Here is a 55,730-nt window from a genome sequence, read left to right as displayed (position 1 = left end):
GGCGGCGCGGCCGCCAGCCTGACGCTGGTGCAGTCGGGCTGCGCGCGGCGGCCCTCGCAGCCCGACTTCGAGGGCGGCTGGGTCGGTGTGTCGGTCGAGCGCGGCCATCGCGTGCGCGAGCTGGCGAAGTCCGGGGCGCTGCCCGCACCCGCGGTGCGGCGCCGTGCGGCGGTGCTGGTGGTCGGCGGCGGCATTGCCGGGCTGGCGGCGGCGCGCGAGCTGGCGCTCTCGGGGATCGACGACGTCCAGCTGCTGGAGCTGGAGGAGCGCAGCGGCGGCAACAGCCGCGGCCACGCAATGGGCGGCATGGCCTGCCCGCTGGGCGCGCACTACCTGCCGCTGCCCGGGCCCGAGGCGCACGAGGTGGCCGAGCTGCTCGAAACGCTGGGCCTGTCGCAGCAGCGTGCCGGGCGCACCGTTTACGACGAACGCCACCTCTGCCACAGCCCACAGGAGCGGCTGTTCCATGAAGGCCGCTGGGTCGAGGGGCTGCTGCCGCCAGCGCCGGACGGCTCGCGCACGCAGGCGCAGTACCGACGCTTCGCCGCCTTGTTGCGCGAAGCGTCGGCCGAGGCTGCCTTCTCGATGCCGACCCACCGGTCGGGCTGGAGTGCGGCGCATGCGGCCCTCGATGCGGTCAGCTTCGCCCACTGGCTGCAGGTCCAGGGGCTGGACGACCCATTGCTGGGCTGGTACCTCGACTATTGCTGCCGCGACGACTACGGCGCCGGGCCCGAGGTGGTCTCGGCCTGGGCCGGACTGCACTACTTCGCGAGCCGGCACGGCTTTCAAGCGCCGGGCGAGGCCGAGGGCGAGCGCGAGGCGGTGCTCACCTGGCCCGAGGGCAATGCCTGGCTCGCCGAGCGCCTGGCGAGGCCGCTCGGCGAGCGCCTGCATGCCGGGCGCACGGTGCTCTCGGTGGAGGAGGGCCGCCACGGCGTGGAGGTGTTGGCGTGGAACGAGGCGCAACAGCAGGCCGAGGCGTGGAGCGCCGGGCGGGTGGTGATGGCCACCCCGCTGTTCGTCGCGGCGCGCCTGCTGCGGCGTGGCGAGCCGGCCCTGACGGAGGCGGCGCGACGGCAGCGCCACGCGCCCTGGCTGGTCGCCAACCTGCAGCTCGACGAGCCGCTGGTCGAGCGGCCCGGCAGCGTGCCGCCCGCCTGGGACAGCGTGCGCCAGGGCGGCGACCCGCGTGCGCTGGGTTATGTCGACGCGATGCACCAGTCCACCCGGCCGCATCCCGGGCCGACCGTGCTGTCGGCCTACTGGGCGCTGCCGCAGGCGCAGCGCGCCGCGCTGCTGGACGAGGACTGGCGGGTCTGGGCCGCTCGTGTCATCGCCGACCTCGCCGCGGTGCATCCCGACCTGCCGTACAAGGTGAAGCGGGCCGACCTGATGCGCTATGGGCACGCGATGAGCATCCCGGTGCCCGGGTTGCGTGGCAGTGCCGCGCTGCGTGCCCTCGGCGAGGCGCGTGGCCGGGTGCGCTTCGCGCACGCCGACCTGTCGGGCTACTCGGTGTTCGAGGAGGCCTATACCTGGGGCGTGCAGGTGGCACGGCGACTGGCCGGGCGGCGACACTGAAGTGCTGTCAGGCCGGCTCGCGCGCAGCGCGCGCCGGCAGGCCGCGCTGCAATCGCTGGCGGCTCACCTCGACGGGCTCGAAGGCCAGCACCAGGGCCTGCATCAGGGCCTCGGCGCGCTCGCGGTTGTCGGCGCCGAAATTGCAGACATACACGTCCAGGGTCGCGCCGCCCAGCTCGGGCCAGGTGTGTACCGCCAGGTGCGACTCGGCCAGCAGCACCACGCCCGTCACGCCGGCAGGCCCGCCCGGCTCGGCCGGCGCGAAACGGTGGAACAGCTCGCCCACCGGCTGCAACCCGGCGGCCTCGACCTCGCGTCGGCACAGCGCGCGCAGGACCTCCGGGTCGGTCATGAGGGGTGCCTCGGCCCGACAGCCGAGCAGGTCGGCGGTGAGGTGCAGGCCTTGCATGGGGCGCGATTATGCGGGCCGTGTGGCACCCGCGGCAGCGGGGCGCCCCCGGTGGCCGCTCGCCGCCGTCGCTGGCCGGTCCTATTGCACACGGTGCGCAGGCCGGCTTCGGACCCCGGGGCCTCGATTGCGCCTCGTCAAGACGCTTGCAACTGCATGCAGAGTTTTGCCGGATCGGGGGCAGACGTCCCGGGCAGGCTTTTGAACAATCACCCGGGTCGGAGAGGACACCCTATCGAGGCGGCCGCCTGTGGCCGCCCGCTGCCACAGGCGGCCGCTATGCGGCCGCGCCGCCGGCCCCATCCTTGCAGCCCGCCCGCGCCGCGCAGGTCGTGCGCCGGCGTGTGGCCGCGCGCTCGTCACTCTCCTTGATCCGCCTTCCAGAAGGAGATGCCTCTCATGTTCCTGTCGCACCCGTCCGCACCGAAACGCCTTACCCTGATCGGCGCTGCTTGCCTGCTGGCCGGTCTCGCTGCCTGCGGAGGCGGCGGCAGCGACGCCGCCAGCGAGGACACGGCCGGTGCCGCGGCAGCGCCGCAGCCGCGCATGTCCGCGACCCGCGCGGGCGACCCGGGCGCCCCGAACGGCAGCACCGCGGCCCAGGACGCGCGGTCCGCCGTCGCCTGCCCGACCTGGTCGCCCACCGGCGACTACGAGGCCGGCGAGGCGGTCAGCTACCAGGGCAGCACCTACACCGCACGGGTGGCCCACACGCTGGCTCCCGGGCTGCCCTGGCTGCCGCCGGAGACGCCCGAGCTCTGGCAGGCCGGAGGGGGCTGCGCGGCGTCCCCCAGCGAAACCGCGATGGCGGTCCGGGCGGCCGCCCTGCCGGCGCCGGCCGCCAGCTGGCGCGAACAGTGGCTGGACCATCGCGAGACGCTCAAGTTGCTGGCGCACAACGACACGGTCGCGCTGTATGTCGGCGCCGGCGTGCCGGCAGACGCGGCCCGCTGGGTGCTGCCCTATCTGACCCGCCTGTGGCAGTACCAGCAGCAGACCCACGGCACCACCGGCACCCGCCTGAAGGGGACCCGGCTGTACGCCGTGCTGCACCAGGGCCGCCATCTGGGCGGCCACATGGCGACGGTCCACCACACCTCGCACGGCGGCCGCAACGTGATCGACGTCGGCAGCGCCGACTGGAGCCGGCCGCAGTACGAGCAAATCGCGCTGACGGTTGGCAGCGCCGTCGAGGCACTGGCCGCCGGCACGCAGACATCGGCCGCGGCCGGGGTGCTGGGCAAGGGCCGGGCGGCGCAATTCCATGCTTACGACGGCCTGGTTGCGCTCGGCTACAAGACCGAGGCCGCGGCCTTCGAGCGCCGCTATGCGCCGCGCCGCGACAGCTATCCCCGCAACGACACGCACTGGTTCCGCGACTGGTTCGCGCCGCTGTGGCGCGAGCACGGGCATGCGCAGGTCATGGTGAAGTTCCACAGCCTCGCCGCGAAGCACTTTCCGCGTGAGGGCACCCGTTTTGTGCGCGAGATGAACTGGGGCGAGTACGTGTACTTCATGAGCGCGGCGGCCGGCAAGGACCTGCAGCCGCGCGCCCAGTCCGCCTTCGGCTGGAACGCCGAACGCGAGGCCCAGTACCGCAAGGCCCGCAGCGACTTCCCCGGGCTCACGGGCAGCAATCCGCCCGTGCCGGCGCCCGGCTGCAACCTGGCGGGCCTGCAGGCCGAGGCGATGCGCCTGATCAACCAGCGTCGCGCCGCCGGCGCCACCTGCGGCTCGCGCGGCAGTTTCGGCCCGACCGGCCCGCTGAAATGGAACGACCAGCTGGCGGCTGCCGCCGACGCGCATTCCCAGGACATGGCGCGCAATAACTACTTCTCCCACACCAGCCGCGACGGGCGCAGCTTCACCCAGCGCATCGAAGCCGCCGGCTACCGCTGGAGCGGGGCGGCGGAGAACATCGCCGCAGGACAGAACTCGGTGGCGGCAGTGATCGACGGCTGGATGAAAAGCGATGGGCATTGCGCCAACCTGATGGGGCGCTACCAGGACGTGGCGCTGGCCTGCGCGGCGGCCAGCGGCTCGGACTACGGGCGCTACTGGACCTTGGACCTGGCCACGCCGAGGTAAACGCGACCCCGGACCTGTTCGCCCTGTTAGATGGAACAGGCCCCAAGGGCACACCTGTTGCTGCAGCCGGTTCCGACCTGTCCCTTTGGAGGAACCTGATGAGCACGACCGCTTCCGCCCGCCAGACCGGCAGCCTTGCCCCCGCCGCACATGGCTGCCGCGCCGACACCGATCATGACCGCGAGGTGCCGGAGGTCGACCTGCTGAGTCCCTGGACTTCGCGGGGCGTGACCCTGCGCAACCGCATCGGCGTCGCGCCGATGTGCCAGTACTCGGCGCGGGACGGATTTGCCAACGACTGGCATTTCGTGCACCTCGGCAGCCGCGCCGTCGGCGGCGCCGGGCTGGTTGTCGTCGAGGCCACCGCGGTCACGCCCGAAGGCCGTATCACGCCGGGCGACCTGGGGCTCTGGCGCGACGAGCAGGTCGCGCCGCTCGCGCGCATCGTCGAGTTCCTGCACGGGCAAGGCGCAGTGGCCGCGATCCAACTGGCCCATGCCGGCCGCAAGGCCAGTTCGCACCTGCCCTGGGAGGGCGGTGCCCAGATCCCGGTCAGCGAAGGCGGCTGGCCGGTGCTCGCGCCCAGCGCGATCCCCTTCCACCCGGAGGACGCGGCGCCGGTGGTGCTCGACAGCGCCGGCCTGGACGCCGTGGTGGCCGCCTTCGAGGCCGCCGCGCGGCGCGCCGTCGAGGCCGGCTTCCGCATCATCGAGATCCACGCGGCCCACGGCTATCTGCTGCACGAGTTTCTGTCGCCGCTGAGCAACCGGCGCCAGGACGAGTATGGCGGCAGCCTGGAGAACCGCATGCGCCTGGTGCTGCGCATCGCCGGCGCGCTGCGCCAGCGCCTGCCTTCGGAGATGCCGCTGTTCGTGCGCATCTCCGCCAGCGACTGGGTCGAAGGCGGCTGGGACATCGAGCAGTCGGTCGAACTGGCGCGGCGCCTGAAGGCCCTGGGGGTCGACCTGATCGACGTGTCCTCGGGCGGCGCCGTGCCGACCGCCCGCATTCCGGTCGGCCCCGGCTACCAGGTGCCTTTCGCGCGGCGCATCCATGACGAGGCCGGCATCGCGACCGCCGCCGTGGGACTGATCACCGACCCGCAGCAGGCCGACGCCATCGTCACGGGGGGCGACGCCGATCTTGTGTTGCTCGCGCGCGAGATGCTACGCGAGCCGTACTGGGCCTTGAAGGCCCAGCAGTCGCTGGGGCAGGACGCGGCCTGGCCGCAGCCCTATGGCTATGCGGTGAAGCGGCGCGCACGTTGAGCCGGGGTGCGGCCGCAGGCGACACACTGTCCGGATGGACAACAGGAATCGACTCGAAACCCCAAGCCCGGAATGGAACGCTATGAGCGCAGCCCCCGATGAGGTAAGTTGCCCCTTGTCTGGCAGGAATTGCGATGGACGAGGTGCCGAAGCAGGCAGGGCGCATCCTGGTGGCCGACGACGACTTGGCCAGTGCCCTGCTGACAGAAACCGTGCTGCAGAGCGGCGGGCACGAGGTGGTGGTGGTGAACAATGGCAGCGATGCCCTGGCCGCGGTGGAAGGAGGCCAGTTCGACCTGGCGTTCATGGACTACCACATGCCCCGCATGAGCGGCGTTGACGCGGCCCGGGCAATACGCGCCCGGGAAGCGCGTCTGGGCTTGCGCCGGTTGCCGCTGGTGGCCCTCACGGCCAGCGCGATGCCGGACGAGACGCTGCTGTGTACCGAAGCCGGGATGGATGAAGTGCTGGTCAAGCCGTTCGATCTGAGCGAGTTGTTGCGGGCCGCGGCCCGCTGGATCGAGGCAGGGGCCCAGGGGTGAGCGGAGCGTGCCCGCCACCCTCGCACCGGGTAACCGTCCCGCAGCGGCGAGACGGCGCTCGGTCCGGCGGCGCGCGAGGGTGGCCTTGCGCCACCGTCGGCCCCCTCCGAGCGATCGCCCTACCACGAAGCAGAAAGGGAGAGCATGCACTCGGAGCCAGTCCCCCCGCTCGCCGTTCCACCTCCGCCGCTGCCCACGACGCGGCTCGTCTGTACCGGTGCAGTCCTTCTGGCCGTCCTGCTCGGCCTGGCGGCCCTCTGGGACACTGACCGGCTGCACCCGCGTTTTCCGCTCGGTGAGCCATCGCCAGCGATGCTCTGGATCGAGGTCTGGGCCGATGCCGTGGTGGGCGTCAGCCTGTTGTTCATCGGCCTGGTGCTGCTGCTGGTGGCGCATGCCCGCCGCGGCATTCCGGCGCTTTGGCACACCCTGGCGTGGCTGGCCGGCGGTGTAACCGCCGCCACCGGTGCGATCCATCTGACCGAGGTCTGGACGCTGTGGTCGGCGCACGGTTGGGTCGCGTGCTGTATCAAGGTGTTGGCCGGGCTGGCTGCACTGGCTGGAGCCACTGCCTTGCCGCTGCTGCTGCCCGGGCTGCTGTCGCGGGCGCGGCCCCCCAATGGACCCGAGGGCCCGCAGGCGCAGATGGAGGCTCTGCACCGGGAGCTGGAGGCGCTGCGTGCCCAGCTGCATCAGGCGCATCAGGCGCAGCAGGCGCGCCGCGAGGCCAGCCAAGCGCAACGCACACTGGCCCGGGCTCGCTGCATCACGGCACTGGGCGAGATGGCAGCGTCGGTCGCGCACGAGGTCAACCAGCCGCTGGCGGCCATCGTTGTCAACGCCAATGCCTGCGAGCGCTGGCTGGCGCCGCCGCTGCCCAACCTGGAGGAGGCGCGCGAGGCGATCCGGCGCATTGCGCGCGATGCGCACCGTGCCAGCGAGGTCGTCACGCGCAGGCACGCCTTCGTGCGGCGTGTCGAGCCGAGTCGCATCAAGGTCGCGCTGGGGCAGCTGGTGCAGGCGACCGCGGCGCTGGGGCAGGACCAGGCGCGCGAGGCCGGGGTGGTCCTGCGCGTCGAGGAGGAGGCTGCGTTGCCGCCCGTGCAGGCGGACCGCCTGTTGCTGCAGCAGGTGCTGTTCAACCTGATCGAGAATGGTATCGAGGCCTGTGCTGGGAGGGCCGGCGAGGGCCGGGTCGAGGTGTCTGCACGGCACGGCGTCGACGGCGGCGTGCAAGTCGAGGTACGGGACAACGGCGCGGGCCTGCCGCCACAGCCCAGCGACCAGGCCTTTGCCGCCTTCCACACCACCAAGCCCGGGCGCATGGGCCTGGGGCTCGCGAGCTGCCGGGCCATCGTCGAGACGCACGGCGGACAGCTGTGGGTGCGGCCGCATGCAGAGGGCGGCACCTCGTTCGGCTTCAACCTGCCCAGTGCGGCCCGGGTCAGCGGGGGGCAGGCATGAGCATGGGCTCCGGCATGGTTTTTGTGGTGGACGACGATCGCTCGATGCGCGACGCCCTCGGCGCACTGGTCCGCTCGGTCGGCCTGCAGGTCGAGACCTTTGCCGACGCGCAGCGTTTCCTGCAGCACCCGCGTCCCGACACGCCGGCCTGCCTGGTGCTCGACGTGCGCCTGCCCGGCCTCAGCGGCCTGGACCTGCAGCGCGAACTGACGGCACGTGGCGAGTACCTGCCCATCATCTTCATGACCGGCCATGGCGACATCCCAATGAGCGTGCGCGCGATGAAGGCCGGGGCAGCCGAGTTCCTGCCCAAGCCCTTCCGCGACCAGGAACTGCTCGACGCGATCCGCCTCGCCCTGGAACGCGAGGCCCAGGCCCGCGAGCAGCGCGCCCGCCTGGCCACGCTGCGTCAGCGCCTGTCCTCGCTCACCGCCCGCGAGCGCGAGGTCATGGCCCTCATCGTCGAGGGCCGCCTGAACAAACAGACGGCTGCCGTGCTGGACATCAGCGAGATCACGGTCAAGGTGCATCGCCGCCACATCATGGAGAAGATGGGCGCCAGCTCGCTGGCCGAGCTGGTGCGCATGGTCGAGCGCATCGAGACCGGTGTGGCTTGATCCAAAGGCGAAGGCCGGCTATATCGAGGTGCAGTAGTCGTCGGGCCGGCTGCCCCCTACGCTGAAGGGCCAACCAGCGTGAGACCAGCATGCGGACGTGTGAAGTGCCGTCCTGGGTGGCCATCGTTGACGACGAAACGGCACTGCGGGAATCGATCGAGAGCCTGCTCCGCTCCGCCGGCTTCCAGGCGACGGGATTCAGGTCGGCCGAGGACTTTCTCGGTGCACCCTGGCACGGCGCCGCCTGTCTCATCCTGGACATCACGCTGCCCGGCATGAATGGCCTGGAGTTGCAGCGCCACCTGAGCGGGCAGGGCGCGCTGCTGCCCATCGTGTTTCTGACGGCGCTCGACGATCCCGGTGACCTGCTGCGTGCGCAGGCCCGGCGCTTCGGGGCGCTGGCTTTTCTGCACAAGCCCTTTGTGTGCGACGAGTTGCTGTCGGCGGTCGGCTGTGCGGTCCTGCGCAGCGCGCCGGCACCCTGTGAAAAGAACTGACATAGACCAAAGTGCAATGGTCACATGACCGTCACGCTTTTATCTTTCAGTGACGACATCCTGCAGGCGAGGCCCACAGTGTTAATGACAAACGAAACTTCTACCTGGTCCATCCCCCTTCCTCTCAGGCGTGACGGCTTGTTCTGGAGCGGGCACTGTGAAGGCATGGAAGTGCGCTGCCTCGAGCAGCGACAGGACAGCGACCGTGTGCGCGACACGATCGAGGTGCTGATCCCGGGCGACAACGCCACCCTGGTGACCTCCTTCCGCACCACCACCGGCCGCTTGCGGACCGCCTTCGTGAGGTCGCCGCTGGTCTCCATCCTGCCGCCCCGGCAACCGCACAGTCTGCAGGCCCAGCACCCGGGGCAGATTCTGGTGCTGAGCCTGGACGCCGCCTACTGCGAGCAGCAGGCGCGCAGCGCGCTGGGTCTCCAGACCCTGGAGTTGGCCGCCCGGTATGCGGTGCCCGATCCCTTCATCCGCGAGGTCGGCAACGCGCTGCATGGCGACCGCCGCAGCGGCCGGCCGCCGGGTTCGGCCTACCTGCAATCACTCGCCGGCGTGATCGCCATCCATCTTGCGCGCCACTACACCAGCGTGGCGCCCGTGCCGACGGTCTGCGGCGGGTTGCCGCTGCACAAGCTCAACCGGGTGCAGGCCTTCGTCACCGAGCACCTGGGCGAGGCCATCCGTGTCGAGCAGCTGGCGGCCGAGGCGCACCTCAGCCCTTACCACTTCGCCCGCATGTTCAAGCAGGCGACCGGCCAGCCGCCGCACCTCTATGTGCTGATGAAGCGCATCGAGCGCGCCAAGGAACTGCTGGCCGAGAGCGAGCTGCCGCTGATCGACGTTGCGGCGCGGGTCGGCTTCCGCACCCAGGGCCATTTCACCGGCGTGTTCCACCGCTACACCGGCGCGACGCCTCGCATCTACCGTCTCAACGCGCGCGCCCCGCGGCCGTCCTGAGCCGCATGGCAGCGGGCCGTCGTGCCCGCCAGCCCTCACTGCCGTCTCCTGCACCCCGAACACCCTCCTGTCCGCTTGGCGGCGGGCAGCCTGCCCGGCACATGCCATGCTCGGGGGGCGTTCGCGATGCTCGGGCCGGCGGTTTGCCTTGCACCCGACGCAAGCATGCAGGAAGGGCAAGCACATGAGGCAGATCCGAAAAAGCCGGGGGCAGGGCCGCGCGTCGGCCGCGCGCTACCTGCTGGCCTGGGCCCTGGGGGCCGTTGCGGTGTTCGCCTGGGCCGGCGAGCCCGGGCTGGTGGTGGGCTCCAAGCGTTTCACCGAGTCCTACATCCTGGCCGAGATCGTTGCCCAGACCGCGCGTGCCCACGTGCCGGCCGAACACCGGCAGGGCCTCGGCAACACGGCCGTGGTGTTCGAGGCGCTCAAGGCGGGCGCGATCGACGTCTATCCCGAATACCTCGGCACACTCGACGCCGAAATCCTGAAGAACCCGCAGCCTACGGACCTCGCGGCGATGCGCGAGCAGCTTCGGCCGCTGGGACTGGGCGTCGCGGTGCCGCTCGGTTTTTCCAACGGCTATGCGCTCGCGATGCGCGGCGACGAGGCACGCCGGCTGGGCATCGTGAAGATCGGCGACCTGAAGGACCACCCCTCGCTGGAGGCCGGCCTGTCGCATGAGTTCCTCGGCCGCGCCGACGGATGGCCCGGCCTGGCCAAGCGCTACGACCTGCCCCAGCAGGCCCGCGGCATTGACCATGGCATTGCCTACCAGGCGCTGCAGAGCGGACGCATCGCGCTGACGGACATCTACACGACCGACGCCAAGATCGCGGAGCTGAAGCTGGCGGTGCTCGACGACCACCTCGGCTTTTTCCCGCGCTACGACGCGGTGCTGCTGTATCGGCTCGACGTCGAGCAGCGCTTCCCGGCGGCCTGGCGCGCGATGGCGGCGCTGGAGGGGCGCATCGGCGTGGACGCGATGATCGCGATGAACGGCAAGGCCGAGCTGCAGGGCCGGCCGTTCGCCGAGATCGCGCGCGATTTCCTGGCGGCCGGCGGCCCGTCCGCGACCGCCGTCGCGCCGGCCGCGACCCGCAGCGGCTTCGTCGAACGCCTGTTCGCCGACGACCTGGGGCGGCTGGCGCGCCAGCACCTGGTGCTGGTCGTGGTGGCCGTCGGCGTCGCGGCGCTCGCGGGCATTCCGCTGGGCGCCGCGGCGGCGGCCCTGCCGCGGCTGGAGCAGCCGGTGATGGCGGTCGTCGGTCTGCTGCAGACGGTGCCGTCGCTGGCGTTGTTCGCGGTGCTGATCCCGCTGATGGGCCGCATCGGCACCCTGCCGGCCCTGGTGGCGCTGAGCCTTTATGCGCTGCTGCCCATCGTGCGCAACACGACCACCGGCTTGTGCCAGGTGCCGCAAGGGCTGCGCGAGGCCGGCACCGCGCTCGGTCTGAGCGCCGGGCAGCGCTGGCGGGCCATCGATCTGCCGCTGGCCGCCCCGGTCATCCTGGCCGGGGTCAAGACGGCTGCCGTCATCACGGTGGGCACCGCCACCATCGCCGCCTTCATCGGCGCGGGCGGTTTTGGCGAGCGCATCGTCACGGGGCTGGCCCTCAACGACCATGAGGCGCTGCTGTCCGGGGCCTTGCCCGCAGCCGTGCTGGCTCTGCTGACGCAGGCGGTTTTCGAGGGCTGCCAGTGGCTGATGCAGCGGCGCCGGCTGTCGCTGCCGCCGCGGCCGGCGGGCTGGCGGGCTGCGGCCCGGCCCGGCTGAGCAGGTCCAGGCCCGGTGTTCCGGGCTGGGTCAGCGCTTGCCGGTCGCCGGCTGCTGCAGCTGTCGCTCCAGCCGCTGCAGCAGCGGCCGGATGCCGGCGCCGACACGGATTTGCGGGTTGGAGTAGCCGTCGCTCTTGCCCGCCTCCTCCTCGCGCTGCTTGATGACGATGCGGGAGCGAGCGTGCGCGGCCTCGAAGGACAGGGTGCGGCTGCGCAGCTGCTCGTCGTACATCGCCCGGCCGAAGAAGGTCAGCTCGGAGAGACGGCCGCACCCATACGACGTGTGCTCGGCATCGGCGGCCGTCATCACCAGCGTGTCGGGGCCGGCCAGCGGGGCGATCCAGCTGCCGGAGTAGCAGGCCGAGATCGAGATGACACGAAAGCGCACGCCGGCTTCGTCCAGCCAGGCCTTCAGCTGCGCCGGCTGAACCGGGTCGACGCTGAGCGGCCAGAAGCTGGCCGCGAGCTGCCCATCGCGGGCGCCGTGCGAGGTGAGATGCAGGAACAGCAGGTCCTCGTCGCGATCCATCAGGGCCGCCGCGCGGCGGATCGCGCGCTGCAGGTTGAGCGGCGTGGCCCAGGGCCACTGCTCCAGGGTCTGCGTGTGGTTGACCAGCTGCAGGACCCGGCCGGCGGCATCGAAGCGCTCCGCCATCACGCCCATCACCATCTCGCTTTCCCGGCGGAACACGTCCTCCTCGCTGTAAGGCGCGAAACCGATGCCGTAGAGGTCGACCATGCCGGGGCGCTGCGGCCGCAGCCCCTGCAGCCGGCGCTCCAGCAGGCGCGGCTGGGTTTCCGTCAGCTCCTGCGTCAGGACCAGCGGCGCCGGTCGCGCCGCTTCGGGCTCGTCCGACAGCCAGGGCGGATCGGCCGGCGCGATGTACAGCAGCAGCGCCGCCCCGGCCGAGGCGGTGGCGGCCGCCAGCCACGCCAGTCGCCGCGGCTGCGCCGCTCGCCAGAGCAGCACCCACTGCGCCAGGACCATCCAGATGCCGGGCGCCAGCCACCAGGCCCAGGGCGCCCAGGGGCCCACGGCCTGTGCCGTGTCGAAGCCGCGCCGCGTCATCAGCGCCGTGAGCAGGCCGAAGCCCAGCCCGAGCAGCTGCGTCTGCGCCAGGATCAGGCAGAACAGCTGTGTTGCCGTGGGCCGGTCGGCAGCGTTGCCGTCCTGTGGTGGCACCGGACGCGCAGCATGGCAGGCCCAGGCGAGCAGCACCACCGTGAGCCAGCCGCCGGTCAACGCGCGGGGGTCCAGGCGGGCCGGGCCCGCCACGTAGAGCCGCTCCAGCAGCAGCGTGGCCAGCAGCCCGACCAGCAGCAGGGCGGCCACCCAGGTGGGCGAGGCCGGCAAGCCGCTCCAGCGCGGCGGCAGGAAGGCAGCACTGCGGGCCGCTTCCCGGTAGCAGCGCCAGCCGCTGTCGGCGGCGGACGCCGACAGCGGCGACGGCAGGGGCGGAGGCACCGACGAGGGAGCCGTGGCCTGATCCAAGCAGCGTTCCCTTTCTTCAGGCCGATGACGCCGCGGGCGGGTGCCTTGCGGTCATTCGGCCACGACCAGGGTGCGGGTGGCGGGGTCGGCCACGATGTCCTTGACCTTGCCGGCGGCGTCGAAAACGACCTGGAATTCGTTGAAAGAGCTGCGCCAGAAACGCCAGATCTTGGCACTCAGGTCCGGGTTCTCGCTGGCCATCGGATAGCCCGCTGCCATCCACACCTGTTCGCGTGTCATGCCGGGGAGCAACTGGCTCGCCTCGATGGCCGCGCGCACCTTGGGCGAGAAGGTCGCCAGCTTGGCGCGCGGGTCTTCGGACACCACGTAGCGCTGCGCGAAGGTCTTGAGATCGAGATTGCGGCTGTAGTCGTTGCCGATCGCCTGCTTCTTGCCGTCGATCTCGACATACACACGCTGCCGCCCATAGCCGGTGACCTTCACCGGCGTGCCGGCGGGGATGACCCGCTGGTTGCCTTCGGCGTAATTGCTGTCGCTGATCCAGCTGCCGTCGGAGCGCATGTTGCAGCAGAGGTAGCCTTCGAAGGGCTCGGACTGAGCCAGGACTGGCGTGGACAGCGACGCGGCAAATGCAGCGCAGAGGGCAAGGCGAACGATCATGAGGACTCTCCGGTGGTATTTTTCAGCTGGCCCGGACACTCTCGCGGTCAGCGTGCCGATTATGGCGGCGCCGGCTGCCCGGTTTGCTGCACTCGCGGCCCGCGACGCAGCGCGCCAAGGCGCTGATCCGCCAGCCCATGAGGGACGGCATTGGCGATGGCAGTGGCGAAGACCCGGACCAGCAGCAGGACGAGCCGGGTCTGGATGTCAGGTCGCCTGCACGGGCTCTTCTCGGCGAATTGGCCTCGCCGCCGGAATCGCGGACTCTTGGAGTGCGAGCGCTTTCCGGCGATCGGTAGCGATCGCGAGGCGGCCCGCGCAGAAAAACCGGGAGACCGACGATGGACTTGCGCCACTTCACCTTGCAGGCCCGCGGGCTGAGCTTCGATGCCATTGCGGCCGGCCCCGAGAACGGCCCGCTGCTGCTCTGCCTGCATGGCTTTCCGCAGTTCGCCGACGCCTGGAGCGGCGTGATGCTGCGGCTGGCGCAGGCAGGCTGGCGGGTGGTGGCCGTCGACCAGCGCGGCTACTCGCCGGGGGCGCGACCTGCCGGGGTGGCGTCCTACCGCATCGAGCTGCTGGTGCAGGACGTGCTGGCCTGGGCCGATGCCCTCGGCGCGCAGCGCTTCCACCTCGCCGGCCACGACTGGGGCGGCATGGTCGGCTGGGCCCTGGCCGCCGCGCATCCGGAGCGGCTGCTGACGCTGTGCGTGCTGTCCATGCCGCATCCCGACGCCTTCCAGGACGCGCTGCGTCACGACGCCGACCAGCGCCGGCGCTCGATCTACATGCTGCTGTTCCGGCTGCGCCTGCCGCTGGCCGAGTGGCTGCTGCTGGCGCGCGACGCACGCGTCCTGCGCCGGGCCTACCAGGGGCGGGTGCCGGCCGAACAGGTGCAACGCAATGTCGAGCGGCTGCGTGTGAGCGGTGCGCTGAGCGCGGCGCTCAACTGGTACCGGGCCATCCAGCCCAGGCGCCGGGTGGGGCCCGTCGGCGTACCGACCCTCTTCATCTGGGGCTCGGCCGACCAGGCGCTCGGCGCGACCGCGGCGCATGCGACCGGCCGGCAGGTCGCCGGCCCCTACCGCTTGGAGGTGCTGCCGGGCGCCTCGCACTGGTTGCTGGAGGAACACCCTGACACGGTCGCCCGCACGATGCTGCAGCACCTCGTCACGGCGGCCCGAGGCTGAGCATCCACCCCGGTAAGTCCCGGCGACGCGCCGGCCTGCCCATGCTATCGTGGCCGCCACCATGATGTTCCCAGCTGTGTCGGCGCCCGCCTCGAAGCCGCGCGGGCGCTGCCCGAGCCGCCTGTCGGCCGGTCGTCCGGCCGCCGCGGAGGCGGCGTGCTGAAGCGGACCGTCACCTTGCTGTGGCGCGCGCTCGCGCTGCTCTTCATCCTGATCGGTGTGATCGGCGTGGTGCTGCCTGTGCTGCCGACCGTGCCCTTCCTGCTGGCCGCCGCCTGGGCCGCCGGCCGCGGCTGGCCTCAGCTCGAAGAGCACCTGCTGCGCCATCCCGTCTACGGACCGCCGATCTGCCGCTGGCGCGAGCGCGGCGTGGTGCCGCGTCGCGCCAAGTGGTTCGCCAGCATCGGCATGGCGGGCAGCTCGACCATGATCGCGTTCACCACGGCGCCGCTGTGGCTCAAGGCCGGGCTGCCCTGCGTGCTGTTCGTGGTCGCGGTGTGGCTGTGGTGCCGGCCCGAGGAGTGACCGGTTCGCGGCGCTTCAGCTCGAATCGGTTTCTCGACGATCTGAACCGAAAAACCGCCCGCCGAGGCCTGGCCTCGGCGGGCGGTCATCACGCCATGGGGTGGTGTGAACCAGGGGGTTGTCGATCAGGCGGCTTGCGGCGCGGCCGGTGCCTCGCTGGCGGCAGCAGCAGCGCGGCGACGCTTGCTGTAGAAGCCGATGCCGGCCAGGCCCAGGCCCAGCATCGCGTAGGTCGAGGGCTCGGGCACGGCGGCCACGGTCAGGTTGCCGGTCAGGGTGCCGAAGTCGACCCCGGCCACGGCCGGACGCAGGAAGGTTGGCACGCCGAGCGCGTCGCCCAGCGTGTTGAGAGCGGTCTCGGTGATGAACATGCCGCTCGCGCTCACGGTGCGGGCATTCGGGCCGGCTTCGACGTCCGTCACCGTCGTGAAGGTGTAGAGCGCGGTGTTCTGCACCACTTGCGCGCCGATGGTGATGTCGCCGTAGAGGGTCTTGCTGCCGACGTCGACGCGGAAGTCACCCAGGTTGATCACCGTGCTGCCCTTGGTCAGGCTGACGCCGGCATTGACGTCGGTCAGGACGTCCACCACGGCATTGCCCTCGACCGAGCCACCGGTCACCGGGAAGCTGAAGGACTGACCCGGGGTCACCGTGGTGGCCGAGCCGGTGCCGGCCACGCTGACCGAGATCAGGCCCAGCGTGTCGATGGCGGCTTGCGAGAAGACGAGATCCGCGTCGCCCCCGGTGATCGGGGTTGCGGCCAGGGCCGGGAAGGAGAGGGCTGCGGCAGCGGCAAGAAGCAGGCGCTTGAAGGTATGCCCGGTAGAGGATGCTTTCATTCTGACTCCACTCGTTAGTTGTCATGCGGACGGAACTGGGAGGGGGGCAGGCGCCGAAGCCGGTGTCCGCACAGTCCGGTCTCGGCATGCCCGTGTCGGTGAGTCGCCCTTCCGAGGGCCCTCGAGAGCGACTCGCCGACGCTCGGCCTGCGACGCCGAAGGATGTCGGAGCACTGTTCACATCGCAATGATCGACAGGGTCCATGTGTCAAGGGCCCTGACGTTGGAATCACCAGGGGCGCGTTCCTTTTGCACAGGCGTCGGCGGGCCCGGTGATCGAGGCGTCGAGGTCTCCGCGGAGGACGGCCCGACGATCACCGGCAACGCCGTTCGCGCGGACCGCATTACCAACGTTTACCCCCGGACGCGGCGTCCGGAGCAATCATGGCGCCGCTGAGTTTGTACAAGCCGGCGCACGCACAAGAACATCAGATGGAGCTCGGGTCAGCCCAGTGCTCCGGTGCTGCAGCCGGTCCCAGGAGACAAGGGGACAACGATGAGACTGCGTCCTGTCGAGGCGGGCGTTTCCTTCGCCCGGCCACGGACATGAGCCCGACCGTCATGCAGGCCGAGCTGCCTGGCCCGCCGGCGGGCCTTACCCCGGCGGCGACCCAGGAGCCGACCGCCACGGCCTTTGAATCCGCGCTGACCCTGGTGCGCCTGCTGCTGCGACACGGGGTATCGGACGAGCGCATCGCACGCGCCACCGGCGTGCACCCGCGCGAGCTGCGCAATCCCGACGCCCGGCTGCCCTTGTCTCGCATCGAGCGGCTGTGGGAGTTCACGAGCCGCGAGCTCGACAACCCGTCGCTCGGGCTGGAGCTGCACCGGTACTATCCGGACAACAAGATGCACTTCGTGGCGCACCTGGGCATGCGCTGTCCGACCTTGCGCTCGGCCATCGAGCACTGGCACGAGTACGCGCTGCTGGTGTCCGAAGCGGAGGACGTGGACTACGTGGTCGAGGCCGACGGTGCCCGCTTCGTCTACACCTGCCGCGACCCGCGCTACGAGTCACGTTTCCTGGCCGAGCACTTCCTCACGCTGGCGACCTGGTTCGGCAAGAGCTTCACCGGCACGCCGCTGCTCGTGCGCAGCGTGCGTTTCATGCATGCCGACCCGGGCTACCGGGGTGCCTACGAACAGGCCTTTCCAGGCGCCGCCATCAGCTTCCGGGCCTGCGACAACAGCATCGCCTTCGACCCCGACTACCTGCAGCTGCCCTTCCGCACCGCCGATAGCTACCTGCGCCACTTCCTCGCCGAAAAGGCGGAGCAGCTGAAGGAAGCGCTGGCGCAGAAGACGCCGCTGAAAAACAAGGTGGTGGTCGCGATCTCGACGCTGCTGTCGCGCCAGCAGGACGTGTCGCTGGAGAAGGTCAGCGCGATGCTCGAGCGCACGCCGCGACAGCTGCGATCGCTGCTCGATGCCGAAGGCCACAACTTCCGCGAACTGCTCGACGAGGTGCGCCGCCACGCCGCGGTGCGCCACCTGCGCCAGGGCATGCCGATCTCGCGCGTCGCGGCGCTGCTGGGCTTCTCGCAACCCAGCGCTTTCCAGCACGCCTTCCGGCGCTGGTACGGCAAGAGCCCGGGCATGTTCCAGGACCGGGTCTCCGAACGCTGAGGTCCTGGCTGCACGGCCGCGCACGGCGGCTGTGATCGCATTGTCGTCCGTCCGCAGCGGCGATCAAGCGCGCATCATCGACCCGGCCCGTACAGCCCGCCATAGTCGCCAGCGGGCCGGCACGTGGCGCATTCACAGCTCCCGGAGCGCACACGACCGTCACCTTTCAACGACAAGGAGACATCAACATGTTCATCAAACGCTACACCGCCGCATGGGCTGTCGCGGTCGCGGCCCTGTGCGCCGCTCCAGCACAGAGCTCCGCGCAGGGGCTGTCCTGGTTCGACTTCCACTACACCCAGACCCGCCATCCCATCGTGCTGGTGCACGGCGTGTTGGGCTTCGACAACATCGGCGGACTGGTCGACTACTTCTTCGGCGTGCCCCAGGCCCTCGAGGCAGGTGGTGCCAAGGTCTACGTCGTGAAGCTGTCGTCGGTGGACACACACGAGGAACGGGGCGAGCAGCTGCTGCGCCAGCTCGGCGCGCTGAAGGCCGCCCACGGCTTCGAGAAGTTCAACCTGGTGGCTCACAGCCAGGGCGGACACGCCTCCCGCTACGCTGCACGCATGCAGCCCGAGCTGGTCGCCAGCGTGACCACGATGCAGACGCCCCACCAAGGCAGCGGCGTGGCCGACTGGGTCGCGAAGTTCACGGTCGAGCATCCCGAGGGAGGCGAGCTGCTGATCAAGCTCAGCACCGAGATGCTGAAAGCGCTGGACTGGCTCACCGGTGCTTCGGACCGCGAACACGACGCGATCGGCAACGTGTTCCAGCTGACCACCGCGATGAGCAAGGACTGGAATCTGCGCTATTCCGAAGGCGCGCCCACCACGCCCTGCGGATCGGGCGCCCGTGTCGGAGCGAGCGGTGTGCACTACTACTCGGCGGGCGGCGCGGTGGTGACGACCAACCTCTTGGATGTCAGCGATCTGGTCTTCGCCTTCGCGTCGCCGCTGGGTTTCCCGGACGGGACGCCCAACGACGGGCTGGTTTCCAGCTGCTCGAGCCGCTGGGGTGAGGTGCTGCGCGCCGACTACCCCTGGAACCACGCCGATGGTGTCAACCAGGTGATGGGTCTGCGCGGACTGCTGGCGCCTGACCCGCTGGCCTTCTACCGCAGCCACGCCAACCGGCTGAAGAAGGCCGGCCTCTGAGCCCGACCCAGCCCCAGCCCCGGTGGGACGTCCTCAAGGCTGGACGTCCAGCTTCGGGCTGACCGTGATCTGGCCGTTGGTCTTGCAGCTGGAGCCGGAGGACGCCACCAGCAGCGCGTCGGTGAAGGTCAGCGTGGAGCGGGCGTTGTCCCACTTCAGCTCGATGCGGCTCGGCCCGCACTGGCCGCCCACGAACGGCGCCTGCACGTCGACCGCCGCGTTGTCGATCACCAGCAGACCCGAGGGCTGGGCCTGCCCGGTCCACGGCAGGCCGACGGCCGAGATCCGCTTGCACAGTCCGCGCGTCGTGAAGGAAGCGGCGCTGATGGTCACCTTGCCGTCCGGCGTGATGGTGCCGGTGAAGCTGGTCTCGCAGCTGATGCTGCCCAGACCCTTGCGGTAGTTCAGCTCGCCGGCGGCGACCAGGTCGCCGGCCGGCGAGACCGTGACAGCCGGGGCATGGGGGGCGAGCAGCACGCCAAGCAGCAGGGCGGGCAGCCGGGGGGCGCAGAGGCGATGGAGGGTGGCTTTCATCGGGGCGTCCTTGGGGCCGGGTCGAGGGAAGCGGCGAGGGTCAGCGCAGCTCGCGACGCAGGATCTTGCCGACATTGCTCTTGGGCAACTCCTGCTCGCGGAACTCGATCACGCGCGGCATCTTGTAGCCGACCAGGTGGGCACGGCAGTGCTCGATCAGGTCGGCCTCGCGGAGCGCCGGGTCCTTGCGCACCACGACGATCTTCACGCGCTCGCCCGCCACCGGGTCGGGCACGCCCAGGGCGGCGGCCTCCCGCACGCCGGGATGCTGCATCACGACGTCCTCGATCTCGTTGGGATAGACGTTGAAGCCCGAGACCAGGATCATGTCCTTCTTGCGGTCGATCAGCCGCACGTAGCCGTGCTCGTCCATCACGCCCACGTCGCCCGTGCTCAGCCAGCCCTCGGCGTCGATCACCTTGGCGGTCTCGTCGGGGCGCTTCCAGTAACCGCGCATCACCTGGGGCCCCCGCACGCACAGCTCGCCGGGCTCGCCCAGCGGGGCCCACTGACCGTCGTCGCGGCGCAGGCGCACCTCGGTGGACGGCACCGGCAGGCCGATGGTGCCGTTGAACTGCATGCGCTCCGGGTGGTCGAGGTGGATGGGGTTGATCGTGACGATGGGCGAGCACTCGGTCAGGCCGTAGCCCTCGATGATGGACTTGCCGGTCAGCTGCTGCCAGCGCTCGGCGATCGCCTGCGGCGTCGCCATGCCGCCCGCGATGGTCAGCCGCAGCCGCGAGAAGTCGCGCTTGCGGAAGGTGTCGTCCTCGAGGAAGGAATTGAACAGGGTGCTGACGCCGGCGATGCCGGTGAAGTCCTCGCGCCGTATCGTCTTCATCACGCGGTGCACATCGCGCGGGTTGGCGACCAGCACGTTGCGCCCGCCCAGGCACATGAAGATCAGGCAGTTCACGGTCAGCGAGAAGATGTGATACAGCGGCAGCAGGCTGAGGTTGGTCTCGATCGGTGAGGTGTCGACCGTGTTGCCGCGCCAGGCCAGCGTCTGCAGCAGGTTGGCGACGATGTTGCGGTGGCTGAGCATGGCGCCCTTGGCGACCCCGGTGGTGCCGCCGGTGTATTGCAGGAAGGCCAGGTCCTGCGGCGCCACGTCGACCTGCGGGCGCGGCAGCCCGCGGCCCGCGGCAAGGGCCCGTCGCAGCCGGATGGCGCCGGGCAAGGGCGCGTGGCGCTGCGCGGCGGGGGTGTTGCGGCGGATCATCAGGTTGATGCAGCGGCCCTTGAGGTTGAGGCCGTCGGCGAACAAGTCGCCGAGCCCGGTCAGCAGCACGCGCCGCACCACCGTTCCCGGCAAGGCCTCGGCCAGCGTGCCGGCGAACATCTCCATCGCGACCACCGTCTCGGCGCCACTGTCCTTGAGCTGGTGGGCCAGCTCGCGCGCCGTGTAGAGCGGATTGACATTGACGACGATGGCGCCGGCCAGCAGCGCGCCGAACAGGCAGACCGGGTACTGCAGGCTGTTGGGCATCATCAGCGCCACGCGGTCGCCCTGGCGCACGCCGGCATGGTGCAGCCAGGCGGCGAAGGCCCGGGCCAGCTCGCCGCAGCGCGCATAGCTCATCTCGCTGCCGGCACTGACGAAGGCCACGCGCGAGCTGTAGCGCTTGACGTTCTCCTCGAACATCACATTGAGGTTGCGATAGCGTTCCGGCTCGATCTCGAAGGGAACGTCGGGCCGATAGGATTTCAACCAGACTCGCTCGGTCTCGGGAATGGGGACACCCATGGTGGTTTGCCTCAGCTTCGTGTTTGTTGGGGGGACGGCGTCGACTCCGGAGCTCAACCGCGCGGGGTCCGCGGCCGCGGGCGCGACGTGGTGGTTTGTTGGCCGCCCTCGAGCACCCGCAGGGGCTGAGGGGGCCGGCCGGCCTGCAAGTCGGCCATGCGCAGCACTTCCTCGAGCACCGCGCTGCGCTGCATCTGCAGCAGCGGCTCCTTCAGCACCGCCACCATCAGCGAGATCAGCCGCGTCAGCAGCTGCGCCTCGGTGAGCGCCTGACCCTGGCTGAAGGAGGCGATCAGAACGTCGAGGTCATCGCTGGCCAGCACGCCGGCCAGCGCCTTGAGCGAGAAATGCAGGCGCAGGCCGAGGTCGTGGCGTGGCATGTGCGGCAGCGAGCGCTGGAAGGCATCGAAGAAGCGCCCGAACACCGGGTCGTAGTGCTGCCGCAGGTAGTCCGACACCACCGGCGAGGTGTCGGTGTAGACGCGGCCCAGCAGGCGCAGGAAGGCCGGGCCGCCGCACTCCGTATCGCGCGCCAGGCGGAAGGCCGGCACGAACATCGCGGCCAGCACGTGCTCGCAGCTCAGCGGCGCGTCGGGCCAGGCGGCTTCGCAGGCGTCGAGCAGGCGCAGGCGTTCCTCATTGAGCTTGCCGATGCGGCGCTCCAGCATCGCGTGCAGCAAGGCGTCCTTGCCGCCGAAGTGGTAGTGCACGGCGGCCAGGTTGACCTGGGCCTGCTCGGTGATCTGGCGCAGCGACAGGGCGTCGAAACCCTGCTCGATGAAGGCCCGCTCGGCCACCTCGAGGATGCGCTGGCGGGTCTGGTCGCCGGCTTTGCGGTCTTTGCGAGGGCTGGTGTGCATGGGATGGAGCAAAGGAGGGGTCGGAAGCCGGCGCCGGAGCGCACGCTGCCGCACGGTACCGATCAGCGGTCGGCACCGACGCAGGCAAGGGCGCGAACGCCGGGTGTCAGGGGGTGGGGCTTCAGCCGAGCCGGACCAGCTCCTCGTCCACGGCCTTCAGCACGTCCTGGGTGATCAGCCCGCCGGAGAACTGCGCCACGGTGGCGAGGGGAAAGCCGCGTGCCATGCTGATCTGCGGATGGTCCGACAGGCCGGGCAGGTGTTTCTCGAGGACGGCGCGTGTCGTTTCGTTGTCCAGCAGTTCGCCCAACTGGGTCTGGATGGAATAGCTCATCATGGCTCCTTGTCGTGTAGGGCTGGGTTCTTGAAAAAGGCAAGCGGTGCTTCGTTCAGGCGGGCGCGCGCTCCATCACGCGGTCGTGGGCGTCGACACGCGGGTCCATCACGTGGCGCCACAGCGGCGGCAGCAGCGCCATCACAACCGCGCATGCATAGCCGCAGGGCAACTGCGGGCTGGTGTCGAAACGGCGCAGCACCTGGTAGCGGCGTGCCGCATGGGCGTGGTGGTCGGAGTGGCGCTGCAGCTGGAACAGCATCAGGTTGCTGAACAGGAAATCGGAGTTCCAGGAGTGGCGCGGGTCGACCCGCTCCCAGCGGCCGTCGGCCAGCTGCCGGCGTTGCAAGCCGTAGTGCTCGATGTAGTTGATGACCTCGAGCAGGCAGATCGCGAAGAAGGCCTGGCCCGCGAAGTAGATGAGTCCCTGCCAGCCGCCGGCCAGCAGCATGCAGGCCGCTGCCAGCCCGGCGCTCACCGCGAACCAGCCGAGCACTTCGCTGCGCCAGACCCGCCAGGGCCGGCCACGCCGGGAGGTGTGGTGGCGCTCCAGCTCGAAGGCGCGCCCGACGTTGCGGCGCAGCGCCCGCGCGATGAAGCCGTAGACCGTCTCCCCGCGCCGTGCCGTGCTGCCGTCGGCCGGTGTCGCGACATCGACATGGTGACCGTAGATGTGCTCGACCTTGAAGGAGCCGTACAGCACCGAGGCCAGCAGCAGGCCGCCGGCGGTTTGCTCCACGCGGCTGGGCTTGTGGATCAGCTCGTGCGCGGTGTTGATGGCCAGTACGCCGCCCAGGCAGCCCATCGAGACCAGCCAACCGAGCTGGCCGAGCGGCCCGAAGGGCGCCTGCGTGTAGGCCCAGGCGCCCCACAGCATCGCGCCCAGCTGCAGCGGGACACACAGCAAGGTCAACGCCGGGTAGTAGCGGTCGCGTTCGAGCTCGGCCTCGCGCGCCGGGTCGGGGTTGCGGCGGTCACGGCCCACCAGCGTGTCGATCAGCGGGAAGAGGATGAAAAACTGCGAGGGCGTGTACCAGGCCCAGGCGTCCCAGTGGCCCCACCGCGAGGCGGCCGCCCAGGCAATGAAGGGCGGCAGGGCCGCCAGCAGGAACCACAGGAAGGCGAAACGCCGGTGCCCGTAAGGCTCGGCAGGAGGCGGCGTGTGCATGCCGCCCCGAAGGGTGCGATGGCCGGACCACATGTCTTGTCTCCTGGCGCGCTGACCGTGTGCCGGCGGCTGGCGCGGAATGTCGGCGCGCTGGGCGCGCTCTTGTCGGGTTCGTTCGTCTCTGTCTCTCTGGCTGTCAACGGGCTCGAAGGGTGCTTTTCCCTTTCGGGTGCTTGAAACCTTCGATTCAAACGTTCGTATGAAAATCAGGAACCATGGTGCCGACCGCGCGGCGCTTCGTCTGTACCAGGATGAAACGGGTGCGTCTGCTGTCAGGGGGCACAGGCCGGCGCGAGCGGCAGGTGCACGACAAACTCGCAGCCCTGGCCGCGCCCACCGCTGAAGGCCTCGATGCGGCCGCCGTGCAGGCGCACCAGCTGGCGCGCCAGCGTCAGGCCGATGCCCAGGCCGCCCTGGGCGCGCTCCAGCGAACCCTGCAGCTGCGAGAACATCTCGAACACTTCGTCGAGCTGTGACGGGGGAATGCCGATGCCGTTGTCGCAGACTGACACCCGCGCCTCACGGCCTTCGCAGTGCGCCCTCACGGCGATGCGCCCGCCGGGGTCGGTATAGCGGGCGGCGTTGTTGAGCAGGTTGGCGAAGACCTGCGTCAGGCGGGTGGCGTCGCCGTGCAGCAGCACCGGCTCGGCGGGCAGCTCGACGCTGAGGCGGTGGCCCATGCGCTCGATCAGCGGCCGGATGGTCTCCTGGGCGCCGGCCAGCACGGCGGCCAGGTCCAGGGTTTCGCGCTGCAGGTCGATGCGGCCGCGGCTGAGGCGACTCACATCGAGCAGGTCGTCGATCAGGTGCACCATGTGGCCGACCTGGCGCTCCATCATGTCGTGCACCTTGGCGAAGATCTCGGGCCGGTGGCCGGCCAGCTTCATCAGTTCCAGGCCGTTGCGGATCGGCGCGAGCGGGTTGCGCAGCTCGTGGGCCAGCGTGGCGAGGAATTCGTCCTTGCGCCGGTCGGCGGCCCTGAGCGTCTCCTCGGCCTGTTTGCGGTCGCTGATGTCCTGCACCGAGCCCACATAACCCAGCCAGCGTGCACTGCCGTCGTAGCGCGGCTGCGCGGCGTTCAGCACCCAGGCGTGGTGACCGTCGCGGCGGCGCAGGCGGTACTCCGTGCGGAAGGCCTCGTGGCGCGCGCTGTGTTCGGCGAAGAGGCGCTCCACCCGCTCGCGGTCCTCGGGGTGGACCATCTGCTGCCAGCCCAGTCCGAGGCCGTCAGGCATCTCCTGGCCGGTGAACTCGGTCCAGGATCGGCTCAGGTAGCTGCAGCGGCCGTCGCTCTCGCTCAGCCACACCATCATGGGCGCGTGATCGGCCAGCTGGCGAAACCGCGCCTCGCTCTCGCCCAAGGCGTCGCCCGCCGCGCGGCGCAGGCGGGCCAGGGCCAGCAGCGCGTCGACGCGGGCCAGCAGCTCGCGCGCGCTGAAGGGCTTGACGAGGTAGTCGTCCGCGCCCGCCTGCAGACCCGCCAGGCGCGCGTCTTCGGCGGCGCAGGCGGACAGCAGGATGACCGGCAGGCCGCTGGTGCCGCCGTCTTCCCGCAGCGCACGCAGCAGCCCCAGGCCGTCCAGCCGCGGCATCGTGATGTCGGCCACCACCAAGTCGGGCGGCTGCTGTCGTATCGCCTCCAGGGCCGCCTGCCCGTCCGGCACGGTCACCACCTGGTGCGACAGCGACAGCAGTCGGTGCAGGTAGTCGCGCATGTCGGCGCTGTCGTCGGCCAGCAGCACCCGGGCCGGCTGCAGCGGCGCCGCCGCCGGCGCTGACCACAGTGGGCAGCGCCGGTCCGTCTCCACCGGCTCCACGTCACGGCCTTCGTGCGCGCCGGGCGGACCGTCGATCTCAAGCCTCATCCCGGCACGTTCGATGGCGGATCGGAAGACGCTTGCGCGTTCGCCGTGCAGGCCGGCCGGGTCAACCGGCGCGTCGCTCGCCTGCAGGGGACCGGCCTCGAGGTGCGAGACGTCCAGCAGGTGGTCGAGCAGCTTGAGCAGGCGCTGCGCATTGCGGCGCACCAGACGCAGCGTCTCGTGCGCAGCGTGGTGTGCCGGGTCGTCCAGCAGATCCTGCAGCGGCGCCAGCACCAGTGTCAGCGGGGTGCGGAACTCGTCGCCGAGCTGCGAGAAGAAGGCCGCCTTGGCGCGCTCCAGCTCGGCCTGTGGCTCGGCATGCCGGCGCTCGTCCTCGTCGGCCGGCGCGCTGCTGAGTCGGGTCGCGATCTGCCCGGCGACCAGTTCGATGAGACGACGGTAGTCGGCGTCGAAGCGCCGCAGCGGATTGAGCCCGGCGACGAGAACCCCGATGGCGCGGCGGCGCCCCGGTGCCGGCAGTGCCATGACGACGGCATGCCGCGGCGGCGCGCCGTCGCATTGCGGCAGCTGCTCGAAGAAAGCGTCGGGCTGGGTCAGCAGCTGGGGCTGAAGCGAGTTGAGCGCGGCGAGTACGGGGCCCGCGCAGGGATGATCGAGCTCGATGCGAACAGCCCGACCGTGGGCTTGCGTGTCGGTGCTGCCGCTGGCGATCAGGTTCAGCTCGTCGTGCACGGGGTCGAGGGCGTAGAGCAGCACGAAAGGCAGGTCACGCCACCCGGTCGCCAGCGCTGCCGAAAGGAGCCGGCCGGCATCCTCCCTGGTCCTCGCGCCGCTCGTGCAGGCCGCGAGTTCATGCAGCAGATCGAGCTGGCGTTCGGCCATCGCGCCGCGGGTGCGGTCCACCAGCATGCCGATCAGCCCACCCGGTCCCTGGTGCTCGTCCGGTACGGCACTGCACGAGACCGAATAGCTGCTCTCCTCGGGACCGCTGTGGCGCTCCATCACCAGTTGCAGGTCCTCCTTTTCGAAGCTGCCCTGGTCGCCGCGCAGCACCGACGCGGCTTGCGGCGCAACCTGATCCCAGAGCGCTTGCCAGGTGTGCATCGCGGGGCGGCCCATTGCGTCGGGATGGCGCGCACCGAGTACCTCCCAGCAGGCATCGTTGTAGAAGTTGAAGCACTGCGGTCCCCACCAGACGAACATCGGCTGACGCGAGCCGAGCACGATGTGCACGGCGGTTTTCAGGGGCGCCGGCCAATCCTCGGGCGGACCGAGCGGCGTGTCGGCCCAGTGCGTCGCTCGCATCCGGGCGCCCGATTCGCCGCCGCCGAGCAGGAAGGCAGGTGGGGGGGCGTCGAGCCGGGAGGCGCTGGTCGGTTTCACAGGGATCCTTGTCGTTCCTGCGCCGTGCCGGCCGTCGCGACCCGCCAACCGCGCAGAGGCTGCATCGCGAAGTCTGGCAAGCGGCGTGCGCAGCGCCGTTCACTGTGGCGCCCGGCGGCTGCGCCATCGGCCATTGCGCTGACACCGTTTGGCGGGAAGCTGGGGGGGGCCGCGTCGAGTCGGTATGACGACCTTTCATTCCGCCCGTTTTTGCCGAACCCTGGCGACCTGCTCGAGGACCTGCCCCCGGTCTCGCTGCCTCTGGGTTCGCCCCTGGCAACCCGGCGTATCGCAGGCTGCAAGGCAGGGCGGCCCCCGGGCCTGTGTTACCACCGGGAGGCGCTGGCAGCGCTCCTCACCACCCGTCACCGCAGGCGGCAGCCGAGCGGTCGACGGCTGCGCCGGTTAACACAGTTAACCGTCCGACACGGCCGTAGCAAGAAGCGCGCTCGGACTGGCGCTATCGTAGTGCCCGGTTGCACGGCTTTCCTGGGGGCTGGTGCAATCGCCAGCCACCGGTGTACCGGGGACCGGCCGTGCCGCACGGCCGCTTCGGGCACCGAACCAGGAGCCGAACTTGAGTCGTGATTCATTGCCGCCCTCGGAAGCACGCCCGCCCAGGCGGCAGCTGTTGCCGAGGGGTCTGCGCCGCGTCTTGCTCCTGCTGGTCGTCGCGCTGCCCTTGGCGCTGGCCGTCTATCTGACCCTGATGGCGGCTTCGACGCCGGACGCGGAAGCTCTGCGCTCCGCGCATGCAGAGCGGCCCAGCGTGCTGCTGTCGGCCGACGGCAAGACGCTGGCGACCTTCCGTCGCGCGGCCCGCGAGCCGGTGACGCTGGATCGCATCTCGCCGCTGCTGGTGAAGGCCCTGATCGCCACCGAAGACCACCGCTTCCATGAACACGAGGGCATCGACTTCGTGCGCAGCGCTGCGGCCGTGCTGCACACGCTCAGCGGCGATCCGCAGGGCGGCTCGACGCTGACGCAGCAGCTGGCTCGCAACCTCTTCCCTGAAGAGATCGGCCGCTCCCGCTCGCTCAACCGCAAGGTCAAGGAGATGATTGCGGCGCGGCGCATCGAGAAGGTGCTGAGCAAGCAGCAGATCCTGGAGAGCTATCTCAACAACGTGCCCTTCCTCTACGGCGTGGTCGGCATCGAGATGGCCGCGCGCACCTATTTCGGCAAGGCGGCCGCGCAGCTCGACGCGCTGGAGAGCGCGACGTTGGTCGGCATGCTGAAGGGCACCTATTACTACAACCCGGTGATCCACCCCGAGCGCGCCCGCGCCCGCCGCAATGTCGTGCTGGGCCAGATGGCGCGCCACGGGGTGATCGACGAGGCGCAGCTGCGCAGCCTCTCGACGCGCCCCTTGGACCTCGAGTTCACGCGTCCCAGCGAGGACCTCGGCAGCGCGCCGCACTTCGCGGCCCACGTGCGCAAGTGGTTGAGCGAATGGGCCGAGGAGCGCGGCATGGACCTCTACCGCGACGGGCTGGTGGTTCATACCACGCTGGACAGTCGGCTGCAGGCGGCTGCCGAGAGTTCGCTGCGCGAGCAGGCCGCCGGTCTGCAGCAGGTCGCGGCGGTCGAGTGGAGTCGCGCCGCGCTGCCATCGCTGGGCTCGACCACCGCGGCCTACCGCAGTGCCTCGGCCAAGGCCGCGCCGTTCGCTCACTTCTGGCGCCAGGGCCGCCAGCTGGAGCAGGATTTCATCCGCGAGTCGGCCGAGTTCAAGAAGCGGGTCGCGAGCGGCATCGCGGAACGCGATGCGCTGGCGCAATTGCAGGCCGACGAGGCTTTCCTGACCCGGCTGCGCGAGGACAAGACCCGCCTGGAGGCCGGTTTTGTCGCGATCGACCCGCGCAACGGCGAGGTGCGGGCCTGGGTCGGCAGCCGCGACTTCGCGCGCGACCAGTTCGACCACGTCGCCCAGGCGCAACGCCAGCCCGGCTCGACCTTCAAGCCGTTTGTCTATGCGGCGGCGCTGGCCAACGGCATCGAGCCCTACCGCCTCTATCTCGATGCACCGGTGGAGGTGCGGCAGGCCGACGGCAGCGTCTGGCGCCCGACCGACATGTCCGGCTTCAGCGGGCGCGAGATGAGCCTGCGCGAGGGTTTGATCCATTCGAAAAACACCATCACCGCGCAGGTGATGCAGCAGGTGGGCGTGGTTGACGTGGTGGCCTTGGCGCGTGCCGCCGGGGTGCGGCAGAGCCGGCTCGACCCGGTGCCCTCGCTCGCGCTCGGCACCAGCCCGGTGACCTTGCTGGAGATGGCCACGGCCTACGCGACCATCGCGGCGCAGGGCGACTGGCGCGAGCCGGTGCTGGTGCGGCGCATCACCGACGCCCATGGCGAGGTGCTGGCCCAGTTCGTCGGCGATAGCCGCACCGCGTTTTCTGCCGATGTCGCGGTCGAGCTGATCGACATGATGCGCGGTGTGATGCGGGAGGGCACCGGCGCCGGGGTGCGCCAGCGCTTCGGCCTGGAGGCCGACTTCGCCGGCAAGACCGGGACGACCCAGAACAACACCGACGGCTGGTTCATGCTGATGCATCCCGAGCTGGTGGGCGGCGCCTGGGTCGGCTTCAACGACCAGCGCGTGACCCTGCGCAGCGACTACTGGGGGCAGGGCGCGCACAACGCGGCCCTGGTGGTGGGCGACTTCTTCCGCAGCGCGCTGAAGATGAAGGCGCTGGACGCCAAGGCCAGCTTCCCGCCGTCGCGTTATCCGCCGCCTCCGCCGATGCCGCCCGAGCTGCCGGAAGACGCCGCCTCGGACCTGCCGTCCGAGCTTCCCGATCCGCTGTTCGAGGGCGAAGGCAGCGCGCCCCCGTCGCCGCTGCCGGGCATCGACGACGACGGCCCGCCGCCCGAACCCGGCGCCAGCGCTCCACTGCCGCCGGACGCCGCGGCACCGAAAGGCTCGGCCGAGCTGGAGCGGGTCGTGCGCAGCCTGCGGCAGGACGTGCGTGAGGTGCCGCCTCCCTCCGATGCCGGTGCGGCGCCGCCGCCTCCGGGCGGCGTGCGCGGCGCCGGTGCCGGTGCGGTGCTCGACGCGCTGCGGCAGGACCCGGCGTTCGGCCAAAAGCCGTAACCCTTGCTGCGCAGCGTCGCTGCTGCGCAAGCGCTTCATCGACTCAGTGGCGCTGACGAAGCGCCTGCTTGTTGCTCGGGCCGTGCCGCATCGGTGAGGCGGTCAAGCGCACAGACCTTCCAGCGCCTGCAGCGTGGGATCGTCGAGCCTCCCGGCCTCGCGGGCCAGCGCCAGCTGCCGGCGCGTCAGCTCGCGATAAAAACGGCCATGCTCTTCGCCCAGCGTGTCCATCGCCGCGAAGTGGCGCTGCAGCACCCCGAGGTCGCCGCGCGAGACCGGCCCCGCCAAGGCGCCGGCCAGGCCGCGTGTACCGGCGGAGGCCAAGGTCCCGCGGGCGATCGGCAACAGGGCCCGCAGGGCCTGTTGCGGGTCGACCCCGAAGCTGGCCCATACCGAGGCCGCCTCGGCCAGCATCGACAGCAGGAAGCTTGCCGCGAAGCTGGCGCCGGCGTGGTAGCGCGTGCGGGCGCCCGGGGGCAGCGTGATCGGGTGCATTTCCAGGCGCTGCGCCATCTCGTGCAGTGCCGCCGACAAGGTGCCGTCCGCTTCGATCGCGACACTGCTGCCCGGCAGCAGTTCGAGGGCCAGCTCGGGGTCCGAGAAGATCTGCAGCGGGTGAAACCCGCCGGTGGCCGCACCCTGCCGTGCCGCCGGCGCCAGCTCGCCGACCTCGGTGGCCCCGCTGCAGTGCACGACCATCTGTCCGGACCGCCAAGGCAGGGCGGCGCAGACGGCGGCGATGCGGTCGTCCGGCACCGTGAGGAACACGAGCTCGGCGCGCTGCACGGCGTCCTCGGGCGGCAGCGCCGCGCAGGCCGGCAGGGCCGCGGCCAGCTCGCGTGCCGAGTTGGGGTTGCGGCTGGCTACCGCCGCCACGGTTGAACCGCGCGCGGACAGGGACAAGGCGAGGGTGCGGGCCAGACGGCCGGCACCGATGAAACAGAGGGTGGGCAGTTGCATGGGCTCTGGTGGGCTGATTCGGCCCACTAGCATGCAGCAAAAGCGTAGCGCCCATGCCATCTCGTCATGGGTCGCTGACGAGGCGGCCCAAGGCGCTCCCGTACCGACCGCAATCTTTGCGGGTCTTCCAGTCCCCCCGCGCAGGTCTTTCCTGGCTGCATGAGCGCAGGCGGGGCCGGCGGGCCGGTGCCCCCCGGGCACCCCCATTGCCAGAACCTGCACATCACCCGTTTCCTCCAGGCCATCGCTCCATGACCTCTCCGTCCCTCCCCACAGCCCTTGCCGTCGAGACCGGCCTGCAGGCGACCGTCCCGGTCGTCGAGGAGATCCCAGTCCTGACGCGCAGCGTCGAGCAGACCGGGGCAGTGCGGGTGAGGATCGTGACCGAGGCCGAGACGCGGCGTCTCGACACGCCGGAGCTGCACGAGGACGTGGTGGTCGAGCGGGTGCCGGTCGGCCGGCCCTGCGAAGAGCGTCGCGCGCCCTGGCAGGACGGCGACGTCTGGGTGGTTCCCGTCTACGAAGAGCAGGTGGTGGTCGAGCGCCGCTGGATCCTCAAGGAAGAGGTCCGCCTGCACCGGCGACAACGCAGCACGCCCGGCACCCGAGAGGTGGTGCTCAGGCGCGAGCAGGCGGTGGTCGAACGCCAGCAGCCCGACGGGTCCTGGCAGGCCGTGGACTGAGAACCGTCAGCACGCGTGGCTTCAGGGGGCAACCGCCCCCTGGGGCGGCGCTTTGCCGAAGCGGCGGGTGCGCCCGTCTTTCATCACAAACGGAAGGAGCTTCTCATGCGACAGACAGTGGTTGGTGTTTTTGATCGATATGCGGCGGCCCAGCAAGCCGCCAATGCCTTGGCATCGCGAGGGATCGACCCCGACTGCATCCACGTCACCGGGCCCGCCGGCCAGGAACGCGGCGCAGATCTGAACGATGACGACACAGGTGTCGTGGGTCACATCCGCCACTTTTTTGCCGAACTGTTCGGGCCGGACGACGAGCGCGAGGTCGGCCAGTACGCCGACGCGGTCCGCAACGGTGCCGCCGTGGTGAAGGTGGATGTCGAGGACGAGCCGCGCATCGACCTGGCCCGCGAAGCGCTGCTGGATGCCGGCGCGGTCGACATCGAAGAGCACGCCGCGCTGCGGCGCGGTGCAGCCTCGGGTGCGGTCGCGGCCTCGAAGGTCGGCCGCAGTGCCACCGTGCAGGAGGACGTGATCCCCGTCGTCAAGGAAGAGCTGGAGGTGGGCAAGCGATCGGTCTCCTCCGGCGGCGTGCGTGTCTATGCACGCACCCTCGAGACGCCGGTGCAGGAGACGCTGGACCTCGCCTCCGAGCATGCCCGCGTGGAGCGCCGCCCGGTCAATCGCCCGGCGACGGCGGCGGACCTGCTGCCGGCCGGCGAACGCACGCTGGAAGTGCGCGAGACGGCCGAGAAGGCGGTCGTGCACAAAAGCGCGCGCGTGGTCGAGGAAGTGGTGGTCGGCAAGGACGTCAGCCACGAGCAGAAGACCGTGCGGGACCAGCTCAAGCGCACCGAGGTGGAGGTGGAGCGCCTCGGCGCCGGCTCGGTCCAGCCCTTCGAGTCCTACGACGGCGAGTTCCGCAGCCACTTCGGTACCAGCCATGGCAGCGCCGGCTCCCGCTACGAGGACTACCTGCCGGCCTACCGCTTCGGCCACGGCCTGGCCAGCGACAGCCGATACGCCGGCCGGCGCTGGGAAGAGGTGGAGGCGGATGCCCGGCGCGACTGGACCACGGCCCACCCCGGCAGCCCCTGGGAGCGCGCCAAGCTCGCGGTGCGCCATGCCTGGGAGCGCGTGAGCGGCTGATAGAGCCGGGCACCCGGGCGGCGCGTCAACCCGACGCGCCGCCCGGGCGTTGCATGCGGCAGGCCGGTCGCGGCACGTTTCGGCGTGCGGGACGGTCGCTCCGGCGGTACCAAGGAGTTTGTTGTTGTCCAAGCTATATGTCCCGGCGCGCACCGCGCTGGCCGCATGCCTGCTGTCCTGCCTGCCGCTGCAGGCGAAACAGCCCACCCACCCGCCGCAGTGGTCCTACCAGGGCCCGCAAGGCCCCGCCCGCTGGGCGGAGCTCGATGCCGGCTTCGAGGCCTGCGCCATCGGCCGGCACCAGTCGCCCATCGACATGCGCGGCGCCCGGCCTGCCGAGCTGCCCGAGCTCGGTTTCGGCTACGGCAGCCTGTCTGCTTCCATCGTCGACAACGGCCACACCGTGCAGATCGACGTGCCACCCGGGCAGCGGCTGCAGGTGGGCGAGCGGCGTTATGAGCTGCTGCAGTTCCACTTCCACACGCCCAGCGAGGAGCGCATCGAGGGCAAGGCCTGGCCCATGGTCGCCCACCTCGTGCACCGGGATGCCGAAGGCCGGCTGGGTGTGGTCGCCGTGCTGCTGCAAGCGGGTCGCGCCGGTTCGGGCTTCGACGCCGTGCTGAGCCGACTGCCCCGGCGCGAAGGCAAGACGCCGACACCGGCCGACTTCTCGCTGGACCTCCAGACCTTGCTGCCCCGGCAGCGCGGCTACTACGACTTCGAGGGCTCGCTGACGACGCCGCCCTGCGCGGAAGGTGTGCATTGGATGGTGATGCGCGAGCCGGTGGAAGTGCTGCCGCGGAGCATCGCAGCCTTCCGCCGGCTCTATCCGGCCAATGCCCGCCCGGTGCAGCCGCTCAACGGCCGGGAGGTGCGGGTCTCGCGCTGAGGCGGGGGCGGCGGGCCGGGCGAAAGCCGGAGCAACACCGCCTTTCCGGTCTTTCTCCGCGGCTCGACCCCGGGCCGCCTTGCGCACACTGGCCGGGTATCCCAGAACCAAGCCAGAACCAAGGCGGCAAGCCATGCAGCGTCTCAACCGCATCGACCTCCAGCGCTGGATCACCACCGGGGCCACCTTGCACCCGCGCGACCTCGCGGCGCAGGCCAGCCTGCGCTTCGGCGTCGGTCGCAGCACCATCTCGCGTGCCCTGCGCGAGCTGATCGACAGCGGCTGGCTGCAGCGCGAGGGCCGCAGCCGGCCGCACTACCGGCCCGGCGCCTTGCGCGAGGTGACACGCAGCTACGCCATCGCCGGTCTGGACGAGCAGACGCCGTGGGAGCGTGACTTCACGCCCTGCTTCGACCTGCCGCCGGGCGTGGCCGGCCTGGCCCACCATGCCTTCACCGAGCTGCTCAACAACGCCATCGACCACAGCGGGGGCCGCCAGGTCACGGTGTCGATGCGGCAGAACCGCACCCACCTGCACCTGCTGGTGAGCGACGACGGCTGCGGCGCCTTCGAGCGCATCCGCAGCGCCTTTGCGATCGACGACCCGCGCCTGGCCCTGCTGGAGCTCAGCAAGGGCAAGCTCACGACCCAGCCCGAGCGCCACACCGGGCGCGGGCTGTTTTTCACCTCGCGCCTGTTCGACGTGTTCGACCTGTATGCCAACGGCCTGGTGTTCCAGCACCAGCACTGGCAGCGCCGCGACTGGCTGTCGGCCAACCCCTTGCACCGCCCTGGCACGACGGTCTTCATGTCGCTGCCCCTCAACACCGCGCGCACCTTGGCGCAGGTCTACGAGGAGCATTACGGCGAAGCGAGCCGTGCCGACTTCGCGCGCACCGTGGTGCCGATGCGGCTGGCCCGGCTGGCCGGCGAGGACCTGGAGTCGCGTGCCCAGGCCAAGCGTATCGTCTCGCGCTTCGAGCGCTTCGAGACGGTGGAGCTGGACTTCGCCGATATCCCGGCGATCGGCCAGGCCTTTGCCGACGAGCTGTTCCGCGTGTTCGCGCAGCAACACCCGGGCGTCACACTGCGCCCGGTCAACATGAGCGCGGCGGTGGCCCAGGCGGTGCGCGAAGCCGCCCACGCCTGATCGCGGCGGGCCCGCCCGCGCTGCTCAGCCCTTGAGTGCCCTCAGGATCTCGTAGCACGCCCCGGTGGTGTGGTAGTCCACCTTGCCGGCCGGGCTCTTGGCGTCGGTGAGCTTGCGGTGCTCGCGTGTGAGGATGCGAAACCACGCGCCGTGCTCGTGGTCCACCCAGTGCCGCCAGCAGTAGGCCCAGAGCCGGTCGTACCAGTCCCAGTACGGGGCCTTGCCGGTGCGTGCACCCAGCACGGCCGCGGCAGCCAGGCTCTCCGCCTGCACCCAGTGGTACTTGTCGTCGTCGCAGACCGTGAAGTCGGGCGCGAAGCCGTAGACGATGCCGCCGTGGGTGTCGTCCCAGGCGTGGCGCAGGCCGGCCTCGAACAGGCTTTCGGCGCGCGGCAGCAGCCAGGGCAGCGGCCGGTGCCGCTCCAGGATCAGCAGCAGCTTGGCCCACTCGGTCAGGTGCCCCGGCTGGAAGCCCCAGGGCCGGAAGATGTTGCTGCGGTCGTGCCGGTTGTAGTCCCAGTCGGGGCTCCAGTCCTCGCGGTAGTGCTCCCAGACCAGCCCGCCGGTCTTACCGGCCTGGCGCTGCACGATGGACTCGGCCACGCTCGCGGCGCGGTCGAGGTAGCGGACCTCACCGGTGGCCTCGTAGGCGGCGAGCAGGGCTTCGGTGGCGTGCATGTTGGCGTTCTGGCCGCGGTAGGGCCGCAGCTGCCAGCCGGGTGTCGCCTCGTCGGCATACAGCTGCTGCGCCGGCTCCCAGAAACGTTGTTCCAGCAGCTCCCAGGTCTCGTCCAGCCACGCTTTGGCCTCGGCCATGCCGGCCTGCACCGCGTGCGCGTACGCCAGCAGCACGAAGGCCAGGCCGTAGCAGTGATTGGTCGCGTCGCTCACCTCGGCGCGGCCGTCCTGCCAGCGCAGCTGCCAGGCGTAGCCGCCGGTCTCGCGGTTGCGGTGCGCCTCACGCAGGAAACGCACCGCGTGCTCCATGTGCCGGCGGTAGGCGGGCTCGTCGAAGTGGCGCGAGGCCATGGCCCAGAGGAAGACGAAACGTGTGCTGCTCACCAGGTGGCGCGTGTGCGCGTCGTAGACCGTGCCGTCGTCCTTGAAGAAGTGGAAAAAGCCGCCGCTCGGGTCGAGCGCGCGCGGGTGGTAGAAGGCCAGGATGTCGTGCACGTGGTCCAGCACGGTCTGTCGGCGGTGGAAGTCGGGCAAGGCAGGCGGCATGGCGGCTCGGGGTGCAAGGGCGGCGGCATGACGACCGCGCGTGGGTGGGGCAGGGTCGATATGTTCACATAAAAAACAAAGACCGGTTCACGCGCTCGCACCGATGCCGCTCCCGCACAATCGCGCGGTGGCGAGACCGGCTTTCGGGGCTTCAAGGTGGCGCCCCGGGCGGGCTCGGCCTCGCTGTTCGTGCACGAGACCTGGCACGAGGGCAGATCGCTGCAAAGCGGCACCAAATACGTGTTGCGTTCGGACGTGCTGTACGGCGCCGCGGCTGCCTGAGCGCCCCGGCGGACCGCACCGGCTCAGTGCCTCGGTCCCTCGCTCTCGTCCATCGCGTCGATGCGCGAGTGCAGCTGGGCAAGCACCGCCTTGCCCGGCTCCATGTCGGCCGAATCGAAGGGTGCGGCACCGCTCAGCTCGTCCACCAGCGTCTCGCCGTGCCAGACCGAGGCCTGCCACGCGGCCTGCCGGTCATGGACCTCGTAGTGGCCGCGATAGGTAAAACGCTCGCGCCGCAGCGCGTGGATGTGCATGCCCTCGAAGGTGATCATCTGCAGCGGCTCCTCGGTTCGGTCCGCAGCTCGCCGGCTGCCGACCTCCGACGTCGGCAAGGCCTGTGCCTGCCGGTCGCCGCCGGCCGGCTCAGGGCTGGCCGCGGCCCTCGCGGAACTGCAGCACGTCGAGCTGCGAGACCGGTGCCGCCTGGTGGCCCCAGGACTGGCGGATATAGGTCAGCACCGAGGCGATCTCGGCCTCGTCCAGCGCGTGCACGAAGGGCGGCATGCCCCAGGGCCGCGGGTTGGCCGCGGTCGACGGCGCGAAGCCGCCGTTGAGCAGCACCTGGATCAGGTTGGCCGGGGTTCGCATCGTCACGGCCCGGTTGCCGGCCAGCGCCGGGTAGGCCTTGCCGGCACCCTGGCCCGAAGCCCCGTGGCACTCGGCACAGCGGGTTTCGTAGATCTTGCCGCCGCGGGTCAGCACACCGGGATCGGCGGCCACGCTCTCGCGCTGCTCGGGCCGGGCCTGCGGCAGCTCCTTCAGGAACACCGCGACCGCACGCAGGTCGGCGTCCGACAGGTGCTGGGTGCTGCGGTAGACCACCTCGGCCATCGGCCCCATCGCCGAGCCGTGGCGCGAGACGCCGGTTTTCATCAGCGCCACCACATCGGCGCTGTCCCAGCCCGCGACGCCGGCCTCGTCGGCGGCATTCAGCGAGGGGGCGTACCAGTTCTGCATCGGGATCAGCCCGCCGCTGAGTTCGAGCGATTCGCTGGTGGCGCCGAACACGTTGCGCGCCGCATGGCAGGCATTGCAATGGCCGAGGCCGCGCACCAGGTAGGCGCCGCGGTTCCACTCGGCCGTGCGGGCCGGGTCGCTCTCGAAGCTCGCCGGCCGGAAGAACAGCACCCGCCAGGCCGCCAGCGCCAGCTGGCTGTCGTAGGGAAAGCGCAGCTGGTGGGCGGGGGTGGCCTGCCGCACGGCCGGCAGGCTGCGCAGGAAGGCGTGGATCGCGTCGCTGTCTTCGCGCGTGACATTGGTGTAGTTGGGATAGGGAAAGGCCGGGTAGAGCAAGCGGCCGTCCTTCGAGCGGCCGTGGTGCATCGCGCGCCAGAACTCGGCCGCGCTCCAGTCGCCCAGCCCGGTGTCCCGGTCGGGCGTTAGGTTGCCGGCGTAGAGGGTGCCGAAGGGCGTCTCGATGCCGCGTCCGCCCGCGTAGGCCGCACCGCCGCGGGCGGTGTGGCAGGCGATGCAGTTGCCGGCGCGCGCCAGGTAGGCGCCGCGCTCGACGAGTTGCGCGCCGGTCGTGCCGGCCGGCGCTGGCGACTCGTCCAGCGGCTCCGGGTTGAAGCGGTGCACCAGCACCAGGGCCAGGGCGGTCGCGAACACGACCAGGAGCAGAAACAGCAGTCCGCGCAGAACCTTCATCGCGGCTCCTCAGTTCGGCACGCCGCCGCAAGGCGTCGGCAAGGCGGCCGGCAGGCGCTCGGCGGGATGGGGATCGGCAGGCAGGGGCTGCGAGGACAGCCAGGTCGATACCGCGCCGATGTCCTCGGGCGCCAGGTCGCGTGCGATCTTCGCCATGCAGTCGGGTGCATGGGCGCGGCGCTGGCCGGCCTTCCAGGCGCCCAGCTGGCCGTTGAGGTAGTCACGTGGCAGCCCCAGCAGGCCCGGGATGGCCGGCTTGACGCCCGTCAGCGCGCTGCCGTGGCAGGCGACGCAGGCCGGGATGCCGCGCGCCGCGTCACCGTGGCGCACCAGCGCCTCACCGCGCGCCAGCACACCCGGTGCGGCGGCGCTGGTCTGCGGCGGCGGGTAGGGCAGGTCCAGCGAGGCGAAGTACTGCGCCATCTCCTGCAGGTAGTCGTCCGAGAGGTGCTCGACGAGATAGGTCATCAGGGCGTACTGGCGCCGCCCGTCGCGGAAATTGAGCAGCTGGTGGTAGAGATAGCCGGCCGGCTTGCCCGCGATGCGCGGGAAGTAGCCCTGGTTGGTGGCCCGGCCTTCCTTGCCGTGGCAGGTGGTGCAGGCCACCACACGCTGCGCGATCGTGTCGGGGACGGCCTGTTGCGCCGCGGCCCCGGGCGGTGCTGCGAAGGCGGCCGAGGCGGCGAGCCAGGGCAGGAGCGAGAGGAGCGATCGGCACGTCGCCCTCCGGCGGGCGACAGGTCGAGATCGGGAAGCTGGCATCGTCGTCGGGCTGGCTCGGTGGCGGGACTTCACGCCCCGGGGCCCGGGGCGTGCCGGGCTGAATCGGAGATGTTACTGCGGGACGCCGGTGCATGCCGCGTGGACCCGAGCGACCGAACGCAGGGCGGTCCGCGCCGGTCAGCCCCCGCTGCGCGCCTGCATCCAGTCCAGCAGCCGGGGCCACAGCTCGCGGTGGGCGTTGGCCCCGACCAGGGCGCCGATGTGCTGCAGCAGCACGCCCGCATCGCCGCGGTACTCCAGCAGCAGCTTGTCAGCACTGCCGGCAGCGGCGTGAAAGGGCAGCATCGAGGCGGCCGGAATCGCCTCGCCACGTGGGTCCACCACCATCGCGAGCGGCGCCTTCAGGTCTGCCGGTACGACACGCCGGCCCAGCAGCTCCAGCTCGCCGCGCATCAGCTGGTCCTCGCGGTAGAGCCCGTCGACCACCTCACCGAACAGCCGCGCGGGCAGGGCCAGCTCGTCCAGGCTCCAGCGGGTCGCGAGCAGCAAGGCACGCAGCGTCTCGCCGCCCTGCGCCATCGCGGCCACGCCGGCGGCGCGCCGGTCCCAGACGAACTCGCGCGGCGAAGCCAGCACGGCCGCCAGGTTGAGCAGGCTGCCCGGAACGCTGCCGAAGGCCGCGCCGATGTCGGCCGCGTTCGGCGTGCGCTCGAGCCAGGGCGCGAAGGCGCCGCTGTCGCGGCCGAAGTGCAGGGGCGCCTCGATCAGCGCCAGCGACGCGAGCTGGTCGGGGTGGCGCAGGGCATGCAGCGCGGCGAGCGTGCCACCCAGCGAATGGCCGGTCAGATGGGGAGGGCCTCCGGCCGCCTGGGCCACCGTGTCGGCGCAAAGCGCGATGCGCTCGACATAACGCTCCAGGCCATCGTCGTCCTGCGCCTCGCTCCACTCGGCGAGCCAGACGTCGAAGCCACGCCCCAGCGCATGCCGCACCACACTGCAGTGGGGCGCGAGGTCCCAGATGTAGTGGCGCTTGATCGGCGCCGGCACGATCAGCAGCGCCGGTGCGCCCGACCGAGTCGCCTGTTCGTCGCTTCGGTAGCGGCGCAGCCGCAGCCCGGGCTCCTGCAGCAGGACCTCGCTGGCGCATTGCTGCGGCGCGTAGCCGGCGGCGTCGAAACTACGCCCGGCAAAACGGCGCAACTCGTCCAGGGCATGGAAAGGCGTGACCCTCATGGATGTTCCCGTCTCGTCTCGGTGTGCCGGCGGCGACCGGCCGCGCACTCAGCGCCGCTTCTGCAGGTAGATCGCGAGAGCCGTGCCCGCCAGCAGCAGCGCACCCGCCGCCGGCACCGCGCGGCGCAACGCCGGTGAGCGGAAGCCGCCGTAGATGCCACCGCCGTGGCTGGGTGGCTCGAACAGGTTGCCGTGGGTGCGAGGCACCGGCTGGGCGCGCCGGAAGTAGGCCTCGGTGAGCCGGCCCATCACCCAGGTCGTCAAGCCCGGCGCGATGAAGTGGCCGAAGCGGATCGCCGTGGCCGCGGCCCCCACCGTCACCGTCTTGCGCGGGCGGCGCCCCAGCGACACCATCGCGTCGGCCACCCACTGCGGGTCGTACAGCGGCGGCAGCGGCTTGAGCCGCTTGCCGATGTAGTTGGCGCCGTGCAGCAGCCCCGGGGTGTCGATGAAGGCCGGGAACACGTCGCAGACATGGATGTCCCGCCAGTGACTCAGCTCGCCGCGCAGCGCTTCGGAGAATCCGCGCAGGCCGAACTTGCTCGCGGTGTACGCGACCGCGTAGGGCGCCGGCGCCCAGCCGCCGACCGAGATGGTGTTGATCAGCACGCCACGGCGCTGCGACTTGAAGTAGGGCAGTACCGCGTGGGCGCCGTTCAGATGGCCGACCAGGTTGGTCCGTATGACCTGCTCGTGGGCCTCGGCCGGTGTGTCGGTGAAAGGACCGACCGCGCCGACGCCGGCATTGTTGATCCAGACGTCGATGGTGCCGAAGCGGGCGAAGGCGGCCTCGGCCAGCTCGTGCATCGCGTGCGCATCGGTCACGTCGGTCGGCACGACCAGGGTCTCGACGCCGAGCGGCATGCACTCGTTGGCGACCTCGCGCAGGGCCGCCTCGCGGCGCGAGGCCAGCACGAGGTTGGCGCCCGCACGGGCGAAGGCGAGGGCGGCGGCCCGTCCGATGCCGCTGGAGGCGCCGGTCAGGACGACCGTGGCGCCGCGCAGATCACGCTCTTGCATTTGTTGACCTCCTGGTGGGGACTGGTCGAAGCGGCGAAGCAAAGCCCGTGCCCGTCGCGACCAGTTGCCCGTCCTGCGGCATGAAAACGGCGTCACACCACGTTGCAGATCGCGCGCACCAAGTCGCGCACGCGCGGCGGCACGTTCAGGCCCGCGGCACGCTGTGTCCCCTCCTCGGGGTTGAGCTCATGCCGCGTGCCGGCCGGCAGCACGTGCACCCGGACGTCGGCCAGCTGGATCACGTCACCCTGCGCAGTCTCCAGGAAATCGAAGCTCATGTCGCGTCCGTCCATCAGCGTGACCCCGCCTTCGCCGACGATTTCGATGCCCTGCCCGCCATGCACGATCAGCGCGGTGTTCTCGTCGATGCCGACGCCGATCAGCTTGGGGTTGTGCGCGATGGCCGCGAGCAGCCGGCCGAGGCGCCCGCGCTCCGAGAAATGCTGGTCGATGACGGCGTCGCCGATGAAGCCGAGCCCGACCCCGAGGCAGGGCGGGTCTCTTTCGGGATGCGCGCTGCCCGTCATCGTCAGCATGTGTTCGCTCAAGGCCGAGGCGCCGGCGCTGGTGCCCGCGACGCAGAGGCCGGCCTGGGCATAGCGGGTGCGCATGGTCTTGCACACCTCGGTGCCGCCGATCAGGGACAGCAGGCGCTTCTGGTCGCCGCCGGTCATGAAGACACCGCCAGCCTGGCGCATCTTCTCGCTCATCGCGGGGTCGTTGGCCTCGTCCCGCGAACGGATGTGCAGGGGCTCGCAGTGGCGCACGCCGAGTTCACCGAAGGCGTCGCGGTAGGTCTTCCACATCTCCTCCGGTTCGGTGCTCGCGGCGGTGATGACCAGCACCGAACCCTCGCCGGCGCTGGCGAGTTCGGTGAAACGTTTGAGGATGGGCTTGTCCTGTTCACGGTCTTCCGCGCCGCCAATGATGACGAGGCGGCCTGGGTGGGACGCTTGGGCTTGCGGCTCCTGCTGAGGGCTCATGGTGCTCCTGGTCGATGGCTGAGACCTGTCCCTCAAGCAAACGCCGATCCGTCCCTCCAGACCGCAAGGCACGCAGCTTGCGAACAGCCGGCGCAAGGAGTCTTGCCATGCCAGACCATCAGCCCTACGACTGCCTGATCGTCGGCGCCGGCCCGGCCGGCCTGGTGGCCGGCATCTACCTGCGCCGCTTCCACCGACGGATCTGCATCGTGGACGCCGGCGCCAGTCGCGCGCTGCGCATCCCGAAGACGCACAACTATCCCGGCTTTCCCGACGGCGTCGTCGGTGTCGAGCTGCTGCAGCGGCTGCGCGAGCAACTCGACGGCTGCGGCGGCGCCGTCGAGCCCCGGCGCATCGAGCAGCTGCAGGCGCCCGGCGAGGACGGCTGTTTCGTGGCGCGCTCTGCCGGCCGCGACATCCGCAGCCGCACGGTGCTGCTGGCCACCGGCGTGGAGGACATCGAGCCCGAGCTGCAGGGCATCGAGGCGGTGCGCGGGCGCGGCCTGCTGCGCTACTGCCCGATCTGCGACGGCACGGAATTCACCGGCCGTCGCATCGGTGTGTTGGGGAGCGGCGCGCACGGGGTGCGCGAGGCCGTCTTCATCCGCAACTACAGCGCCGAGGTCAGCCTGCTGTGCCTCTCGCCCCAGGATGAGCCGGACGAGGCAGGGCGGCGCCAGCTGCGCGAGAACCAGGTGAAGCTGGCGTGCGGTCCCTTCGCGAAGGTGGCGGACACGATCGAGGGCGCGGCGACGGTGTTCGCCGCCGACGGCGGCGCGTTCGCCTTTGACGTGCTGTACGCCGCGCTCGGCACGCGGGTGCGCGCCGAACTGGCCGCCCAGGTGGGAGCGGCGCGGGATGCCGCTGGTTGTCTGACGGTGGACCGCCACCAGTGCACCAGCGTCGCCGGCCTCTATGCAGCGGGCGACGTGGTCAGCAGCCTGGACCAGCTGGTGGTGGCGGGGGGCCAGGCAGCCATTGCCGCGTCGGCGATCCACAACAGCCTGCCAGCCGGACGGCCGGCCGACTGAGGGGGCCGGGGGCGGGCCCGGTCAGGCCGACTGCCTCAATGCACCGGCGTGCGCGGCACCCGGCGGCGCGACAGGCCCAGCGAGCGCCGCGGCACCCGGTCGGCGGCCTGGGCCGCGATCAGTTCGGGCGCTGTGCCCTCGTCGTCCTGCTCCCACAACTCGACCGCCAGCTCGACCGCCTGGTCCACGTCGAGCTCGGGTCTTCGGCTCAGCAGGCACTCGGCACAGCGTTCTATCCAGGAAAGCTTGTTGGTGGTCTGCATGTCGTGCTCCCGTCGGTGCAGGCTGGGGGCTCAGCGAGCCTTGGTTTGCTCGGAGTCCTTCGTGAAGCTGCGGCGCGGCGGCGTCTGGTGGGCCGGCGGCAGTGCGCCCTCGCCGAGTTCGCGCACCCCTTCGTCGATGCCTTCGCGCTCTTCAACACGGTCTAGTGCTTCCTTGCGGGGTTGTCCGGGGCCGGAGGGACGGGTCGAATTGGGCATGTGAGGCTCCTTGCTGGCAATGAAACGGCCGGCCGGCGCGCGGCGGCCGCGGAACATCGGAGATGCTGGCGCGCCCGGCGTGGCCCTTGCGCGGGCGCCCGGGCCGCGCTTCAGCTCGACAGGCGCTTGCGCTTGTCGGCGTTGTAGCCGCCGCCGGCGGTGCGGCCGTCGCCCAGCGAGTTGCCGCTGCCGGCTTCGTCGCACTGGCGGCCCTCGCAATCGGGCGCCGCGTGGCGGGCCGCCGTGTCCTTGGGCCGGCCTTCGGCCGGGGCGCGCGGGCTGCGCTCTTGCGGCTCGCCGCCGGCGTCGGCCGGGGCAGCGTCGTAGCTCAGGTCCTGATCGGGCAGCACCCCTTCGGCCGGGGCCCGGGTGCTGCGTTGCGGTGGGGTGGAGGGACGGGACGAGGACTGCATGAACATCTCCCGGTGGCGGGCCGCGTCAGTGACGCGTCTCGTGTTGAAAAAGGCTGGCCAGGGTCTGCGGCGTGATGTCCTCCTCCCACACGGCCATCTCGATCTCGGCCGCCTCCTCGGGGCTGCCCCAGAGGTCGGCGTCGCACCACAGCGAGGCCGCGAGCTGGATGGCCTGGTCGGTCTCCAGTTGGGGGTGTTGGTCGAGGAAACGTTCCGCGCAGCGGCGGATCCAGTCGAGCTTGGAGGCTTGCATGGTGGAGGACTCCTCAAACTACCCTGGGAATCTTGCAAGCTGCGTGCCTCTGAGGGAAAACGCGCCCTCCGCGCCGGCACGCCACGCCCCCGTGGGGGCCTGGCCCGATCCTGGCAAGGCCAGCAGCGGCAGGAGTTACACCGGCGGGCAATCGATACGTGTCATCGAGACGCCAGGCCTTGCTGCCTCGAGGGGCATCGTTGCCAAGGCACTGTCACTGTAGACAGGCCTGGTCTGCAGACAGGCCCTAGTTCGGTGGCTGCCACTGTGCTTCGACGCTGGCGAAGATCTCCTCCATTGCGGTGCGGGCCTGGGCACGGATGCGCGCGTCGTCCGACCCCTCGGCCGGAGCGGACGGCAGGGCGGCCGGTGCGGCCGGCGTCGCTGCGATCGTCGGCGTGCTTGGCTCGTGCCGGGCTTGCAGCGACAACAGGTCGCGGCTGGCGCTGGCCTCGCCACGCCCGTTGAGCTTGAGCACGAAATCGATGCCGCTTTCCTTCAGCGTGCTGTTCGACTCGCTGGCATAGAGCCGCGCCGGGCGCCAACTGGCGTCGTCCGCCAGCAGGCGGTGCACCTCGTTCTCCAGCGCTTGCAGCTCGCTGCGTGTGCCCTCGTCGAGAGGGGCCCGGCTGCGTATCAGGTCGCCGGCGCCGCGCAAGGTGGCGGCGCGCGCGTTGTAGGCGTCCACCCGCGCGGCGACTTCGGGCTCCAGGCTGCGACGCTCGATGAAGCTCTTGTTGCCAGGCGCGGGCAGCGCGCGCAACTCGCGCAGGAAAGCGTCGAAGGCAGCCTGGCCTCCGGTCAGCACGCCGGTGTCGTCGCGTTCACCCAGCACGCCCTGCCACTCGGGACGCCGGGTTTCGAGGTAGGCCGCGAAGTCGCCGGCGCTGACGAACTCGCGCTGCCGGAAGCTCAGCGCGGGCTGGATGCGGCCCTGCTCCTGGGTCAGCCGCACGGCACCGTTTTCGCCGCCGAAGTTGATGTCCACGCCCACTCCCAGCAGTGTCGCTCCCGGCAGCGAGGCCGACTGCACCGCCACCTGGCCGGCGAACAGGCCGCCGCCGGCCGGCTGCGCGGTGCTGTCGCTGAAGCGGTGCACCGGCGGGCCGGTGCCGACCAGGCTGGCGTTCAACGCGAGCTGGGTGCGGCTGCCCTGGGACGAGACTGCGGTGGTCCACTGCCCGGAAGCGTCGTCGCGCACCGCGCTCATGCGGCTGTGCTCCACGCCGGCCGACACAGCCGGCCCGATGCGCCAGCTGCCGAGGCCCCCGCGCACCCCGGCGCCCACGCTCGCCGAGGTCTTGTGGGTCTTGGCGTCCTGCGTGACCCAGTTGAGCGAGATGTCCCGGTCGGCATGGAAACGGTCCGCAAAACGCTGCCACAGCTCGGCGGGATCGGCCGGGCGGGCCTGCCCCTCGGGCGGGCGCACCTGGTCGAACAGGAAGTTCACGACCTCGGCTGTCTTGTCCTTCCACGCAGCGTCGCTGCCCTTGCGCGTGCGGATGGCGACGCCCTCGGCGGCCACCGTCTCGATGCCGTGCTTGACTCCGGCCGAGAAGCCCGCGCCCGCGTTCTCGCCCAGCGCCAGTCCCAGCGTCGCGTTGACCCCGGCATGGGCGGCACGGCGCTTTTCCATGCCGACGAAGACCTCGCCGCCGACGGAAGAAACGCCGAACTGCACGGTCGCGTGGCGGCCCTTCTCGGCCTTCAGGTCCGGGCCTAGCCCCACCGTCGGCGCGGCGGCGGTGGCGAGCTGGAACGCCGGCGCGATCGAAATGCCGCTGGTGCCGCCGTCGGAGAAGCGCGCGATGTCGTTGCCCCGCACCAGCTGCAGTGCCAGGGTGCGCATGTCGTCGACCGTGAAGACCTTGGACCGGGCGCGTGAGCCACCGGCCGCTTCGCGCAGCTGCTGCACCTGTTGCGTGAACGCGGTGCGCCCGACTTCGTCCAGGACCTCGCTGCCCCAGTCCTGCAGGGTCTGCAGCTGCAGCTTCGGGCTGGACTTGAGTTCCCGTTTCAGGGCCTGCGCGTCGAGCGCGTGTTGCGGAAACAGCTCGGCCGCGCGGCGCTGCACGTCGGCAGCGTCGGGCTTGATGCCCTTGCGTCCAGCCTCGCTCCACTGGTCCAGGGTCGCGATGCGGGTGACCAGGCGCGTCAGGCGGGCTTCTTCCGCCGGGCTGCGGGCGGCTTGCGCGAGCAGTGCCCGGGCCTCGCGGTGCAGCGGTACGCGCACGCGCGAGATCGCGTCGCGCAGCCCGGTCTCGAAGCCGGCCTTCTCGGCCTTCAGCTCGCCCAGCGTCGCGCCGTGCGCGCCTTCGCGCATGTGTTGCATGGGCGAGAGCTGTTTGCCGAAGGGCTTGGCCAGGGCCCGCCCCACGCCTTGCAGCACACGCGCCGGGCTGCGCGAGGCCACTCCGTGCTCGCCGCGCTCCGCGTATTTCGAGAAGCGGCTCAACCTGAGCGTGGCCTTGTTGAAGTCGGTGCCCGGGCCGCTTTCGGTGAAACCGTTGCGCCACGCCACGTAGGCGGCGCGATGTGTCCTGTCGATGCCGTGCATGTCGCCGCTGTCGATCGCCAGCGCGTAGAGCAGCGCCTTGCTGGCGAGGCGGTGCGGCGCGTCGTCGCGCTCGCCGATGCGGCGGGCCGATTCGGGGTCGGCCGCGGCGACGCGGCGGAAGTCCTCCAAGGAGGCAGTGCCGCCCGGGTGACGGCCTTGCGCGAGCAGTGCGTGCGAGATCTGCAGCGCGGCCTGGTAGGCCTCGTTGCGCACCGGGTCCGCCGGGCGCCGTTCGAGCCGGCACAGCAGGTCCATGCCGGCCGGTGTCGCAGCCAGCGTGCGCTGCAGCCGATTCATCGCCACTGTCTCGGCGGCGCTGGCGGCGCCGATGTCGCTGCCGTCCAGGCGGCCCAGCACGGCACCGGCGAGCCGGTGGTCCTGGTGGCAGACGGCGTGCAGCGCGGAGGCGAGCAGCAGCGGCGCCTCGAAGGCCAGCGGACCGCCAGCGGCCGATGCGATGTGGGGCTGCAGCAGGCGGTCGGCCAAGGATTCGGACCCCGGACCCAGCATGCGCCGCATGGCCTCGCGACAGGCCGCCGGCGAGCGCATCGCGTCGGCGCTTTCCGGCTGCCGCCAGGCGCCGGCTTGCGGGTGCTGCGGCCCGGTCAGCGCCGCTGTCGCGCCCTCCAGCTTGTGCTGCAGACCCGCCAGCCGGGAAGCGGGCAGGCGACGGCCGCTCGGGGCCGTCGGCGCCGGCTCGGGGGGGGCCGGGCCGCGCACGTCAGGCGCCGTGGGGCCGATGCTGGCGCGGCTGTGGAAAGGCAGGCCAGGCGCGATGCGCAGCTTCGTCGGGCCGCGGCGCTGCAGATCGTCGAGCACCTCGCCGGCGCGGGTGCTTGCGCGACCGACCGCGTTCTGGCCCGGCTCGGCGGTGGGTTCGGTGCGGCTGCGCTCAGCCGTACTGGCCGGGGTGCGGAACGACAAGGGTCCGATCTTCATGGGGGCGCCTTCCTGCAGGGCTTGCGTTGCGGTGGGCTGGCACGTGGGTGCCGGACCCCACCGTAAGGGGCTGCGCGCGTGCTGCCCCCCGGAACGGCGAAGCGGACGCCGTGCCAGCGAAGTGCGGCGGTCCAAAGCGAACGCGCACGGCTCAGGCCTTGAGCCAGAAGTAGTCGCCCGCGCACAGCCCGGTGAACATCTCGTCGCTGGCATTGAGCAGGTTGTCGCGCCAGTAGCGGCCGTGCTCGGTGTAGTGCGTCAGGGTCTCGGCCAGCCAGGGGCCGTCGACCTCCGGGCCGAGCGGAATGCGCACGATCAGCAGCACGCCGCCGGTATCCGGGTTGAGGCCGAGCTGGGCCTGGTCCTGCGCATAGACCGTGAGGTTGGATTCGAGCAACAGCTGGAAGATGCGCAGGCTGCGGCCCGCGGTGACGATGCCGAAGTGGAAGTTCAGGTACATCGCCTGCGGGTCCGAGTCGTAGTAGCCCAGCAGCACCTCGAAACCCTCGACCTCGATGGCGCCGCGGCGCAGCACCTCGTCGGCGTCGGGCAGCCCGATGACGTGGCACAGCTCATAGACGAGGTCGGCATAGACCTGCACGTTCACGCCAGTGCTCCAGAAACAAGGCTCATTGGGTAACCTCCGTGCTACGCACTGCGGTGCGAGCCCCTTCGGGCGGCCGGGCGAGGCTCATACCCGCAGCCAGCCCGCCGCGAAGGCCTGGGACTGGCGCATCAGCTGCAGGCGGTCCACGGCCAGGCCGTGCTGGTCGCCGGTGCGCGGCCGCGACAGGTTGAGCACCAGCAGCGGCAGCAACAGCAGCGCGTTCTGCACCTTCGCATCCTGCGCCTTGTCTCCCTGGCCCGCCTTCAAAGGCGCTTGCCGCTGCGCCGACAGCAAAGCCTCCTTGACCTGGCCCAGGTTCAGCGGCTCACCGCTTTTGCAACGCTGAAGAAAGGCCTGGGCCGCCGCCATCATCGTGCCGGCCAGCGCGGGCGCCGGGCCGTCTGTCGGTTCCCGCCGCGCCGCCGCGCTCACCAGGGAGATCACCGCCTGCAGCAGTTCGCGTTGCCCGCTGCTGCCGGCAGCGGGCGGCGACCCGAACAGCGCGGCCGCACCGGGCAGCGCCGCGCCGAGCAGCGCCGCCCGGAAGGCCTGCGCCGGGGGCGCCGGATCGGGCAGGCTGCGCCAGGCCGAGCGCTGCAGCATCGCGTTGGCCTGCGCCCGCGCCAGCATGCGCCGGTGTTCGTCGTTGCCGCCGGCGCTGTCTCCGCCGCTGCCGCAGCCCGCGTCCTGCTCGGCCACCCGGCGCGGCTTGTCGTCCTGCAGCAGCCAGGCATTGGCATTCGGGTCGCGGTCGTGCGTCAGCGGCTCGTCGTGGTGCTGGGCCGCGTGGTTCGCCGGCGGTCGCGGCCGCGGACCGGCGGCACGCGGCGGCCGGCGCAGCGAGGGCAGCTGTACCGACGAGGGCCGCGATCGCAGCGGGCGGAACACATAGCCGCCGAACTGGCCGTGCTCATGCCGCGACTCGTTGGCCTTGCGCTCGCGCTGCTCGGTGCGCTCCTGGCGCAGCAAGGCGGCGGCGCTCTCGCGAGCCTGGCTGGTTTTCATCGAAGAGCTCATCGGAACAGCGTCTCCAGGATGTTTTCCGAGAAGCGCAGCAGCGTGGCACCGGCCCAGGGCGCGGCGATGAACACCACCACCGTGACGGCGAGCAGCTTGATGCCCTGCGAGATGCTGGAGTCCTGCAGCGAGGTGATGGCCTGGAAGAAGGACACCAGCAGGCCGACGATGGCCGAGATCGCCACCGCCGGCAGCGACAGCAGCACGCACATCATCAGCGCTTCGGAGGTGAGTTGGATGATGGTGTCGTAGGACATCGCGGCCCTCAGCGGTAGGTCAGCACCAGCCCGTGGACCAGCTTGGGCCAGCCGTCGAGCACCACGAACAGCAGCAGCTTGAAGGGGATGGCGACGTTGGTCGGCGTGACCTGCGACAAGCCCATCGCGAGCAGCACGTTGGCAATCACCAGGTCCACCACGATGAAGGCCAGGTAAAGCAGGAAGCCGATGCGGAAGGCCTCGACCAGCTCGGTGAGCAGGAAGGCCGGCGCCAGCACCAGCAGGTCGTTCTTCTGCAGCTGGCGCGCCTCCTCGGCCGGCCAGACCAGCGCGGCCGACTTGAGGAAAAACTGCTTCTCGCGTTCCTCGGCATGTTTGTCGAGGAAACGCCGGAAGGGCTCGCGCGCCGCGTCGGCCGCGTGCAGCAGCTGCTGGGCGTTGGAATTGCCGCCGGCTTGCTGGCTGCCCAGCCCCATGCTGCGCGAGGCCTCCATCAGCACCGGCGCCATCACGTAGCAGGAGATGATCAGCGCCACGCCGTTGAGCACCATGTTGGGCGGCACCTGCTGCACGCCGATGGCATTGCGCAGCAGGCCCAGCACCACGACGATCTTGGTGTAGGAGGTCACCACCATCGCCGCGAAGGGCAGCACCGCCAGCGCCACCAGCACCAGGAACAGCGAGACCGGGTCAGCGCTGGGCAGCGGCGTCATGCCGGACCTCCATCTGGGTGATGCGCACGCCCAGCTGGTCGCCGATGGCCACCAGCTGGCCGCAGCCCACGGTCTGGCCGTGGCAGACCAGGCGCACCGCGGCCTGCTGCAAGGGCGCATCGAGCTCGATGACATAACCCGGGCGGATGCTCGCTAGCTCGGCGAGGCTGATGCGCGCGGTATCGATTTCGAAGGCCACCGGCACCTGCAGGTCCTGCAGGCGGTCCAGCGACCGGACTTCGCCGTCGCCGTCCGGCGGCGCGTCGGACTGCAGCCGCGGCGGCTGCGCCACGGTGAACTTCTGTTGCTTGAGGTCCAGTTCGGCTTCGGCCTGCATCGTGATGCCCATTCCTGTGATCCATCGATAGGTGAGCGGCGCGCCCGACGAGCCGGTCAGGACGATGTCGCCCTGGTCCAGCTGGTCCAGCACACCGCAAGGCAGCAATCGCTCCGTCAGCTGCAGCCGTGGACGCAGCCGCAAGCCGGCCCAGGCGGCCAAGGTGCCGGCGCGCGGCGTGCACCAGAGGCCACGCAGGTGGCGCGCCAGCTTGTCGTCGACGTCGCGCACCGCGACCTTGGTCGTCGGCGTGACCACCGTGGCCTGCTCATAGCGGCCGGTGCCGGACGGCGCACGGCCCGCGCCGAGCTGGCGGCCCAGCACGCGCAGGCCGGTGACCGCCCCCTCCAGCCCCTGCAGCAGCGGCGCGAGCACCAAGCCGGCGACCTCGCAGGCGAGCTGGTCCTCGGGCAGGGCCAGCGCCAGCTGCAGGGCCGGGCTGGCCGCGCTGTCGATCTCCAGCTGCAGCCGGCCCTCGGCGGTCTCGATCTCCAGCAGCGCCGCATCGGCGATCGGCAGGTGCGAGGCGACGCCCAGCCACGGCTGGCCGGCGCAGGCGGCCAGGCCCTGCTGGATGCGTGTATCGAAGGCCAGCCTCGAGACCCGCGCCTGTTCGCGGCTCACGCGGCGCAGGCGGCGGGCCAGCGGCTGACAATCGGCGGCGGGGAGAGGGTCGCGGTTCATAGGACGTCGATCTCGATCTCGCGCGGTGTCGGCAGGGCCGGCTCCAGCAGGCGCCGCAGCTGCGGCGTGTGGGTCAAGACTAGGCGGGTCGACTCGGTCGAGGCGCTCTGGAACCGAAGCGACAGCCGCAGCGGCGAAAGGCTCAGGCGCAGTTCGGTGTGGGGCAGGACCGCCGGGTTCAGCGGCACCATCACGCTCCAGTTCTCGAAGGCCGGGTCGGCCTTGCGGCACAGCGTCGCGACCAGCTGGGCCAGCTCGGTTTCCCACGCGGGCAGCGCGGCGGGGCGGTCCCGGCCGGGCGGCAGGTCGGAAGGCGGCTCGGCGGCCGGCGGCTCCTCGCTCCATGCCGTGCCGGCAGCGTTCTCCACCGCTTCGCCGGCCTCCACCGGTTCGAACGTGGGCGCCGGCTCCAGCTGCGTGCGAGGCGCAGCGGCGGGTGGGGTGGGCCGCGCCTCGCCCGCCGGGGCCTTGAGCGCTGGGGCCGCGGACGCGCCCGTAGGCAGGGCGGGCCCGCGCGGTGGCGCTGTTTCGCCGCGCCGGCCTTGCGACAGGTTGCGCTGGAAACGTTCGGCCTGTTGCGGCAAGGGCGCCGCAGGCGGGACCGGCGGCAACTCCGGGCCCGCGATGATGCGGCGCGGGCGGCGCAAGTCCCGGTCGCTCATCACGCACTCACCCGGCCGATCGGCCGCAGCTCCACCAGGCTGCTGAGTTCCTGGTAGGAATAGACGCGCAGCCAGTGCAGCCGCGCCTCGATCATCTTCTTGACATAGCGGCGGATGTCCATCGAGGTCACCAGGGCAACGCCCTGGCGCGCCTCGGTGCCGGCGATCTCGGCCACCTTGTCGGTGATGGCCTGCACCGCGTCGGGCGGCATCGCCAGGTAGTTGCCGGCCGGGGTCGGCTTGATGCACTGGCGGATCGCCTGCTCCAGGTTCGGATCGAGCAGGATGGCAGCCACATGGCCCTGTCCCGCGGCGGCCTCGAAGGCGAGGTAGCGGCCCAGGTCGCCGCGCACGTATTCGGTCAGCAGCAGCATGTCCTTTTCCTTGGGGCCCCAGGCGATCAGGCTTTCCAGGATGCTGCGCAGGTTGCGGATCGGCACCTGCTCCTCCAGCAGGCGGCGCAGCACCTCGGCAATGCGCTGCAGCGGCAGGATCTTCTGCGCCTCGGCGACCAGGCCGGGGTAATCGGGCATCGCGCGGTCGATCACCCACTGCACCTCCTGCACGCCCATGAAGAGGTGGGCATGGAAACGCAGCACCGTCATCACCTGGCGCGCGATCACCTGCTCCAGCCCCAGGCAGATCGCGCGCTGGTCCTCGGGCACGGCCTCGGGCGGCAGCCAGAGCGACTCGGCCTGGCCCATCAGCGGGGCGTGGCGCTGCGCCTTTGCCGCCAGCGGCGACTGCGCGTCGCTGAGCCACAGCAGGCGCCCCGGCACCGCGACCGAGCACACCGGGACGTCATTGAGGAGCACGTCGAAGCTCAGCGCCTCGAGCTCCTGCGCCACCCACATCGAGATGCCGGGGAAGGGCAGGCCCAGCAGTGCCTGCAGGCGCTGCCGCTCACGCGCCAGGGCCTCGTCGAGCTGGTCGGCTTCGAGCAGCACCGCGAGCTGCTGCGACATGCGGATGCCCAGCGGCTTGGCGATGTGGGGCGCCTGCTGCAGGATGGAGGGCGGCTCGCCCTTGCCGCCCTCGCGCTGCAGCGCGGTGATGGGCTTGGAGATCACGGCCACCTCGGCGCTGCGGCGCTTTTTCGCGAGCACCCAGGCGGCGAAGCCCAGACCAGCGGCGAGTCCCAGGAAGGGAATCACGGGAAAGCCGGGTACCGCGGCGAAGCCCACCACCAGCGCGGCGGCGAGGTACATCGCGCGGGCATTGGTGGTCAGCTGGCTGATGATTTCCTGCCCCAGCGAGCGCGGCTTCTTCTCGTGTTCGTCGGCCACCCGCGTGATCAGCACGCCGGCGGCCACGCAGATGAACAGCGAGGGGATCTGCGAGACCATCGCGTCGCCGATGGACAGCACCGCAAAGCGATTGGCCGCGTCGCCGGCCGACATGCCGTGGTACATCACGCCGACGACGATGCCGGCCAGGATGTTGATCAGGGTGATGATGAGGCCGGCGATCGCATCGCCCTTGACGAACTTCATCGCGCCGTCCATGCCGCCGTGCATCTGGCTTTCCATCGCCAGCATCGCGCGCTTGCGCTTGGCCTCGTCGGCGGTGAGGATGCCGGCGCGCAGGTCGGCGTCGATGCTCATCTGCTTGCCGGGCATCGCGTCCAGCGTGAAGCGGGCGCCGACCTCGGCGACGCGCTCCGAGCCCTTGGAGATCACGATGAACTGCACCACCGTGATGATGATGAACACGACGATGCCCACCACCAGGTTGCCGCCCACCACCAGCTCGCCGAAGCTTTCGATCACGTGGCCGGCGTCGGCGTGCAGCAGGATGGCCTTGGTCGAGGCGATGTTGAGCGAGAGCCGGAACAGCGTGGTGAACAGCAGCAGCGACGGGAAGGACGACAGCGCCACCGCGTTGGGGATGAACAGCGAGGTCATCAGGAGCAGCACGCTGACGGCCATGTTGAAGGCCAGCAGGCTGTCGATCGCGAGGGTAGGCAGCGGCAGCACCATCAGCGCCACGATCGCGACGACCAGCACCGCCATGGAGATGTCGTTGCCGATGGTGGAATTGAGTCTCAAGGCCATGGGGATCTTCTCGTCAGGTCAGGGGGACTCGGGGCGCGGCGCCAGCAGGCTGCCGCCGCTGCGGCCGATTTCCTCGATCAGGGCGACCCAGCGCAGCACCGCCGCGACCGCCTCGAACAGGGCTTCGGGAATCGGATCGTCGAGCCCGACGCGGAACAGCGCGCGCGCCAGCGGCGGGTTGCCGACGATGGGCACGCCGTGTTGCTCGGCCAGGGCGCGGATGCGCGCGGCCTGCTCATCGGCGCCCTTGGCGACCACGATGGGCAGCGGCGTCTCGCGCGGGTCGTAGCGCAGCGCCACGGCGTAGTGGGTCGGGTTGGTAACGACCACGGAGGCGGTCGGCACCCGGGCCTTCGGGTCGGAGTTGAGCAGCTCGTGGGCGAGCTGGCGGCGCTGGCCCTTGATGAGCGGGTCGCCGTCCATCTCCTTGAATTCGCGCTTGACCTCGTCCTTGGACATCTTCTGGTCGCGCTTGAACAGCCACTTCTGGATGCCGAAGTCGACCGGCCCGATCACGATGAAGACGACCACCGCCGCGCCCAGCAGCTTGAGCAGCGCGGTCCAGGCGACCGCGGCGATACCGGCCGGGCTTTGCACGCTGGCGCCGATCAGGAGCGGCAGCAGGTCCATCACGATGACCCAGACGACGGCAGCCAGGGCGACCGCCTTGAGCACCATCTTGAGGAAGTCGATGATGGAACGTACCGAGAACAGCTTCTTGATGCCGGATCCGGGATTGACCTTGTCGAAGTTGGGCGTCAGCGGCTCGAAGCTGAGGTTGAAGCCGACCTGCGCGAAGGAGGCCACCAGTCCCATGGCGACCGACACGGCGAGGTAGGGCAGCACCAGCAGTCCGGCCTCGCGCAGCATCGCCATCGCGAGCGCGTGCATTTGCTGGTTGTCGCCAACGGTCAGGGCCGGCCCGGTCGCGAGGGTGAACAGCGCGACCAGGTGCTGTCCCGACATCGAGGCGGCGGCCGTGAGGCAGACCGTGAGGGCGAACAGGCCGGCGGCCGCGTTGACGTCCTGGCTCTTGGCGTTCTGGCCCTTCTTGCGTGCGTCGTCGAGCTTCTTCTGGGTTGGCTCTTCGGTCTTTTCGCCGGACATGGCCGGGGTCCTTCCTGTCAGGCGGCGCCGTCGCGGCGCAGCTCCATGCCGAGGATGACCATGTCGCAGCGCCGCGCGCCGATGCGCACGGCACCGGGCAAGCGTCCCCAGGGCAGGAAGCCGGCCTTGGAGAAGAGCGCGAGGCTGGCGTGGTTGTCGCTCCAGATCTGTGCGAGCAGGCGTTCGTAGCCGCCGTCGAGCGCATGCGCGACGGCGCGCTCGACCAGCTGACGGCCGATGCCGCAGCCTTGCCAGCCGCGCGCGACATAGACGGCCAGTTCGGCGGTGGCCTCGCAGCCGGGCCGGTCGAAGTAGCCGAGGTGGCTGAGCCAGGCGATCGCCTGGCCGGCGCTGCGCGCCACCCACAGCGGCCGGTGGGACAGCTCATGCAGGCGCAGCCAGCCTTGTGCTTCCTCCAGCCCCATGCGGCGCGGCATGCCGGGGATCGCGATACCTGCAGGCGCCGGCGGCAGCGTGCTGTTGTAGATCGCGGCGATGTCCTGCACATCGGCCGGACCTGCCGCGTCGATGCGCAGCTCTGCCGTTGTCACAGCGCCTCGTTCTGCCCACATCGTTTGCACGCAGTTCTCCCTTCGACTTCGATGGCTGGACGGGGCAGGATGCGCCCGGGTGGCCGATGCAGCAGAAGGTAGAGCGGGGGGAGGGGGTGGTGGGGTGGGGGGCAAATGGACTGCGGAGGGGCGAAGGGGCGAGGTGTGCTTTGGCTTGTGTCTGTGTCTGTTTCTGTTTCTGGGGGGGGTTGTGTTCGTTGCATTGAAGCCTGCTGGCGCAGGCGCGCCCTGCGGGCGATGCCGGGATGTGCGCCCGGCAGCGCACCTACTTTCTTTGCCTCGCCAAAGAAAGTAGGCAAAGAAAGGCGACCCCGAGTGGGGCGCCCTCCTCGCTGCGCGAGGAGGGTCCGCTGCGGTGCTCGGGGTTGGGAGGCGGCTGCGCAACTCGGCCTTTTTGAAGGGCGCTTCGCACCCTTCAAACGGACCTCGGACAGTGCTCGCCGACCCCGCCCTGCGGGCGGGGCAACCTCCCAACCCCTGCGCTCCTAGCCGCCCCACACGGGGCCCGAAACACCAACACCAACACCAACACCAACA

At 70.8% G+C, this 55,730-nt stretch carries 52 protein-coding genes (1 of these 52 running past the window's edge); 20 read left to right on the top strand and 32 right to left on the bottom strand.

The features are described from left to right. Positions 1-1,584: the 3' portion of an FAD-dependent oxidoreductase gene (locus OOT46_RS23820; protein ID WP_265406122.1), read on the top strand. Its footprint begins 27 nt before the window's first position; 1,584 of the gene's 1,611 nt are visible here — the last part of the coding sequence; the start codon falls outside the window, past its left edge; its stop codon occupies positions 1,582-1,584. A 7-nt stretch (positions 1,585-1,591) separates the two neighbouring features. On the opposite strand, the gene speD is transcribed toward OOT46_RS23820, so the two are convergent. Beyond that, positions 1,592-1,993 carry an adenosylmethionine decarboxylase gene (gene speD, locus OOT46_RS23815; protein ID WP_265406121.1) on the bottom strand — a complete coding sequence of 134 codons (402 nt, stop codon included), beginning with the start codon at positions 1,991-1,993 and terminating at the stop codon, positions 1,592-1,594. A gap of 399 nt (positions 1,994-2,392) precedes the next feature. On the opposite strand from speD, the gene OOT46_RS23810 reads away from it, so the two are divergent. The 8 genes from OOT46_RS23810 (at position 2,393) to OOT46_RS23775 (ending at position 11,212) form a co-directional block, all read left to right on the top strand. Next, positions 2,393-4,081 (top strand): CAP domain-containing protein, encoded by a 1,689-nt coding sequence (locus OOT46_RS23810; protein ID WP_265406120.1) that lies wholly within the window; start codon positions 2,393-2,395, stop codon positions 4,079-4,081. Positions 4,082-4,179: 98 nt separating this feature from the next. Further along, complete coding sequence (locus tag OOT46_RS23805) at positions 4,180-5,349, top strand: NADH:flavin oxidoreductase/NADH oxidase (protein WP_265406119.1); 1,170 nt, start codon at positions 4,180-4,182, stop codon at positions 5,347-5,349. 134 nt (positions 5,350-5,483) lie between these two features. After that, positions 5,484-5,891, top strand: a complete 408-nt coding sequence (locus OOT46_RS23800; protein WP_265406118.1) for a response regulator — start codon at positions 5,484-5,486, stop codon at positions 5,889-5,891. A 312-nt stretch (positions 5,892-6,203) separates the two neighbouring features. After that, positions 6,204-7,355, top strand: coding sequence for a sensor histidine kinase (locus OOT46_RS23795; protein WP_265406117.1), 1,152 nt, complete (start codon positions 6,204-6,206; stop codon positions 7,353-7,355). Beyond that, the gene (locus OOT46_RS23790) at positions 7,352-7,972 is read left to right on the top strand and encodes a response regulator transcription factor (protein ID WP_265406116.1); all 621 of its coding nucleotides are present in this window, start codon (positions 7,352-7,354) and stop codon (positions 7,970-7,972) included. Before OOT46_RS23795 ends, OOT46_RS23790 begins: the two co-directional genes overlap by 4 nt. 89 nt (positions 7,973-8,061) lie before the next feature. Then, the gene (locus tag OOT46_RS23785) at positions 8,062-8,469 is read left to right on the top strand and encodes a response regulator transcription factor (protein WP_265406115.1); all 408 of its coding nucleotides are present in this window, start codon (positions 8,062-8,064) and stop codon (positions 8,467-8,469) included. A 165-nt stretch (positions 8,470-8,634) separates the two neighbouring features. Continuing rightward, complete coding sequence (locus OOT46_RS23780; RefSeq protein WP_265406114.1) at positions 8,635-9,438, top strand: helix-turn-helix domain-containing protein; 804 nt, start codon at positions 8,635-8,637, stop codon at positions 9,436-9,438. Between the two features lie 184 nt (positions 9,439-9,622). Then, the gene (locus OOT46_RS23775) at positions 9,623-11,212 is read left to right on the top strand and encodes a glycine betaine ABC transporter substrate-binding protein (protein WP_265406113.1); all 1,590 of its coding nucleotides are present in this window, start codon (positions 9,623-9,625) and stop codon (positions 11,210-11,212) included. 30 nt (positions 11,213-11,242) lie between these two features. Here the strand turns inward: OOT46_RS23775 and OOT46_RS23770 are convergent, their stop codons facing one another. After that, on the bottom strand, positions 11,243-12,706 hold the full coding sequence (locus OOT46_RS23770; protein ID WP_265406112.1) for a C13 family peptidase: 1,464 nt from the start codon (positions 12,704-12,706) through the stop codon (positions 11,243-11,245). A 51-nt stretch (positions 12,707-12,757) separates the two neighbouring features. Next, positions 12,758-13,327: a hypothetical protein gene (locus OOT46_RS23765; RefSeq protein ID WP_265406111.1), complete on the bottom strand. Its 570-nt coding sequence runs from the start codon at positions 13,325-13,327 to the stop codon at positions 12,758-12,760. Between the two features lie 341 nt (positions 13,328-13,668). On the opposite strand from OOT46_RS23765, the gene OOT46_RS23760 reads away from it, so the two are divergent. Both OOT46_RS23760 and OOT46_RS23755 read left to right on the top strand, forming a co-directional pair. Next, entirely contained in the window at positions 13,669-14,517 is an 849-nt protein-coding gene (locus tag OOT46_RS23760) for an alpha/beta fold hydrolase (RefSeq protein WP_265406110.1), read from the top strand. Positions 14,518-14,673: 156 nt separating this feature from the next. Beyond that, positions 14,674-15,042 carry a YbaN family protein gene (locus OOT46_RS23755; RefSeq protein ID WP_265406109.1) on the top strand — a complete coding sequence of 123 codons (369 nt, stop codon included), beginning with the start codon at positions 14,674-14,676 and terminating at the stop codon, positions 15,040-15,042. A 125-nt stretch (positions 15,043-15,167) separates the two neighbouring features. Here OOT46_RS23755 and OOT46_RS23750 read toward each other — a convergent pair whose 3' ends face one another. After that, positions 15,168-15,881, bottom strand: a complete 714-nt coding sequence (locus tag OOT46_RS23750; RefSeq protein ID WP_265406108.1) for a PEP-CTERM sorting domain-containing protein — start codon at positions 15,879-15,881, stop codon at positions 15,168-15,170. 546 nt (positions 15,882-16,427) lie between these two features. Here OOT46_RS23750 and OOT46_RS23745 point away from each other — a divergent pair. Both OOT46_RS23745 and OOT46_RS23740 read left to right on the top strand, forming a co-directional pair. Then, positions 16,428-17,507: an AraC family transcriptional regulator gene (locus OOT46_RS23745; protein ID WP_265406107.1), complete on the top strand. Its 1,080-nt coding sequence runs from the start codon at positions 16,428-16,430 to the stop codon at positions 17,505-17,507. A gap of 188 nt (positions 17,508-17,695) precedes the next feature. Continuing rightward, entirely contained in the window at positions 17,696-18,664 is a 969-nt protein-coding gene (locus tag OOT46_RS23740) for an esterase/lipase family protein (RefSeq protein WP_265406106.1), read from the top strand. A gap of 33 nt (positions 18,665-18,697) precedes the next feature. On the opposite strand, the gene OOT46_RS23735 is transcribed toward OOT46_RS23740, so the two are convergent. The 6 genes from OOT46_RS23735 to OOT46_RS23710 all read right to left on the bottom strand — a co-directional run bounded on the left by OOT46_RS23735 (position 18,698) and on the right by OOT46_RS23710 (position 26,513). After that, entirely contained in the window at positions 18,698-19,198 is a 501-nt protein-coding gene (locus OOT46_RS23735; RefSeq protein WP_265406105.1) for a hypothetical protein, read from the bottom strand. Positions 19,199-19,238: 40 nt separating this feature from the next. Further along, positions 19,239-20,945, bottom strand: coding sequence for an AMP-binding protein (locus tag OOT46_RS23730; protein ID WP_265406104.1), 1,707 nt, complete (start codon positions 20,943-20,945; stop codon positions 19,239-19,241). Between the two features lie 53 nt (positions 20,946-20,998). After that, positions 20,999-21,805 (bottom strand): TetR/AcrR family transcriptional regulator, encoded by an 807-nt coding sequence (locus OOT46_RS23725; RefSeq protein ID WP_265406103.1) that lies wholly within the window; start codon positions 21,803-21,805, stop codon positions 20,999-21,001. Between the two features lie 121 nt (positions 21,806-21,926). Continuing rightward, on the bottom strand, positions 21,927-22,139 hold the full coding sequence (locus tag OOT46_RS23720; RefSeq protein WP_265406102.1) for a hypothetical protein: 213 nt from the start codon (positions 22,137-22,139) through the stop codon (positions 21,927-21,929). 55 nt (positions 22,140-22,194) lie between these two features. Further along, a complete protein-coding gene (locus tag OOT46_RS23715; protein ID WP_265406101.1) occupies positions 22,195-23,340 on the bottom strand; it encodes an alkane 1-monooxygenase in 1,146 nt (381 codons plus the stop codon). Positions 23,341-23,579: 239 nt separating this feature from the next. Continuing rightward, positions 23,580-26,513, bottom strand: coding sequence for an ATP-binding protein (locus OOT46_RS23710; RefSeq protein ID WP_265406100.1), 2,934 nt, complete (start codon positions 26,511-26,513; stop codon positions 23,580-23,582). 577 nt (positions 26,514-27,090) lie between these two features. On the opposite strand from OOT46_RS23710, the gene OOT46_RS23705 reads away from it, so the two are divergent. Next, complete coding sequence (locus tag OOT46_RS23705) at positions 27,091-29,610, top strand: penicillin-binding protein 1A (protein ID WP_265406099.1); 2,520 nt, start codon at positions 27,091-27,093, stop codon at positions 29,608-29,610. 102 nt (positions 29,611-29,712) lie between these two features. On the opposite strand, the gene OOT46_RS23700 is transcribed toward OOT46_RS23705, so the two are convergent. Further along, positions 29,713-30,570 (bottom strand): Rossmann-like and DUF2520 domain-containing protein, encoded by an 858-nt coding sequence (locus OOT46_RS23700; RefSeq protein WP_265406098.1) that lies wholly within the window; start codon positions 30,568-30,570, stop codon positions 29,713-29,715. 251 nt (positions 30,571-30,821) lie between these two features. On the opposite strand from OOT46_RS23700, the gene OOT46_RS23695 reads away from it, so the two are divergent. The 4 genes from OOT46_RS23695 (at position 30,822) to OOT46_RS23680 (ending at position 34,438) form a co-directional block, all read left to right on the top strand. Next, positions 30,822-31,253, top strand: a complete 432-nt coding sequence (locus OOT46_RS23695; protein WP_265406097.1) for a YsnF/AvaK domain-containing protein — start codon at positions 30,822-30,824, stop codon at positions 31,251-31,253. Between the two features lie 105 nt (positions 31,254-31,358). Beyond that, entirely contained in the window at positions 31,359-32,399 is a 1,041-nt protein-coding gene (locus OOT46_RS23690; RefSeq protein ID WP_265406096.1) for a YsnF/AvaK domain-containing protein, read from the top strand. 124 nt (positions 32,400-32,523) lie between these two features. Next, on the top strand, positions 32,524-33,288 hold the full coding sequence (locus OOT46_RS23685) for a carbonic anhydrase (RefSeq protein WP_265406095.1): 765 nt from the start codon (positions 32,524-32,526) through the stop codon (positions 33,286-33,288). A gap of 133 nt (positions 33,289-33,421) precedes the next feature. Beyond that, positions 33,422-34,438: an STAS-like domain-containing protein gene (locus tag OOT46_RS23680; RefSeq protein WP_265406094.1), complete on the top strand. Its 1,017-nt coding sequence runs from the start codon at positions 33,422-33,424 to the stop codon at positions 34,436-34,438. Positions 34,439-34,462: 24 nt separating this feature from the next. Here the strand turns inward: OOT46_RS23680 and OOT46_RS23675 are convergent, their stop codons facing one another. Next, positions 34,463-35,662, bottom strand: a complete 1,200-nt coding sequence (locus tag OOT46_RS23675; RefSeq protein ID WP_265406093.1) for an AGE family epimerase/isomerase — start codon at positions 35,660-35,662, stop codon at positions 34,463-34,465. Positions 35,663-35,818: 156 nt separating this feature from the next. Between OOT46_RS23675 and OOT46_RS23670 the strand changes: the two genes are divergently transcribed. Continuing rightward, entirely contained in the window at positions 35,819-35,944 is a 126-nt protein-coding gene (locus OOT46_RS23670; RefSeq protein ID WP_265406092.1) for a hypothetical protein, read from the top strand. Positions 35,945-35,967: 23 nt separating this feature from the next. Here the strand turns inward: OOT46_RS23670 and OOT46_RS23665 are convergent, their stop codons facing one another. The 6 genes from OOT46_RS23665 to OOT46_RS23640 all read right to left on the bottom strand — a co-directional run bounded on the left by OOT46_RS23665 (position 35,968) and on the right by OOT46_RS23640 (position 41,550). Beyond that, positions 35,968-36,216 (bottom strand): hypothetical protein, encoded by a 249-nt coding sequence (locus OOT46_RS23665; RefSeq protein WP_265406091.1) that lies wholly within the window; start codon positions 36,214-36,216, stop codon positions 35,968-35,970. 91 nt (positions 36,217-36,307) lie between these two features. After that, positions 36,308-37,591: a c-type cytochrome gene (locus OOT46_RS23660; protein ID WP_265406090.1), complete on the bottom strand. Its 1,284-nt coding sequence runs from the start codon at positions 37,589-37,591 to the stop codon at positions 36,308-36,310. Positions 37,592-37,600: 9 nt separating this feature from the next. Beyond that, positions 37,601-38,353: a c-type cytochrome gene (locus tag OOT46_RS23655; protein ID WP_265406089.1), complete on the bottom strand. Its 753-nt coding sequence runs from the start codon at positions 38,351-38,353 to the stop codon at positions 37,601-37,603. Positions 38,354-38,491: 138 nt separating this feature from the next. Further along, positions 38,492-39,547 carry an alpha/beta fold hydrolase gene (locus tag OOT46_RS23650; RefSeq protein ID WP_265406088.1) on the bottom strand — a complete coding sequence of 352 codons (1,056 nt, stop codon included), beginning with the start codon at positions 39,545-39,547 and terminating at the stop codon, positions 38,492-38,494. Positions 39,548-39,595: 48 nt separating this feature from the next. Further along, positions 39,596-40,567, bottom strand: a complete 972-nt coding sequence (locus tag OOT46_RS23645; RefSeq protein ID WP_265406087.1) for an SDR family oxidoreductase — start codon at positions 40,565-40,567, stop codon at positions 39,596-39,598. A 92-nt stretch (positions 40,568-40,659) separates the two neighbouring features. Next, complete coding sequence (locus OOT46_RS23640; protein ID WP_265406086.1) at positions 40,660-41,550, bottom strand: cyanophycinase; 891 nt, start codon at positions 41,548-41,550, stop codon at positions 40,660-40,662. A gap of 107 nt (positions 41,551-41,657) precedes the next feature. Here OOT46_RS23640 and OOT46_RS23635 point away from each other — a divergent pair, with 107 nt between their 5' ends. Then, positions 41,658-42,581, top strand: a complete 924-nt coding sequence (locus tag OOT46_RS23635) for an NAD(P)/FAD-dependent oxidoreductase (RefSeq protein WP_265406085.1) — start codon at positions 41,658-41,660, stop codon at positions 42,579-42,581. Positions 42,582-42,616: 35 nt separating this feature from the next. Here OOT46_RS23635 and OOT46_RS23630 read toward each other — a convergent pair whose 3' ends face one another. The 14 genes from OOT46_RS23630 to OOT46_RS23565 all read right to left on the bottom strand — a co-directional run bounded on the left by OOT46_RS23630 (position 42,617) and on the right by OOT46_RS23565 (position 55,172). Then, positions 42,617-42,844: a hypothetical protein gene (locus OOT46_RS23630; protein ID WP_265406084.1), complete on the bottom strand. Its 228-nt coding sequence runs from the start codon at positions 42,842-42,844 to the stop codon at positions 42,617-42,619. A gap of 30 nt (positions 42,845-42,874) precedes the next feature. Then, positions 42,875-43,060 carry a hypothetical protein gene (locus tag OOT46_RS23625; protein WP_265406083.1) on the bottom strand — a complete coding sequence of 62 codons (186 nt, stop codon included), beginning with the start codon at positions 43,058-43,060 and terminating at the stop codon, positions 42,875-42,877. Between the two features lie 110 nt (positions 43,061-43,170). Next, a complete protein-coding gene (locus OOT46_RS23620; RefSeq protein ID WP_265406082.1) occupies positions 43,171-43,473 on the bottom strand; it encodes a hypothetical protein in 303 nt (100 codons plus the stop codon). A 25-nt stretch (positions 43,474-43,498) separates the two neighbouring features. Continuing rightward, positions 43,499-43,726: a hypothetical protein gene (locus tag OOT46_RS23615; RefSeq protein ID WP_265406081.1), complete on the bottom strand. Its 228-nt coding sequence runs from the start codon at positions 43,724-43,726 to the stop codon at positions 43,499-43,501. Positions 43,727-43,973: 247 nt separating this feature from the next. Continuing rightward, positions 43,974-47,222, bottom strand: a complete 3,249-nt coding sequence (locus OOT46_RS23610) for a hypothetical protein (RefSeq protein WP_265406080.1) — start codon at positions 47,220-47,222, stop codon at positions 43,974-43,976. A 151-nt stretch (positions 47,223-47,373) separates the two neighbouring features. After that, positions 47,374-47,829, bottom strand: coding sequence for a CesT family type III secretion system chaperone (locus OOT46_RS23605; protein ID WP_265406079.1), 456 nt, complete (start codon positions 47,827-47,829; stop codon positions 47,374-47,376). Between the two features lie 84 nt (positions 47,830-47,913). Beyond that, the gene (locus tag OOT46_RS23600; RefSeq protein WP_265406078.1) at positions 47,914-48,834 is read right to left on the bottom strand and encodes a hypothetical protein; all 921 of its coding nucleotides are present in this window, start codon (positions 48,832-48,834) and stop codon (positions 47,914-47,916) included. An 8-nt stretch (positions 48,835-48,842) separates the two neighbouring features. Further along, complete coding sequence (sctS, locus tag OOT46_RS23595; RefSeq protein ID WP_265406077.1) at positions 48,843-49,103, bottom strand: type III secretion system export apparatus subunit SctS; 261 nt, start codon at positions 49,101-49,103, stop codon at positions 48,843-48,845. 8 nt (positions 49,104-49,111) lie between these two features. Next, the gene (gene sctR / locus OOT46_RS23590) at positions 49,112-49,777 is read right to left on the bottom strand and encodes a type III secretion system export apparatus subunit SctR (protein WP_265406076.1); all 666 of its coding nucleotides are present in this window, start codon (positions 49,775-49,777) and stop codon (positions 49,112-49,114) included. Beyond that, positions 49,755-50,798 carry a FliM/FliN family flagellar motor switch protein gene (locus OOT46_RS23585; RefSeq protein ID WP_265406075.1) on the bottom strand — a complete coding sequence of 348 codons (1,044 nt, stop codon included), beginning with the start codon at positions 50,796-50,798 and terminating at the stop codon, positions 49,755-49,757. Before OOT46_RS23585 ends, sctR begins: the two co-directional genes overlap by 23 nt. Continuing rightward, entirely contained in the window at positions 50,795-51,460 is a 666-nt protein-coding gene (locus OOT46_RS23580; RefSeq protein WP_265406074.1) for a type III secretion HpaP family protein, read from the bottom strand. The genes OOT46_RS23585 and OOT46_RS23580 overlap by 4 nt, the downstream gene beginning before the upstream one ends. After that, positions 51,460-53,514: a type III secretion system export apparatus subunit SctV gene (gene sctV, locus OOT46_RS23575; RefSeq protein WP_265406073.1), complete on the bottom strand. Its 2,055-nt coding sequence runs from the start codon at positions 53,512-53,514 to the stop codon at positions 51,460-51,462. Before sctV ends, OOT46_RS23580 begins: the two co-directional genes overlap by 1 nt. 18 nt (positions 53,515-53,532) lie before the next feature. Further along, positions 53,533-54,621, bottom strand: coding sequence for a type III secretion system export apparatus subunit SctU (sctU, locus tag OOT46_RS23570; RefSeq protein WP_265406072.1), 1,089 nt, complete (start codon positions 54,619-54,621; stop codon positions 53,533-53,535). A gap of 17 nt (positions 54,622-54,638) precedes the next feature. Then, complete coding sequence (locus OOT46_RS23565) at positions 54,639-55,172, bottom strand: GNAT family N-acetyltransferase (RefSeq protein WP_265406071.1); 534 nt, start codon at positions 55,170-55,172, stop codon at positions 54,639-54,641. Positions 55,173-55,730: the final 558 nt, after the last annotated feature.

Source organism: Aquabacterium sp. A7-Y (assembly GCF_026153205.1).
Lineage (GTDB): Bacteria > Pseudomonadota > Gammaproteobacteria > Burkholderiales > Burkholderiaceae_C > Caldimonas.
Note: the sequence above shows the minus strand (reverse complement) of the source record. Positions and strands in the feature narration are given on the sequence as shown.

Coding starts and splice junctions, on each gene's coding strand:
- OOT46_RS23775 (WP_265406113.1), top strand. CDS start 9,623: ATGAGGCAGATCCGAAAAAGCCGGGGGCAGGGCCGCGCGTCGGCCGCG.
- OOT46_RS23800 (WP_265406118.1), top strand. CDS start 5,484: ATGGACGAGGTGCCGAAGCAGGCAGGGCGCATCCTGGTGGCCGACGAC.
- OOT46_RS23780 (WP_265406114.1), top strand. CDS start 8,635: ATGGAAGTGCGCTGCCTCGAGCAGCGACAGGACAGCGACCGTGTGCGC.
- OOT46_RS23680 (WP_265406094.1), top strand. CDS start 33,422: ATGCAGCGTCTCAACCGCATCGACCTCCAGCGCTGGATCACCACCGGG.
- OOT46_RS23730 (WP_265406104.1), bottom strand. CDS start 20,945: ATGGGTGTCCCCATTCCCGAGACCGAGCGAGTCTGGTTGAAATCCTAT.
- OOT46_RS23750 (WP_265406108.1), bottom strand. CDS start 15,881: ATGAAAGCATCCTCTACCGGGCATACCTTCAAGCGCCTGCTTCTTGCC.
- speD (WP_265406121.1), bottom strand. CDS start 1,993: ATGCAAGGCCTGCACCTCACCGCCGACCTGCTCGGCTGTCGGGCCGAG.
- OOT46_RS23650 (WP_265406088.1), bottom strand. CDS start 39,547: ATGAGGGTCACGCCTTTCCATGCCCTGGACGAGTTGCGCCGTTTTGCC.
- OOT46_RS23585 (WP_265406075.1), bottom strand. CDS start 50,798: ATGAACCGCGACCCTCTCCCCGCCGCCGATTGTCAGCCGCTGGCCCGC.
- OOT46_RS23665 (WP_265406091.1), bottom strand. CDS start 36,216: ATGATCACCTTCGAGGGCATGCACATCCACGCGCTGCGGCGCGAGCGT.
- OOT46_RS23700 (WP_265406098.1), bottom strand. CDS start 30,570: ATGCAACTGCCCACCCTCTGTTTCATCGGTGCCGGCCGTCTGGCCCGC.
- OOT46_RS23735 (WP_265406105.1), bottom strand. CDS start 19,198: ATGAAAGCCACCCTCCATCGCCTCTGCGCCCCCCGGCTGCCCGCCCTG.
- OOT46_RS23805 (WP_265406119.1), top strand. CDS start 4,180: ATGAGCACGACCGCTTCCGCCCGCCAGACCGGCAGCCTTGCCCCCGCC.
- OOT46_RS23715 (WP_265406101.1), bottom strand. CDS start 23,340: ATGTGGTCCGGCCATCGCACCCTTCGGGGCGGCATGCACACGCCGCCT.
- sctU (WP_265406072.1), bottom strand. CDS start 54,621: ATGTCCGGCGAAAAGACCGAAGAGCCAACCCAGAAGAAGCTCGACGAC.
- OOT46_RS23615 (WP_265406081.1), bottom strand. CDS start 43,726: ATGCAAGCCTCCAAGCTCGACTGGATCCGCCGCTGCGCGGAACGTTTC.
- sctS (WP_265406077.1), bottom strand. CDS start 49,103: ATGTCCTACGACACCATCATCCAACTCACCTCCGAAGCGCTGATGATG.
- OOT46_RS23630 (WP_265406084.1), bottom strand. CDS start 42,844: ATGCAGACCACCAACAAGCTTTCCTGGATAGAACGCTGTGCCGAGTGC.
- OOT46_RS23660 (WP_265406090.1), bottom strand. CDS start 37,591: ATGAAGGTTCTGCGCGGACTGCTGTTTCTGCTCCTGGTCGTGTTCGCG.
- OOT46_RS23795 (WP_265406117.1), top strand. CDS start 6,204: ATGCTCTGGATCGAGGTCTGGGCCGATGCCGTGGTGGGCGTCAGCCTG.
- OOT46_RS23625 (WP_265406083.1), bottom strand. CDS start 43,060: ATGCCCAATTCGACCCGTCCCTCCGGCCCCGGACAACCCCGCAAGGAA.
- sctR (WP_265406076.1), bottom strand. CDS start 49,777: ATGACGCCGCTGCCCAGCGCTGACCCGGTCTCGCTGTTCCTGGTGCTG.
- OOT46_RS23695 (WP_265406097.1), top strand. CDS start 30,822: ATGACCTCTCCGTCCCTCCCCACAGCCCTTGCCGTCGAGACCGGCCTG.
- OOT46_RS23720 (WP_265406102.1), bottom strand. CDS start 22,139: ATGAGCTATTCCATCCAGACCCAGTTGGGCGAACTGCTGGACAACGAA.
- OOT46_RS23740 (WP_265406106.1), top strand. CDS start 17,696: ATGTTCATCAAACGCTACACCGCCGCATGGGCTGTCGCGGTCGCGGCC.
- OOT46_RS23785 (WP_265406115.1), top strand. CDS start 8,062: ATGCGGACGTGTGAAGTGCCGTCCTGGGTGGCCATCGTTGACGACGAA.
- OOT46_RS23765 (WP_265406111.1), bottom strand. CDS start 13,327: ATGATCGTTCGCCTTGCCCTCTGCGCTGCATTTGCCGCGTCGCTGTCC.
- OOT46_RS23760 (WP_265406110.1), top strand. CDS start 13,669: ATGGACTTGCGCCACTTCACCTTGCAGGCCCGCGGGCTGAGCTTCGAT.
- sctV (WP_265406073.1), bottom strand. CDS start 53,514: ATGGCCTTGAGACTCAATTCCACCATCGGCAACGACATCTCCATGGCG.
- OOT46_RS23655 (WP_265406089.1), bottom strand. CDS start 38,353: ATGCCAGCTTCCCGATCTCGACCTGTCGCCCGCCGGAGGGCGACGTGC.
- OOT46_RS23675 (WP_265406093.1), bottom strand. CDS start 35,662: ATGCCGCCTGCCTTGCCCGACTTCCACCGCCGACAGACCGTGCTGGAC.
- OOT46_RS23790 (WP_265406116.1), top strand. CDS start 7,352: ATGAGCATGGGCTCCGGCATGGTTTTTGTGGTGGACGACGATCGCTCG.
- OOT46_RS23645 (WP_265406087.1), bottom strand. CDS start 40,567: ATGCAAGAGCGTGATCTGCGCGGCGCCACGGTCGTCCTGACCGGCGCC.
- OOT46_RS23600 (WP_265406078.1), bottom strand. CDS start 48,834: ATGAAAACCAGCCAGGCTCGCGAGAGCGCCGCCGCCTTGCTGCGCCAG.
- OOT46_RS23635 (WP_265406085.1), top strand. CDS start 41,658: ATGCCAGACCATCAGCCCTACGACTGCCTGATCGTCGGCGCCGGCCCG.
- OOT46_RS23620 (WP_265406082.1), bottom strand. CDS start 43,473: ATGCAGTCCTCGTCCCGTCCCTCCACCCCACCGCAACGCAGCACCCGG.
- OOT46_RS23725 (WP_265406103.1), bottom strand. CDS start 21,805: ATGCACACCAGCCCTCGCAAAGACCGCAAAGCCGGCGACCAGACCCGC.
- OOT46_RS23745 (WP_265406107.1), top strand. CDS start 16,428: ATGAGCCCGACCGTCATGCAGGCCGAGCTGCCTGGCCCGCCGGCGGGC.
- OOT46_RS23690 (WP_265406096.1), top strand. CDS start 31,359: ATGCGACAGACAGTGGTTGGTGTTTTTGATCGATATGCGGCGGCCCAG.
- OOT46_RS23810 (WP_265406120.1), top strand. CDS start 2,393: ATGTTCCTGTCGCACCCGTCCGCACCGAAACGCCTTACCCTGATCGGC.
- OOT46_RS23580 (WP_265406074.1), bottom strand. CDS start 51,460: ATGAGCGACCGGGACTTGCGCCGCCCGCGCCGCATCATCGCGGGCCCG.
- OOT46_RS23610 (WP_265406080.1), bottom strand. CDS start 47,222: ATGAAGATCGGACCCTTGTCGTTCCGCACCCCGGCCAGTACGGCTGAG.
- OOT46_RS23640 (WP_265406086.1), bottom strand. CDS start 41,550: ATGAGCCCTCAGCAGGAGCCGCAAGCCCAAGCGTCCCACCCAGGCCGC.